Source organism: Burkholderia sp. 4M9327F10, from assembly GCF_005503145.1.
Lineage (GTDB): Bacteria > Pseudomonadota > Gammaproteobacteria > Burkholderiales > Burkholderiaceae > Paraburkholderia.
Map to the genome: position 1 here is coordinate 1 of NZ_SCNV01000021.1, position 57,671 is coordinate 57,671.

A 57,671-nucleotide genomic window follows, 5' to 3' on the forward strand; every position below is an offset into this window, starting at 1 on the left:
TTTAGATTTTTTATACTTCTGTTGTTCATTTCTATGTTTGTCTCTCTATTTAGTCTTTGTTATTCTCACGTTTCATGGTCATGGTGTTTTCTGTTTTGTTTGATTTAATATCCGGGTGATCTCCTGGATCTTAACGTAAGAAGTCGTCGGCAGCGTCAGATGTCTATAAGAAACAGACCCCCAGCCGCCCCTCACCGCCGCCGAAACCTTCCGTCTATAATCGTCCGTGGCTAATAAAGAAATGGTCGTTGCCGTCACGCTGTACCGCTCACAATACCCACGGGAGACGAGACAAGCATGAGCGAAGCACCAAATAATCACGAAGCCCCAATCAAAACCCCCGCACAGCTCGTTGCCGCGATCATTGCCGGTTTTGCCGTCCCGGTCATCATCATCGTCCTGCTCGCGGTCTACGCGGACAACTGGACCCGCACCGGCGCCGGTACCGACAGCCTCTCCGACGCCGAAGTTAGCGCCCGCATCGCGCCGCTCGCCCAGGTCGACATTCGCGACGCCAACGCGCCGCGCGTCTACAAGACCGGCGAGGAAGTCTACAAGGCGGTCTGCTCGGCCTGTCACGCCACCGGCGCGGCCGGCGCACCCAAATTCACCAATTCCGCCGACTGGGCGCCGCGCATCGCGCAAGGTTTCGACACGCTCTTGCACACGGCTTTGACCGGCAAGGGTGCGATGCCCGCGCGCGGCGGCACCAGCCCGGACGACTATAGCGACTACGAAATTGCCCGCGCCGTCGTCTACATGGCAAACAATTCAGGCGCCAGCTTTGCCGAGCCGCCGGCGCCGAGCGCGACGCAAGCTGCGTCAAGCGCTGCCGCAGCGGCGGCACCCGCATCCGGCGCCACTGCCGATGCAGGCGCGGCAGCGGCATCCCAGGCAGCGGCGGCGCTGGCCTCGATCGCCAGCGCCCCGGCAGCCGCGCCCAGCGGCGGCGCCACCCAGAGCGCAGACGCGTCGCAGGCCGGCAAGGCGCTGTACCAGCAGGTCTGTCAGGCGTGCCACGCCGCCGGCGTGCTGAATGCGCCGAAGTTCGGCGACAAGGATGCGTGGGCGCCGCGTCTCAAGGATCCGATGGATACGATTTACAACTACGCCCTCCACGGCAAGGGTGCGATGCCGCCTAAAGGCGGATCGAACGCATCCGATGCAGACGTGAAGGCGGCTGTTGACTACATGGTCAGCGCGGCAAAATAAGCGGGTAACGCACCGGGTTCAGCCCCACCGCCAGCGCGAAACGGCTGGCGCCCCGAACGGGAAAAGACGGGAAAAGAAAATCCCTGCAACGTGATAACCACACGCGCAGGGATTTTTTACATTCAAGCGCTGCTCGACGACACGAAAGGCGCCGCGGGCATGGCGGGCTCAGCGAAATCACGCACAAAACCGAGCGCCGGTATCGTCCCGGCCAACGCTTCGAAATGCTTACGCAGTTCAACAGGCGCAAGCCACGGATAACTCAGGCCCTCCTGCAAAGCCGCAAGCAAGCCACCATCGGGATCCGGCACCACATCCATCCGCGCAATGTGGATGTGAAAAGCACTAACAAGCGTTGCCTCTGCAGTCGCCTCAGCCGAACCGAAAGTCCACCGGTACACCCCGTGCCCCACGCGCAACGCCTGCCTGGCCGGTTCGCGCATCACCACGAGCCACGGCAACGCTTCGATTTCATCCTCCACCACCGCCAGCGAATCGCACACATAGTAGGTCCGGCACTGCGCATACTGCGCCCCGAAATCGCTGACCAACGTCCTGGCGATCGCCGCCGTCCCCATCGTGCGGGCCGGGAACGCAATATTCGAGGTTGCCAACGAAAAGGTGAGAACCGCATCGGGCGCGAACACTTCGGCGATGCGCTCGGCACGCGTGTTGTCCTTCGCGTCGATATACGTTTCGAGCGCGCTGCGGTAGCGCGCGAGCGGCAAAGTGGTCATGCGTGCGGATCTCGGTTAAGCGGACCGCGCCACTGTAGCGCGCCACCACCCGGCCAGCGTCGATGAACCTCCCGCGAGCGGGGTCTTACCGCAACGCACCGCGCGCACCTCGCGGCCGCACCGCAGCCCCCACTCAAGGCTTCTGCAACAACGCCTTCAAGCTAGCCAACCGGTCCTTCGGCGACATCGGCGCTTCTTCCGCAGTCGGCGGCGGCGCCTCATCCAGGCCCATCTCGGGAATAAACCGCGACGGCTCGCACACCACCGTCTCCCGCGCGCGCTTGCGCTTCTTGCACCAGTTCAGATGCAAGCTGCGCTGCGCCCGCGTGATCGCCACATACATCAGGCGGCGTTCTTCCTCGATGCGTGCGTCGTCGATCGGCGCGTCGTCCGAGCCGCCGCGGTGCGGCATGATGCCTTCCTCGACGCCTACCAGAAACACGTGCGGATACTCGAGTCCCTTCGACGCATGCACGGTGGAAAGCCGCACGGCGTCCGGGTCTTCCTCTTTGCCTTCGAGCATCGACATCAGCGCCACCGTCTGGATCAGGCCCAGCAGGTTCTTGCCGGTATCCGCGAGACCGTCGGCGTTGTCGTAGCCGGTGGCTTCGCTGCCCGCTTCAGGCTCGGGCTTGGTGCCCTTGCGTTTCAGCCACTCGATAAACTCCAGCACGTTCTGCCATTTCGACTGCGCCTGACGCTCGTCGAATGCATCGTAAAGGTAGGCCTCGTAGTGGATCGCGTCCATCAGGTCGTTGAGCACCTCGCTGGCCGGGTCATTCTCCGCGCGGTCGGTGAGGCGCTGCATAAAATCGCAGAAGGTGCGCAGCGGCTCGACCTGACGCGCGGACAGCCGCGCCTCGATACCGCCCATATACACCGCCTCGAACAGCGACACCTTCGCCTGGCCCGCGAACGACCCCAGCGCTTCGAGCGTCGTATTGCCCACCCCGCGCCGCGGCGTGGTGATGGCGCGAATAAACGCAGGATCGTCGTCGGCATTGGCGATCAGGCGCAGATACGCGCAGATATCCTTGATCTCAGCCTTGTCGAAGAACGATTGGCCGCCCGACAGCACATACGGAATCCGCTCGCGCCGCAGCACCTGTTCGAAGATGCGCGCCTGGAAATTGCCGCGATAAAGAATCGCGTAGTCGCGAAACTGAGCACGCCGCTCGAACTTGTGCGCCGACAAGCGGAACACCACGGACTCGGCTTCGTGTTCTTCGTCGTTGCAGCCCGTCACGGTGATCGTGTCGCCCATGCCGTGTTCGGACCACAGCTTCTTCTCGAACAGTTTCGGGTTGTTGGCGATCACGTTGTTGGCGGCAGTGAGAATGCGCACCGTCGAGCGGTAGTTCTGCTCCAGCTTAACCAGATGCAGCTTCGGAAAATCCTTGCCGAGCTGCGCGAGGTTTTCCAGCGTCGCGCCGCGCCAGCCGTAGATGGCCTGGTCGTCGTCGCCCACCGCCGTGAACGCGGCGCGCGGCCCCGCCAGCAGCTTCAGCAGCTCGTACTGGCACGCGTTGGTGTCCTGATACTCGTCGATCAGCAGATAGCGCAGCTTGTTCTGCCAGCGCTCGCGCACCTGCTCGTTGCGGGCGAAAAGCTCGGCGGGCAGACGGATCAGATCGTCGAAATCCACCGCCTGATACGCGTGCAGCGTGGCCACGTAGTTGCGGTAGACGATCGCCGCCTGATGCTCGTCCTCGTTGGCCGCAATCGCTATCGCCTCTTCCGGCATGATCAGGCCGTTCTTCCACAGCGAGATGATCGACTGGATCTTGCGGATGAAGCCTTTGTCCGTCGAACCGACCTGTTCCTGGATCATGCCGAAGCAGTCGTCCGAATCCATGATCGAGAACTGCGGTTTCAGGCCGACGTGCTCCGCCTCCTGACGCAAAATCTGCACGCCGAGCGAGTGGAAGGTACACACCGTCAACTGATTAACAGGGACCTTGCGGCCCTCCTTGCCGGGCGTCGTCAGCGTCTTGCCTTCGAGCAGCTTGCCGACGCGCTCGCGCATTTCCGCCGCCGCCTTGTTCGTGAAGGTGACGGCCGCAATATGGCGCGGCTCGAAGCCTTTGACTTCGATCAGGTGCGCAATCTTCTGCGTAATCACGCGCGTCTTGCCGCTGCCTGCGCCGGCGAGCACAAGACAGGGACCATCGAGATAGCGCACCGCTTCGTTTTGAGCGGGATTCAGGCCTGCAGACATCGTGTGTGGGCGGGGGTGTGACGGTTGAGGGCGCGGTGCGGTGCTGAGGTGGACCTGCCGGCCAATCCGTCCCGCGCGAGAGCAGCGATGTTAACACGAAGACCTCGACGAAGACCTCGACCGGCCCGTGACACGTGGCCACCCGCGCCCCTCCCGCGCGCGGCGTGCCACAATGACAAGCCTCGCGCCGCCGCCGCGGTGGCAAAGCGGCGCGTCTTCTTGCAGGAAACTCACATGTCTGCACCGCTCAAAACAGGATTGATGGGTTACGGTTTCGCCGGCGTCACCTTCCACGCGCCGGTCATCGAACACAGCGGCCGGGCCACCGTCGCCGCGATTGCGACGAGCAAGGGTGAGCAGGCCCGCGCCGACTATCCGCGCGCCGCCGTCGTGCCGGACCTCGACGCCCTGCTCGCGCTCGACGATATCCAGTGCGTGGTGATTGCCACGCCGAACGACACCCACTTTGACCTCGCCAAACGCACGCTCGAAGCCGGCAAGCATGTGGTGGTCGACAAGCCGGTCACGCTGACGGCCACGGAAGCGCTTACGCTCGCCAACCTGGCGCTGGCACGCGGCCTCACCTTTGCGCCGTTTCACAACCGCCGCTGGGACGGTGACTTCCTCACCGTGCGCGACCTGCTGGCGAGCGGCGAACTGGGCCGCATCACGCACTACGAATCGCACTTCGACCGCTTCCGTCCCGATGTGCGGCCACGCTGGCGCGAGGAAGCGTCGCGCGGCGGCGGCCTGCTGTTCGATCTCGGGCCGCATCTGATCGACCAGGCGCTGGCACTGTTCGGCACACCGGCCACCGTGTCGGCCACCGTCAAGACGCATCGCGACGGCGGCGGCGCGCCCGACTATGTGCATCTGCAACTCGGCTATGCCGATCTCGAAGTCGTCCTGCACGCGAGCGCCCTCACCGCGCTGGCGCCGCCGCGCTTCGCTATCGACGGCACGCACGGCAGCTACGTCAAGCGTGAGCTCGACACCCAGGAAGATCAGTTGAAAGCCGGTCTGCGCCCCGGTGACGCCGGTTTCGCGGGCGGCAACGCAGCGGGCCTGCTGCGGGTGCTCGACAGCGCGGGGAAGGAAGTCGAGCGTGAGCTGCCGACTCGCGACGGCGACTATGTCGGTTTCTACCGCGCGCTCGCGGCCACCATCCTCGATGGCGAGCGTTTCCCGGTCAGCCCGCAGGACGCCGTCGACGTCATGACGATCATCGAACTGGCGGCACGCAGCGAGGTGGAAGGCCGCCGTTTGCCGTTCGAACGAATCCGCTAGGATTGCCGCCCAAATCAGCACAAATCACGGCTTACACGACGGCAACCGCTGCTAACAGTTCCGAAAGGTACGCTCCGTTACAATATATTGCTGAATTTAGGTCATCGGGTAGCAGGGCTTGGCCGTTGCTACCCGATATCGATCTGACCATCGATCAAAAAGATGACGACAAGGAGAGTGGGTATGCAACGTTTCATCCGTGCGCTGGCTGGTTTGGCGCTGGTTTCTTCGCTGGCCGCTTGCGTGGTCGCGCCGCCTCCCCCGGCGCCGCACCCTGACCAGCACGAAATCGCTATTGAGCGCCTGAATCAGGTTTACGGCCGTATCGATAACCTGAGCCATCGCATCGACAATCACGTCAACCAAGGCTACTACCCGCCGCCGCAAGGTGGCGCACTGCATCACCGCCTCGACGTGATCCGTCAGGAAGCGCATGACATGGCGGCGCAGCATGGCGGCGGCCTGTCCGGCGACGAACAGCGCGTGCTGAACCAGGAACTCGACGGCGCAGCTCACGCTATCGGCGAATAAGTCTCTCACTGCAATCTGCTGTGAAAGCACCGGCGCGGGGGTCATTCCCCGCGCTTTTTTTTGGCGCGAGCCGCACGCACCGGGCCGCCGCGCCACTCTCCGAAGCCTTCATTTGACAAGCCTGTGGGCCTCGCGTACATTCGCCGCACGCGTCGGGAGAGCGCGCTGGCCGCATGTTTTTCGCAGGCCGCGCCGCCGAAGGGGCACACCCGCAAACTCTCAGGCAAAAGGACCGACCGCGTCGAAGAACCCGTCTGATTCCGGCATGGTCCGGGCTTTCATCAGGCACCGGTTTTTCGCACTCTGGAGAGCGGCAGTAGCCACCGGTATCGAGCATCGTCGAACCAGGCAGGCTGCCCACCGAAGGGGCGCGCGTTTCACCGTGACGGCTTGCAACAGCTTGCAAACCCGCACGGCAGCGCAATCTCTCAGGTATCGAGGACAGAGGGGTCATGCATGGCATCGCTCGCAGGCATTCTTGCCGCGAGGGATCAAGCCGCATGGCCTTTTTGTTATCCGTCGAGATTGCCTGAGGCCCTGATGACCGAACTCAAACACACCCCGCTTAACGCCACCCATCGCGAGCTGAAGGCCCGCATGGTCGATTTCGGCGGCTGGGACATGCCCGTCAATTACGGTTCGCAAATCGACGAACACCACGCCGTGCGCACCGACGCCGGTATGTTCGACGTCTCGCACATGTGCGTGGTCGACTTCACCGGCGAGCGCGTGCGCGCCTTCTTCGAACACGCCATTGCCAACAACGTCGGCAAGCTGCAAACCCCGGGCCGCGCGCTCTATTCCTGCCTGCTGAACCCGAATGGCGGCGTGATCGACGATCTGATCGTCTATTACTTCAGCGAGACGCACTTCCGCCTCGTGGTCAACGCCGGCACCGCCGAGAAAGACGTGGCCTGGTTCGGCAAGCTCAACACCGAAGGCAGCTACGGCCTGAGCATCACGCCGCGCCGCGATCTGTCGATTGTCGCCGTGCAGGGTCCGAACGCCCGCGAAAAGGTCTGGCAAGTCGCACCCTCCTCGCGCACCTCCACCGAAGCCCTCAAGCCGTTTAACGCCGCCATCGTCGAGAACACGCCGTTTGGCGAATTGATGATTGCGCGCACTGGCTACACCGGCGAAGACGGTTTCGAAATCGTGCTGCCCGCCACCTCCGTCTGCGAGTTCTGGGACGCGCTGGTGCGCCAGGGCGTGCGCCCGGCCGGTCTCGGTGCGCGCGACACGCTGCGCCTCGAAGCCGGCATGAACCTGTACGGTCAGGACATGGACGACGACGTCTCGCCGCTCGACGCCGGCCTCGCCTGGACCGTGGACCTGACCTCGCCGCGCGACTTCGTCGGCAAGGCGAAGCTCGAAGCCGACGGTAGCCGCTCCGCCTTCGTCGGACTGATCCTGCAAAAGGAAAACGGCAAGGCCGGCGGCGTGCTGCGCGCCCATCAGAAGGTCGTCACGCCGCACGGCGATGGTGAAATCACCAGCGGCACGTTCTCGCCGACCATGCAGGAATCCATTGCCTTCGCACGCGTGCCGAAGGACGTGAAACCCGGCGATATCGTTCACGTGCAAATCCGTGATAAAGCCCTTCCCGCAAGCGTGGTAAAACTGCCGTTCGTGCGCAACGGCAAGGTGCTTGCTGCTTAAGCGGCTGTCGCGTGCGTCCCCCGAACTTTTAAATCATTACCGAACACCGCATAGGAGCATCCGATGAGCATCCCGGCCGATCTGAAATACACCGAATCGCACGAATGGGTCCGCACCGAAGCGGACGGCACGCTGACGGTCGGCATTACCGACCACGCGCAAGAAGCGCTCGGCGACATCGTCTTCTTCGAAGTCCAGGAACTGGGTAAGACCGTCAGCGCCGGCGACACCGTCGCGGTCATCGAATCCGTGAAAGCCGCCTCCGATATCTACGCACCGGTCTCGGGCGAAATCATCGAAGCGAACACGGCCGTTGCCGATACCCCGGACGCCGTCAACACCACGCCGTATGAAAGCTGGCTGTTCAAGATCAAGCCGGCAGCAGGCGCCACGCATGACCGCCTGATCGACGCCGACGCGTACAGCAAGTCCATCGGCGCGTGAGCATTTAAAACTCGTATCAACCGTCAGGTGCGGCGTCCCATGAACGCGGACGGCCGCACCGCCAGGAACACCCCATGAAGCTCGAACACCCGGATCGTCTGATGAACCGCACTCCTCTCTCGCTCGCCGCGCTCGAAGTGCATGACGCCTTCGCCGAACGGCACATCGGCCCGGATTCGGCCGACCAGCAGGCCATGCTCGAAGCCCTCGGCTTCGCGTCGCGCGCCGCGCTGATCGACGCCGTGATTCCGAAGACGATCCGCCGCAGCGAAACGCTGCCCCTTGGCCCCTTCGCGCAACCGAAGAGCGAGGCCGAAGCGCTCGCCGCGCTGCGTGAGCTGGCGGACAAGAACCAGGTGTTCCGCTCATATATCGGGCAGGGTTACTACAACGCGCACACCCCGACGGTGATCCTGCGCAACGTACTCGAAAACCCGGCGTGGTACACGGCTTACACGCCGTATCAGCCGGAAATCTCGCAAGGCCGTCTCGAAGCGCTGCTGAACTTCCAGCAGATGATCATCGACCTGACCGGCCTCGCCATCTCCAACGCATCGCTGCTCGACGAGGCCACCGCCGCCGCCGAAGCGATGACGCTGCTGCAGCGCGTGGGCAAGCCGAAGTCGAACATCTTCTACGTGGCCGACGACGTGCTGCCGCAAACCATCGAAGTGGTGAAAACGCGCGCCACGCCGGTCGGCATCGAAGTGAAGGTCGGGCCGGCGGCGGAAGCTGCCGGTGCGAATGCGTTCGGCGTGCTGCTGCAGTATCCGGGCGTGAACGGCGATGTGCGCGACTACCGCGCGCTGGCTGAGGCGATCCACGCTGCGGGCGGCCATGTGGTCGCCGCCGCCGATCTGCTTGCGCTGACCATGCTCACGCCGCCGGGCGAATGGGGTGCGGACGTGGCCATCGGCAATACGCAGCGTTTCGGCGTGCCGGTCGGTTTCGGCGGCCCGCACGCGGCGTACCTCGCCGTGCGCGACGAATTCAAGCGGCAAATGCCGGGGCGCCTGGTCGGCGTCACCGTCGATGCGCAAGGCAAGCCCGCCCTGCGTCTCGCGCTGCAAACGCGCGAACAGCACATCCGCCGCGAAAAGGCGACCTCGAACGTATGTACCGCGCAAGCGCTGCTCGCGATCATGGCCAGCATGTACGCGGTCTATCACGGCCCGCACGGCCTGAAGACGATTGCCCAGCGCGTGAACCGCATCGCTGCGCTGCTCGCAGCGGGTGCGAAAAAGCTCGGCTACACGCTCGTCAACGAAACTTTCTTCGACACGCTCACGTTCGAAACCGGCGCCCGCACCCAGGCGCTGCATGACGCCGCCACCGCCAAGCGCATCAACCTGCGCCGCGTGAGCGACACGCGCGTCGGCATCTCGATTGACGAAACCACCAAGCGCAGCGATCTGGCCGATCTGCTCGCGGCATTCGCGCAGGCAGCGTTCGTCGACGAAGCGCCGCAAATCGATGCACTCGACGCCGAACTGCCGGTGGAAAGCACCGTGCCGGCCGCGCTCGAACGCACCAGCGCGTACCTGACGCACCATGTGTTCAACCGTCATCATTCGGAAACGGAAATGCTGCGCTACCTGCGCAGCCTCTCCGACAAGGACCTGGCGCTCGACCGCTCGATGATCCCGCTCGGCTCCTGCACGATGAAGCTGAACGCGACCTCGGAAATGCTGCCGGTCACGTGGCCCGAGTTCGGGCAGATTCACCCGTTCGCACCGGCTGAACAAACGGTCGGCTACCGTGAAATGATCGACCAGCTCGAACAGATGCTGGTGGCGGCAACCGGTTACGCGGCGGTCTCGCTGCAGCCGAACGCCGGCTCGCAAGGCGAATACGCGGGTCTCTTGATCATCCACGCTTACCACGCCTCGCGCGGCGAAGGCCATCGCAATGTCTGCCTGATTCCCGCTTCGGCGCACGGCACGAACCCGGCATCGGCACAGATGGCCGGCATGCAGGTGGTCGTCGTGGCCTGCGATGCGCAGGGCAACGTCGATATCGAAGACCTGAAGGCGAAGGCCGCGCAGCACGCGGACAAGCTGGCCGCCATCATGATCACGTACCCGTCGACGCACGGCGTGTTCGAGGCGAACGTGCGCGAGATCTGCGAAATCGTGCATGCGCACGGCGGCCAGGTGTATGTGGACGGCGCGAACATGAACGCGATGGTCGGCCTCTGCGCACCGGGGCAGTTCGGCGGCGACGTCTCGCACCTGAACCTGCACAAGACGTTCTGCATTCCGCACGGCGGTGGCGGCCCGGGCGTCGGCCCGGTCGCAGTGGGCGCGCACCTCGCGAAGTTCCTGCCGAACCAGGTTTCGTCGGGCTACGAGCGCACGCCGGCCGGCATCGGCGCAGTGTCCGCCGCGCCTTACGGCTCCGCTTCGATCCTGCCGATCTCGTGGATGTACATCGCGATGATGGGCGCGAAGAACCTCACCGCAGCCACGGAAACCGCGATCCTCAACGCCAACTACGTCGCCAACAAGCTCGCGCCGCACTACCCGGTGCTGTACTCGGGCCCGGGCGGACTGGTCGCGCACGAGTGCATTCTCGATCTGCGCCCGATCAAGGAAACCAGCGGCATCACCGTCGACGACGTCGCCAAGCGCCTCGCCGACTACGGCTTCCACGCGCCGACCATGAGCTTCCCGGTGCCGGGCACGCTGATGGTCGAGCCGACCGAATCGGAATCGAAGGAAGAACTCGACCGCTTCATTGAGGCGATGATTGCGATCCGCGAGGAAATCCGCGCCGTCGAGGAAGGCCGCTCGGACCGCGAAGACAACCCGCTCAAGCACGCGCCGCACACCGCGGCCGTGGTGATCGCGGACGACTGGAAGCACGCGTATGCGCGTGAAACGGCGGCGTACCCGCTGCCGTCGCTGATTGCAAGGAAATATTGGCCGCCTGTCGGCCGTGCGGACAACGTGTATGGCGACCGCAACCTGTTCTGCTCCTGCGTGCCGATCGCGGATTACGCGTAACGCCGCCGCAGTAGCTGTCCTGAACCGCACACCGCCTTACGGCGGTGTGCGGTCCTGTCGTTCGCGCCCGGGAACGGCTAACATCACACACCGAATCAGCCCAACGAAGGAGTTTCGCATGGTGCGAAAGGTGCTAATGATGGAAAGCCCGAGCTATTCACGGCGCATGCCCTGCTGGCAAGCCGCGGGTACGCCGCTCGCGACGCTGCTGCTGGTGTGCAGCGCCGCCATGCTACCGGCGCGGCAGGCCCGCGCAGCGATGAATTTTTGTGCAGCGCCCGCGCTGCAAACCAGCGAACGCACGAATGCCGATCCCGGCGTCAAGGCGCTGGTCGCCAACGTGGAAGCGCATCTGAACGAGCCGGCGCACGCCGTGGCGAAGTTGCATACCGAAGGCACGCTACCGCACGAAGGCATTTACGATCAGAGCGTCGAAGCCGAGAAAGACCTTGACCTGCTGCGCAACGCCGCGCTTGCCTGGCGCGCCACCAGCGACGACCGCTACCTGAAGCTGGTCGACCGTCTGCTGTACGCATGGGTGACCACTTACGAGCCGAGCTTCAACCCGATCGACGAAACCCGTTTCGAAGGCCTGATTCTCGCCTACGACATGACTGCGAGCGCGTTGCCGGTGAAAACGCGCAACGCAGCGATGGCGTTCCTGACGAAACTCGGAAACGGTTACATCGCGCAGATCGATGCGCAGCCGCGCCCGCTGACCGGCACGTTTCGCAACAACTGGCAGAGCCACCGGGTCAAACTGATTGCGATGGCCGCCTTCACGCTCGACAACCGCAAGATGATCAACGCGGCGCAGCGGCTGTTTGTCGAGCACATTGGCGACAACATCGAGCCGGACGGTTCGACGGTCGATTTCAAGGAACGCGATGCGCTGCATTACGTGACCTACGATCTGCAGCCGCTCGTCACGGCGGCGCTGGCGGCCCGCCGCCACAACCGCAACTGGTTGCCGGAAAAGGCCACCAACGGCGCGACGCTGGCCGCCGCGCTGAACTGGCTGACGCCGTACGCGCTGGGCACGAAGACCCACGAAGAATTTGTGCATTCGGACGTCCCGTTCGATGCAAAACGTCGCGAAGCCGGCTTGCCCGGCTATTCGGGTGAGTGGGATCCGAAGAACGCGACGGAACTGTTTCACCTGGCGGCGCGGCTCGATGGCCGCTATACGCCGATCGCGCTGCGGCTGGCGCCGACACCGCCGGCGTGGCTGGCCGTGTGCCTGCCGCTGCCGGCACGTTAAACCGATACTTTTATTAGCAGGAGCAGTAATGGCAGTCAGTGTGTTCGACCTTTTCAAAATCGGCATTGGGCCGTCCAGTTCGCATACGGTCGGGCCGATGCGCGCGGCGCTGATGTTCGTCCAGGGGCTCGAACGCGACGGACTGCTGGCGAGCACGGCTTCGGTGAAGGTGGATCTGTACGGTTCGCTCGGCGCAACCGGCAAGGGCCACGGCACCGACCGCGGCGTGATGCTCGGCCTGATGGGCGACGCACCGGATACCGTCGATCCCGATACGATCGCGCAGCGCCTGGAGGCGGTGCGCACCTCGCGCAGCCTGGCGCTGCTCGGCACGCACCCGGTGCCGTTCGTACAGAAGGATCACATTTCGTTTTATCGCCAGGCGCTCGCCGAGCATCCGAACGGGCTGAAACTCCGCGCGTTCGATGCGCAAGGCGAGACGCTGCGCGAGTCCACGTATCTTTCCGTCGGCGGCGGGTTTGTCGTGACAGCCGGTGCGCCCAATACCAAGGTGCTGAGCGCCGTCGACCAGTTGCCGCATCCGTTTCGCAGCGCCAATGAGCTGCTCGCGCTGTGCAAGGCGACCGGCAAGAGCATCGCGCAGCTGATGTGGGAAAACGAGCGCGTGTGGCATACCGAAGAAGAAACGCGCTCGGGTCTGCTGAAGATCTGGGACGTGATGCAGTCGTGTGTGGCACGCGGATGCGGCATCGGCAATCCGGATGCGGACGGTACGCTGCCTGGGCCGTTCCAGGTGAAGCGGCGCGCGCCGCAGTTGTATCGTTCGCTGTCGGGCAATCCCGAGCTGGCGTTGCGCGATCCGCTGTCGATGGTGGACTGGATCAATCTGTATGCGATCGCCGTCAATGAAGAGAACGCGGCAGGTGGACGAGTGGTGACGGCGCCGACCAACGGCGCGGCCGGGATCATTCCGGCGGTGCTGCATTACTACACGCGCTTTATGCCCGGTTCGAACCAGCAAGGCGTGATCGACTTTCTGATGACCGCAGCGGCAATCGGTATTCTGTACAAACTGAATGCGTCGATTTCAGGCGCCGAGGTGGGCTGCCAGGGCGAAGTGGGCGTGGCCTGCTCGATGGCGGCAGGCGCGCTCGCCGCGGTGATGGGCGGCACGCCGGAACAGGTCGAGAATGCCGCTGAGATCGGCATGGAACATAACCTTGGACTGACCTGCGATCCGGTGGGCGGCATGGTGCAGATTCCGTGTATCGAGCGCAATGCGATGGCGTCGGTGAAAGCGGTCAACGCAGCCCGCATGGCGCTGCGCGGCGACGGCAGTCACTACGTGTCGCTGGACTCGGTCATCAAGACCATGCGTGAAACCGGCGCGGATATGAAGACCAAGTACAAGGAAACCTCGCGCGGCGGCCTGGCGGTGAATATCGTCGAATGTTGATGTTGCAGTGACACCCGGCGCCCACTCGGCGTAAGCTGTCGAAGCCCGTCGGCCCACTGCCGGCCGACCACGCAATCGACGACCCGACTGGAGGCTTCACCGCAATGCCGCTGCCGAACGTTTCCGCTTCCGCCACCACCACTGGTGCGCGCCTTGTAGTCGACGCCCTGCTGACGCACGGTGTCGAACGTGTTTTCTGCGTACCCGGCGAGAGTTTCCTCGCCGTACTCGACTCGCTGCACGACGAGACCGAACGCATCCAGACCATCGTTTGCCGGCACGAAGCCGCAGCGGCCAATATGGCCGAAGCGGTCGGCAAGCTGACCGGCCGCCCCGGCGTGGCAATCGTCACGCGCGGCCCCGGCGCGACGCACGCCTCGATTGGCGTGCACACCGCGTTTCAGGATTCGACGCCGATGATTCTGCTGATCGGCCAGTGCGCACGCGAGCATCTGGACCGCGAGGCTTTCCAGGAAATCGACTACCGGCGCATGTTCGGCCAGATGGCGAAGTGGGTCGCACAGATCGATGACCCGCGACGCATCCCCGAATATCTGAGTCACGCGTTCCATACGGCCACCTCCGGGCGACCGGGTCCGGTCGTGCTGTCGCTGCCGGAAGATGTGCTGAGCGATGCGTGTGCCGTGGTGCCCAGCGCACCTGCGTATCACCGGGTGGCGGCATCGCCGTCGGCGGCACAGATCGATCAGCTTCGCAGCATGCTCGAAGGCGCGCAGCGCCCCATGGTAATAGCCGGCGGCAGCGGCTGGACGCCTGCCGCGTGTGCCGATCTGCAGCGCTTCGCCGAGAACTGGCAGTTGCCGGTCGGCCTCGCGTTCCGGTTTCAGGACACGCTCGACAACGAGCACCCGAACTATGCGGGTGACGTCGGCTTGGGCATCAATCCCGCGCTGGCAAAGCGCATCAACGACGCGGACCTGTTGCTCGCATTCGGGCCGCGCCTGGGCGAAGCGACGACGGGCGGCTACACGCTGCTCGACATTCCGAAGACGAAGCAGACGCTGGTTCACGTGCATCAAGGCGCCGAGGAATTGGGCCGCGTGTATGCGGCTGACCTGCCGATCGTCTCAGGCATGCCGGAACTCGCCGCACTATTGGCAGCGCTAAAACCCGCGGGGACACCCGCATGGGCCGGCAGTGCGGAAGAAGCACACCGCGCGTATCTGGACTGGCGCAAGCCGCGCCCAATCCCCGGCAACGTGCAGATGGGCGAAGTGATCCAGCAACTACGCGCGCACTTGCCCGAGGACGCCATCTTGACCAACGGCGCGGGCAACTACGCCACATGGCTGCACCGACACTTCTCGTACCGTCACTTCCGCTCGCAACTCGCACCGACCAGCGGCGCAATGGGTTACGGCGTACCGGCGGCGATTGCGGCGAAGTCGCTCTATCCGCAGCGCGCGGTAGTGGCGCTGGCCGGCGACGGCTGTTTCATGATGTCCGCCCAGGAACTGGCGACGGCGATGCAGTACGACCTGCATGTGTTGTTCATCGTCGTGAACAACAGTCACTTCGGCACGATCCGCATGCACCAGGAGCGGCACTATCCGAACCGCGTGCATGGCACGGGCCTCACCAATCCAGACTTCGCGGCGTTCGCGCGCTCGTTCGGCGCGCATGGCGAGACGGTAGAACGCACGGAAGACTTCGTGCCGGCGCTTGAGCGCTCGCTGGCGGCAAAACGCGCGGCGGTGATAGAGATTCGCATGCCGCAGGAAGCGAGCACGCCTGGCGCGACCCTGGAGCAGATTCGGGAACAGGGGCGCAAGCTGCGGGGTGAGTAGAAATAGCGGACGATGGGACGGTCTTGTTGGCAGGGACCGTCCAGTGCTCCCGACGATCCGCCGCTAGGCGGAAATCACAGACAAGGCGCTGAGTTCTCTCATTAGAGCCGGTTTGCGCGCTTCGACGACGTCAGCCTGAATCTGGTAGATGACGGACTTCAGCACTTCCGTTTGATTCATCTCGGTATCCTCAGTCAACGTCTTGATATCTTCGGCGATGCGCGGCGTCACCTTCATGGAAAGGCGCCTGCGCGCTGCGCCGCGCTGCTCCTTGAAGCGGGCCACGGCAGAACGATGCGCCTTCATCAGGCGCTCCTTGGGATATTCACCGGAAGCGAAACGATGCACGTACAAGGTCACGAGAACCTTGCGAAACTCGGTAGAACTTGCGCTATCGATCGTGTAGGCGGCGAGATCAAGCATATCGAGATAAATGGCGGGCAATTGCGCCTCGATGGATTTCACCTCTTTCAGGCGCGCTTCGCGAATAGCCGGCGTGGACTGCGCGGGAATAGCGACCACTTGATCGCATAGATCGCAGACTGAAACAAGGATGTCTTTCACCTCGCCGTTGCCGTCACTAAACGGCACATCGCGCCGGGCGAAGGTGGAATTCACGATCTGCTTGCAGCTATAACAGATCGCCTTACTCTTCTCACCTTCCTCATACAGTTTCTTGTTCATGACTCCGCTCACTGATGAACGCTGATAAACATGGTGTCTGAATCGCCAATAAAGTAGAACTTGACGTACCAGCCACCTGACACAATCACATGAACATCAACAGCATCAATTTCGTGATGCGGCGACGATGTGTGCTGCGTCCCGTCGCTTTTGACGATGATGCGTTCCACGAACAGCGGTGACACGCTTCCCATGGCAAGCAGGTTTTTGACCTCAATGTCGTGACGCGACTCATGCTGAAACCTGCCGGCCCGAAGCGCCGCGATGACCGCCAGCTTCACCTCGCTATATTTAATTGATACCGCCAAAGGCACCTCCAAATTGTACGACACCTCTCGTACGATCTGTCAACCGTGACGTGTACGAAGACCAGCCACAATTGTTGAGGACTTTTAATTGGACGGCGAGTCAGCCAAATGGCCAATCTGATGCCTAGCCGATGGGGGGCGAGTCGCGAGAAAGGTTATGCCCAACGGCGGAGCGCGAAGCGCGACGCTGGAGCGGAAGAGTGCTGTGTCACGGAGGTGGAGTGTGCGAAGACGGGTCTCGTCTTCGGACCACTCCGGCATCACAAGAGATGTGTACACCTAAGCACTAGCGGTGTGAGCCCGCTTTCTTTGCTTACTTTCTTTGCGGCGGCAAAGAAAGTAAGTGCCGCCCCGCACAGGGGCAACGCTAATAGACCACTAAGAATGCAAGGAAAGGCCAAAACAAAAAAAGAAAAGCCCCACGAGCCAGAAGACCCGCAGGGCAACAACACAACTAAGCCGCAACGCTAGAGAAGGAGAAACAACAACAAAACAAAAGCCCCCTCAAGCGCCGCAAGGCAAAACCACCCCCTTACTTCCCACCCACGCTCTGCAACGTAGTCCACTTCCCATCAACAACCTTATACAGGGTGATCCCACCATTCTTAAGATCCCCCTTAGTGTCATACTCAAGATGAGTAGTCGTCACAGCGGGCATATCCGTCTTGGCGAGGAAAGGCAGATACTTAGCCGGATCGGTAGAATTAGCCTTCTTCATGGCATCGAACATAGCCATAGCGCCATCATAGGCATACGGCGAATACGTCTGCACGTCTTCATTGAAGCGCTTCTTGTACTTGGCAACATAATCAGCGCCACCAGGCATCTGATCCAGCGGCAGGCCGGCCAAAGAGGCGACAGTACCGTTGGCCGCATCGCCAGCCAGCGAAAGGAAAGTCGGCGTATGCACCATCTCGCCGCCCATCAGCGGAGCCTTGATGCCGAGCGTCTTCATCTGCTTGACCATCGGAGCAGCTTGCGAATCCGCGCCACCGTAATAGATCAGATCCGGATTGACTGACTTCAGCTTCGTCAGAATCGACTTGAAATCAACAGCCTTGTCATTGGTGAACTCACGATCAACGATCGTCGCGCCCGATGCCTTCGCTGCCTTCTCGAACTGATCAGCCAGACCTTGGCCATAAGCCGTACGGTCATCGACGATCGCGATCTTCTTCATGCCGAGGCTCTTCACCGCGAACGTGCCGGCCACCGAACCTTGCTGCGTGTCGGACGTCATCATCCGGAACGTGGTCTTGAAGCCTTGCTGCGTGTACTCAGGCGCCGTCGCCATAGCGATTTCGGGGATGCCAGCGTTCGCGTAAATGCGCGAAGCCGGGATCGTCGTGCCCGAGTTGAAGTGGCCGAGCATGCCCTTGATGCCGTCGTCCACCAGCTTCTGCGCGACAGTCGTGCCCGTGCGCGGGTCAGCCTGGTCGTCGGCTGCGTCCAGCACGAAGCGCACCGGCTTGCCGCCGATCACCGGCTTGGTCGCGTTGATTTCTTCCACTGCCAGCGTGATGCCGTTCTGGAAGTCCTTGCCGTAGTGGGCCTGCGCGCCCGTCATCGGACCAGCAAAGCCAACCTTCACGTCTTCGACCTGCTGTGCGTGTGCTGTCCCCGCCAGTGACATCGCTGCAACGAGTGCCGCGCCTGCCAACTGCTTCATCTTGTGTTGCATAGCTTCTCCTTGGTACCAGGTGTGAGTGGAGCGGTTTCGGGGTCGCCGTACCGCTTCCGTTTTATTGAATCGACCGTTAAAGGTTCGCTCAACCGATCGTCATCAAATTCGCATTACCGCCTGCCGCCGCGGTATTCACGCTGACCGAGCGCTCCGTCAGCAGACGCTCGAGCGCATAGTCCTCTTCGCCGCTTTCCAGAGCGCGCGCCGCCACGCCCTGCACCGAAACGATCGGACCCACGCGCTTGGCCACTTCCTTCACCAGCGCGAGCAGTTCGTCGCTATCGCCTTCGAACAGCACCGCATCGAACGTCGCGTCAGCGCTCTTCTTCACGCTCGCATACTGCTTGAGCGCAGCGGGTAGCGCCGACACCAGTTGCTCGCCGGCCGCGCCTTCAAACAGCGCGCGATTGCCGGTGGCCAGCGCCGCCGCAAACTGCACGCGTGCGCCGCTCGCCGTCGACGCCACGCACAGCACCGTGCCGCGCGCGCCGAGCGTGTAAGTATTGCGCTCGCCGGTCGGACCGGGCAGCACCGCCGTCGCGCCCGCGAGGCCTTGCGACAGATAGCCGTCGCAACGCGCCGCCAGCGACGCCTGGCGCTCGCTGATCAGCCAGTCGCGCAGCGCGGTCAGCGCCGAGGACGGATTGTCGCTGTTTTCGGTCGTCTGCGGGGTATCGGCGACAAGTGCTTGGGCCAGCGTTTTCGGCAATCCAGCCGGACGCGTTGCCAGCAGACGCTGCAGATACAGCGCGCCGCCTGCCTTCGGACCTGTGCCCGAGAGACCTTCGCCGCCGAACGGTTGCACGCCGACCACCGCGCCCACCACGTTGCGGTTCACATAAATGTTGCCCACATGCGCGCGGCTGATCACGTGCGCGATCGTTTCATCGATACGCGTGTGGATGCCGAGCGTGAGGCCGTAGCCGGTCGCGCGAATCTGCTCGAGCAGCTTGTCGAGCGCGCTGCGGCGATAGCGCACCACATGCAGCACCGGGCCGAATACTTCGCGCTTCAGTTCGTCGATGCTGTCGAGCTCAATCAGCGTCGGTGGCACGAAGGTACCGGAGGTGGAGCCTTCCGGCATCGGCAGTTGCACGACCTTGCGACCCTTGTCGCGCATCGAGGCGATATGCGCGTCGATACCACGTTTCGCGTCCACATCGATCACCGGACCGACGTCGACCGACAGGCGATCCGGATTGCCCACCGCCAGCTCGCGCATCGCGCCGCTCAGCATTTCGAGCGTGCGATCCGCCACGTCGTCCTGCAGACAGAGGACGCGCAGCGCCGAGCAGCGTTGGCCGGCCGAGTCGAACGCCGAGTTCAGCACGTCCGCCACCACCTGTTCAGCGAGCGCCGACGAATCGACGATCATCGCGTTCTGGCCGCCGGTTTCGGCGATCAGCGGAATCGGCTTGCCATCGGCATCCAGGCGGCTCGCAAGCGTCTTGTTGATCAGGCGCGCGACTTCGGTCGAACCGGTGAACATCACCGCCCGCGTACGGGCGTCGGCCACCAGCGCCGCGCCGACGGTCTCGCCGTCGCCGGGCAGCAGTTGCACCGCGCCGGCCGGCACACCGGCTTCGCGCAGGATGCGCACCGCTTGCGCCGCAATCAGCGGGGTCTGTTCAGCCGGCTTCGCCAGCACCGTATTGCCGGCAGCCAATGCGGCCGCCACCTGGCCCATGAAAATCGCCAGCGGGAAATTCCACGGGCTGATGCAGACGACTGGGCCGAGCGGGCGGTGCGTGTCGTTCGAGAACTCGGTGCGAATCTGCGCCGAGTAATAACGCAGGAAGTCGATTGCTTCGCGGATTTCCGCCACTGCGTTCGGCAGCGACTTGCCCGCTTCGCGCACCACCAGACCCATCAGCGTATGCATCTGCGCTTCGAGCAGATCGGCAGCACGGGCGAGGCAATCGGCACGAGCCTCCACTGGCGTCGCTTGCCAGATCGGCGCAGCGGCCACGGCATGCGCGAGCGCGGCGCTCACGTGTTCCGGCGTGGCTTCGACGACCGTGCCGACCAGATCGCGATGATCGGCCGGGTTGCGCACGTCGCGCGAGGTGCCCACGGCGATTTCGTTATCTTCGAGCATCGGAGCCGCGCGCCACGGATGATGCGCGCTCGCCAGCAGCGCCGACGACAGCGACGCCAGCCGGTGTTCGTTCGACAGATCGAGGCCCATCGAATTGACGCGCTCTGCACCATACAGGTTGCGCGGCAATGGAATCTTCGCGTGCGGCGCGCCGAGCGGGACGACCTTCGACGCTTCATCCACCGGATCGGCGACCAGATCCTTGATCGCAACGCTTTCGTCGGCGATGCGGTTCACAAACGACGTATTCGCGCCGTTTTCCAGCAGACGCCGCACCAGATACGCGAGCAGCGTTTCGTGCGTGCCGACCGGTGCATACACGCGGCACGGCCGGTTCAGCTTGTCGCGGCCCGTGACTTCTTCATAGAGCGGCTCGCCCATGCCGTGCAGGCACTGGAACTCGTACTGGCCGGGATAGTAGTTCTGGCCGGCGAGGTGATAGATCGCCGAGAGCGTATGCGCGTTGTGCGTGGCGAACTGCGGATACACCGCGTCGGGCGCGCCGAGCAGCTTCTTCGCGCACGCGAGGTATGACACATCGGTGTAGATCTTGCGCGTATAGACCGGATAGCCTTCGAGGCCGTCCACTTGCGCACGCTTGATTTCGCTATCCCAGTACGCCCCCTTCACAAGGCGCACCATGATGCGGTGACGGCTGCGGCGCGCCAGATCGACGATGTAGTCGATCACGAACGGGCAGCGCTTCTGGTACGCCTGGACCACAAAACCAATCCCGTTCCAGCCCGCCAGTTCCGGATCGAAGCACAGCGCCTCGAGCAGATCGAGCGAGATTTCGAGGCGGTCGGCTTCTTCGGCGTCGATGTTCAGGCCAATGTCGTAGCGGCGCGCGAGAATCGCGAGCGAGCGCACGCGCGGCAGCAGCTCGTTCATCGTGCGTTCGTACTGCGAGCGCGAGTAGCGCGCGTGCAGCGCCGACAGCTTGATCGAAATGCCCGGGCCTTCGTAGATGCCGCGACCGCCGGCCGCCTTGCCAATAGCGTGGATCGCCTGCTCGTACGAGGCGTAGTAGCGCTGCGCATCGGCTTCGGTAGTGGCCGCTTCGCCGAGCATGTCGTACGAGTAGCGGAACCCGCGCGCTTCGAACTTGCGGCTATTGGCAAGCGCCTCGGAGATGTTCTCGCCGGTGACGAACTGCTCGCCCATCAGGCGCATCGCCATGTCGACGCCCTTGCGGATCAGCGGCTCGCCGCCCTTGCCGATCAGACGCGTCAACGCCGACGACAACCCCGTTTCGCTATTGGTCGTCACCAGCTTGCCGGTGATCATCAAGCCCCACGTAGCGGCATTGACGAACAGCGACGGCGCCTGGCCGACGTGCGATTTCCAGTCGCCCTTGCTGATCTTGTCGCGGATCAGCGCGTCGCGGGTGGCGCGGTCGGGAATCCGCAGCAGCGCTTCGGCGAGGCACATCAGCGCCACGCCTTCCTGGCTCGACAGCGAAAACTCGTGGATCAGCCCTTCGACGCCGCCGCCGCGGCTCTTGCCGCGCAACGTTTCGACCAGCTTGCTCGCCATCGCCTGCACGTCGTTGGCAAGGTTGGCCGGCAGGCGCGCCTGACCAAGCAGGAACGGCACGCATTCCGGCTCGGGACGACGGTAGGCCGCCGTGATCGCCGCGCGCAGCACCGATTGCGGTTGCACGTTTTGTGCGAAGTCGAGGAAGGGGTGCGAAGCGCCGTCCTCTTCAGACTCCACGCTCGCGCCGTCGGCCATATCGGCCGAGCCATGTACGCCGGACAGCTCGGCAGGCAACTGGCCGTGCTCGATACGCTCGAGATAGGCGAAGATCGCCTGCTTGATCAGCCAGTGCGGAGTGCGCTCGAGACGGGTAGCGGCATCTTTCAGCCGGGAACGCAGGAGGTCGTCGACCTTGACGCCGAGGGTGGTGCTAGCCATGTTTCCTTCTTCATATGCCAGCCAATCCGCGCCGGCCAAAGACTAAAAAGTTGGCCGAATCCTACGCCTCCCAATAAAAAGGTGCAACCATCCAGATAGCATGGTTGCACCATTGACAAAGCCTTGTGCGACCGGGGTTTCACGCGGGTGGCGGCGCGCCGGACCGGTGCCGTCCGGCATCGGTACTTTCCCTTATGAATTTCTTTTTCAACAGCCCTTATCGAAACGCCAATCAAGCCGTTATCCAGAGTATGAATGCGCAAAAAGCGCACGTTACGGGGCTCGACGGGGTGTTTGAAATGGAAAAGTGGCTGGTAGTGGCAGGAATCTGGACGATGTGCGCCATGTGCGCCGTGTTTTTCATTCGCGGGGCGACCAGCTCGGTTGCAAGGGAAACGGTCGACGCGAGCACTTCGTCCGACGACGCCCGCGGCGCCGTCCGGGAATAAGCAGGAATAGACGGGAACGAGCGCCCTCAGGCGAGCGGCGCGAACTGGCTGCAGGCGTCCTGCGGCGAGACCAGCTGGTCGTGCAAACGACAGAGCCGGCTCGCGCCTACGCTTGCCCCAAACCCTGAACTGAACACAGTGAGGCCTGGGATGCTCTGCTCCAGCGTTTCCCGATCGTCGGCGCGATACCGGCAGCCGGCGCAACTCGGCCGGCACGCGCGCAGCGCTAGCGTGGCGGCCTCGGCGCGCTCGGCAACGGCGTTCACGATCCCTGCCCCAAGCTATTCCAATACGATGCGAACACGTGCGCGGACAGCGCGTAGCCGATGGCGATATTGACGACGACACCGGCTGTAAATGCGAGGAACGGCTTCACGCCGGTAGCGGTCAGCAGCCGCAACCGCGTCGTCAGGCCGATGCTCAGAAAGCAGAAGATGAACGCCCAGGTGCGCAGCGCCGTAATCGGGGCGACGAACTCAGGTGTCACCACCTTGCGGTAATCCGCCAGCGAATAGTGGCTCGCGATCCACGTCACGAGCGCCGACGCAATCACAAACCCGATCACGAATTTCGGAAAGCGCGCCCAGATCTCACCGGGATTCGCTTTCGCTTTGACGCCGTTGTCTTCACTCTCCCAGCGCGTCGTTGCAACCAGCGCCAGCACGAACGCCCAGATGCCGATCCAGATGTCGCGGCCCACCACCTTCATCAGGGTGAACGCCTGCAACGAAGCTTCAGGCGCGCCGGCAATTGCGCCGGTGGCATGCTTGGCAAAATCCCCATAGGCCTGTGCGGCGGCAATGCCGGCCGCATCCGCGAACTCCGACGTGCCGATCCAGGCGCCGGCAACCGCCGTCGACAGTCCCAGTGAGCGCGACGCGAACGGCAGCACGAAGATCATCACGATAGCCCACAGGATCACCAGCGTAATCGCCACCGAAGCCTGTTCGCGCTTGGCCCGCACGGCGCCGGCAATCGCAATGGCCGCTGATACGCCGCAGACTGCACCGCCCACGCCCAGCACCGCGGCGAAGCGGCGGTCGAGGCCGAATGCCTTGCCGGCAAAGAAGATCACGAAGAACGTCACCAGCGAAACGATGCTCGCCTGCCCGACCGCAACCGGACCGGCCCAGACCAGCAAGGTGAACGGCAGCGTCGCGCCGAGCAGCACGATCCCCACCTTGATATAAAACTCGACACGCAACCCGGCCGAGAACCACTCGGGCAGTCGGAACACGTTCGAGATCACCAGGCCGAGCGCGAGTGCAACCAGCGGCGGTTCGAGGTTGTACTTCGACGCGTTGACCCAGGCGCCCACCACGAAAATCAACACCGAGGCAACGAACAGGATCAGGAACGCAGGCAGGAAATGCGCGAGCCGTTGCTTCAACGCAGCGAGGCTTACACCGAACAGCACCGCAAAGACAACGAACAGCGCCGCGTAGTTTGGCACGTGCTTGAGCAGATCCTGAGCGGCCAGCGCCGGGTCCGACCACTTCGCCGGCGCGACGGCGAGCCATTTGATGCTGCTGCCTGAAGCGAACAAGGCCCACGCAACGACGATCACCAGCAGGCCTATCCAGACGGCCCACCAGTCTTCGGTGGCGAACAGGCCGCCGCCGCGTTTGGCGGTCGTGTCGCGGTCAGGATCGGATTTAGCCGGTGCTGCGCCCGCCGGCAGGCTGTGGTTGGTATCGCTCATCGCAAAGCCCCGAAAGTTGAGGTGCGTCGGCGCGGGAGAAGTTGGGATTGTTGTTAAAACTGCGCCGATTCGGCGAAATATAGACGAGTGGCTTTCAGAAACGAAACGACCTTTCGCTCTATGAATATGACTGAAAGGGATTTGCGCGGATGCCTCCGGGGTGGCGGCCAAGGTGAGTGGTTCTGCCGGTTCCTGGCGCCGGCGGCGGCAGCTCGCCCCAGACTCAGATATCGAGCGGATCGACTTCGAGATTCCAGCGCAGCACGCCCTTCAGCGTCCGCAAGATAGGTTGCCAGGCCCGCAGGGTCGCCTGCAGCGCCGCACGCGACGCGCTCTCGATCAGCAGTTGGGCGCGGTGCACATGCATCACCTTGACGATGGTCAGCGGCACCGCGTCATAGACCGTCACGCGCTCGGCCGACGGCATCTCCGCGAGCGCCGCAGCGGCTTGCTGCAGAAACACCAGCGCGGCTTCGAGCGTGCGCCCTTCTGCCCGCAACAGCGCCTGGTAGACGAACGGCGGCAGATGGGCGTCGCGGCGCTCGGCAAGCGTGGAATTGGCAAAGCCAACATAGTCGTGCCGCCCCAGCGCGTGATACAGCGCGTGGCGCGGATAGCGCGTCTGCACCAGCACCTCGCCCGGCAAACCGGCGCGGCCGGCGCGGCCGCTCACCTGCATCAACTGGGCGAACAGCCGCTCGCTCGCGCGGAAGTCGTGTGAAAACAGCGCCGTGTCGGCATTGAGCACGCCCACCAGCGAGACGCGCTGAAAGTCGTGCCCCTTGGCGATCATCTGCGTGCCCACGAGGATGTCGACATCCCCGGCATGCACATCCGAGAATAGCGCCTGCGCGCTGCCTTTACGGCGCGTGCTGTCTGCGTCGATGCGCAGCACGCGCGCTCCCGGCACGGCACTCGCCAGGGTTTCCTCGACGCGTTGCGTGCCGCGTCCGAGCGGCGCGATATCGACATTGCCGCACTCCGGGCACGAGCGCGGAATACGCGCTTCCCAGCCGCAATGGTGGCAACGTAAGGCGCGCTCCGGCTTATGCAGCACGACATAGGCGCTACAGCGCGGACAACCGGCCACCCAGCCGCAGGCGTCGCAGGCCAGCTGCGGCGCGTAGCCCCGGCGGTTGAGAAACACGAGGCTTTGTTCGCCCTTTTCGAGGCGCGTTTTCAAGGCTGCGATAAGCGGCCCCGACAGCCCTTCCACCGACGCCCGGCCGCGTCGCCGCTCGTCTTCGAGGTCGATCAGCCTGACGGTGGGCAGCACGGCTTCGGCAACCGCGCGGCGCGACAGCGTGAGCCGCGTGTAGCGCCCCTGGTCGGCCTGCCACCAGCTTTCCAGCGAAGGCGTGGCGGAACCGAGCACCACCGGCAATCCCAGTTGCTTGGCGCGCCAGATAGCCAGGTCGCGCGCCGAGTAGCGCAAGCCTTCCTGCTGCTTGTAGGCCGGATCGTGCTCTTCGTCCACGACAATAATCGCCAGCTTCGGCAGCGACGCGAGAATCGCGAGGCGTGTGCCGAGCACGATGCGCGCGCGCCCGCTGTGCGCCGCGAACCAGTTGCGCGCCCGTTCGCCCTCCGCGAGACCGCTGTGCAGCGTGACGATCGAAGTGCCGTCGAGCGCCGCGAAGCGGGCACGGAAGGCGGCCTCGAACTGCGGCGTCAGATTGATTTCGGGGACGAGGACAAGAGCCTGCGCGTCCGGGCGCGCCGCGAGAATCGCCGCGAGCGCGCGCAGGTACACCTCGGTCTTGCCGCTGCCGGTCACGCCATGCAGCAGAAACGGCGCGAAGCCCTGGGCGTCGCGGATCGCCTCGACGGCGGCGTCCTGCTCGCCGGTGAGGGTTGGCAGTACGGGCGGCGTTACCGGTTGCGACGCCGGGCCCACTGGCGGCGCAACCGCGGCAGCCGCTTCGATCACTTCCAGCGCCACCCAGCCTTCGGCCCGCCACGCATCGAGCGTCGCGGCGGCCTTCGGGTGGATTGTGCGGGCGTCGGCCACCGGCAGCGCGTCGGCCTCTTTCAGCGCCTCGGCGAGACGACGCAAGGCGCTCGCGCGGACCGGCAACGCATCGGGCAGCGCGGCATGCCCCGCCGGCAACAGCCGGTAGCGCTCTTGCGGCGCGAGCAGGCGGCTCCAGCGCGATGCGTCGCGCAACGCCTGCGGCAACGCAGGCAGCGCAACCTCGCCCAGTCCCCGCTGATAGTAGTCCGCCGCGAAGGCGGCAAGCGCCAGCCATTCAGCCGACAAAGGCGGGCACGCGTCGCAGATGGCATCCACGGTCCGCAGCTTGTCTGCCGGTACGTCGCTGTGAGCGGTCACTTCGCACACAAGCCCCACCGCCTGCCGCCTGCCGAACGGCACCGCGACAAGCGTGCCGGGCTGCGGCGCCTCGGCGGCGTCGCAGCGATAATCGAACAGGGTCGGCAGCGGATGATCGAGCGCGACGCGGACGAAGACGGGGCTCACGTAGGGTTCAGATTCGCCAGCGGGACTGGAAGACGCGATGCGCAGACCGGCACAGCGCGCGGCAAAGAGGCGGCGGCCCCGGCAAAGTTAAAGTAAAACTTCACTTCCGGCGCTAAGTTTTGGATTCGACTGAACAATTGCGCTTTGTACGTACAACCTGTGGATAACTTTGTTAACAACTCCGTTTTGGAGGCTGGAAAACCGCGCCGTTGCTGCATTGTGTGGGGTTTCTCACATTTCTCCGGGCGCCCGCGAAACCCTTGCCAGTCAAGGACTTGATCAAATGCGCATGCAACTTGCAAGTGCCATGCCGCGATGAAAGCCTCTACCGCGCCGCAGCGTGATGAATGTGTATAAGTCAAGTCTTGACAACGGCGGAAGCGCCATCCAGCGGCCCAGCTAACACTATTTTTCCCTTAGCCTCAGAGCCCAGCTCGCCGCAGTGCAACAAAATTGTCACGCGTCCGGCGCGGAATTGCCTGCTCCAGCGGCGCGAATCGCACGGCTGTGGCGATGCACCTCGTCGACCAGTTCAGCGACGTTTTCCGGCGGCGTGAACTGCGAGATGCCGTGGCCGAGATTGAAGACGTGGCCTGGATGATTGCCGAAGCTGTCGAGCACCGCGCGCGCTTCCATACGAATCGCCGATGGCGGGGCGAACAGCACCGAAGGATCGATATTGCCCTGCAGAGCCACCCGGCCGCCGACTCGCTCACGCGCGGCGCCGAGATTCACCGTCCAGTCGAGGCCGACCGCATCGACACCGCTCGCAGCAATCTCGTCGAGCCACAGGCCGCCCCCCTTCGTGAAGGTGATGACCGGGACCTTTTCGCCGTCGTGTTCGCGCTTGAGCTGGCGGACCACCTGCTCGATGTAATACAGCGAGAAGCGCTGGTAGATACCATCGGCGAGAGCGCCGCCCCAGGTGTCGAAAATCATCACGGCCTGGGCGCCCGCTTCGATCTGCGCATTCAGATACGCCGCCACCGACTGTGCGTTCACCTCAAGGATGCGCTGCATCAGATCCGGACGGGCATAGAGCATCGACTTCACGGTGCGGAAGTCGTCCGAGCCGCCGCCCTCCACCATGTAGCAGGCAAGCGTCCACGGGCTGCCTGAGAAGCCGATCAGCGGCACACGCTGGCGCCCCTGAGTGTCCGTCAGCGCCTTGCGGATTTCGCGTACCGCGTCGGTTACATAGCGTAGCGTGGCGTCGATATCGGGCACGGCGAGGCGTGCGACGTCCGCTTCGGTGCGCACCGGGCGGGCAAACTTGGGCCCTTCGCCGGCGGCGAACTCCAGCCCGAGACCCATTGCGTCGGGCACGGTGAGAATGTCGGAGAACAGGATGGCCGCGTCCAGCGGGTAGCGTTCGAGCGGCTGCAGCGTGACTTCGGTCGCATACCCAGGGTTCTTCGCAAGACCGAGGAAACTGCCGGCGCGGCTACGCGTGGCGTTGTATTCCGGCAGGTAGCGGCCCGCCTGACGCATCAGCCAGATCGGCGTGTAGTCGGTCGGCTGGCGCAGCAACGCGCGCAGGAAAGTGTCGTTGAGAAGGTTATGGGCCACGTTGCGTGCGACTGAAGGCAAAGGGGCATTTTACCGGACCCCGGCCGGGCAATCTTGCATCTTCCTTAATGTAGGCGATAGCAATGCAATGCAGTCGCGCGGCTCGGCTATTTGGCCAATGTTCAGCGAAGAATTGCCGGGCTATGATCGGCAGCCTTACCAAACAATTACGCGGTTCGAGGAGATGCGATGAAGAAAGCAGCTTGGGTCCTGGTCGTGGCGCTGTCCGGCGCCGTTCTCGGTGTGGGTGTGGCGAACGCCCAGACGGCCTCCACGCCTGGAGGCGCGGCTAGCGGCACCACCGCGGCCGTGCCGTCGCGGCTCGACGAGATTCTGGCCCGCGGCACATTGCGCGCCTGCACGACCGGCGACTACCGGCCGTACTCGTTCTACAAGGGCGACGGGCAATTCGAAGGTATCGATATCGACATGACCGAATCGCTCGCGAAATCGCTCGGCGTGAAAGCCGAGTACGTGAAGACATCGTGGTCGAACCTGATGAACGATTTCGTTGCGAAGTGCGATATCGGCGCAGGCGGGGTCTCGCCAACCCTCGAACGGCAAAAGCGCGCCTTCTTCACGCAGCCGTATATGGTCGACGGCAAAACGCCGATCGCGCGCTGTGACGACGCGAACAAGTATCAGACCGTCGCCGAGATCGACCAGCCGTCTACCCGCGTCATCGTCAATCCGGGCGGCACGAACGAGCGCTTCGCCAGGCAATATTTCCCGCACGCCAACCTGACTGTGTATCCGGACAACGTCACTATCTTCAAGCAGATTCTCGCCGGCAAGGCGGATGTGATGGTGACAGATGCGTCCGAAACGCTACTGCAGCAGAAACTCAATCCGGGTCTATGCTCTGTGCATCCGGACAAGCCGTTCCAGTACGGCGAGAAGGCGTGGCTGTTGCCGCGCGGCGACGTGGTGTTCCAGCAGTACGTGAATCAGTGGCTGCATCTCGCCCAGGCTACCGGGGAATACCAGGCCATTTCGGACAAGTGGCTGAAATAAGGGCCTGGGGAGGTGCGGTTCGTCGCCACAATCCTGTAACCGTGCATCTGGATGTAAGGCTGTAGCGAATAGCCCGGCGGCTGTGGCCGATTTCGGCACGCAAGCCGGGCGGTGCCCGAAAATGCGCTGCAGCGTTAGGGGCGTGTTCGCCTTACGATCGCCGCGGTTAATCGACATCGGTCGACGTGTGTGAGCGCCGATGCAGCGGGCATATCGCCGCATAAACAGCACATTCATGCAGTGAAAACTGAACTGGAAGCGGTGCATGATGCACCGCGACTTGTATCAAACAACCTTATGTAACAATCGTTTTAAACATCGGCAATAATTACATTTTAAACACCTTTCAATGGCAAAAAATCCCGCAAAGCCTTATCTGGCGGGCGTTACAACCTGAAACACTTTGTTACCGCGTTGCCGGAGTTATTCGCCCACAATGCCTTTCATCGGTTTCAACACGGATGTGGCTGGGTGCGTGGTGTGAGCGGATACGATGCACTTGCCGGTCGGCGTCAAGCCGAAGCCCTGTAAAGGGGCATCCCTGCTGGGGCCGTGGTCAACGCTTGGTGCGTTTGCCCAGTCGGTTCCTCCAATGGTCTCCTCGCGCTAACCCCGTAGCGTGTGGTTTTTAGCGGGCTCCAGGCCCGCTTTTTTTTTCTTTAGCCAAACGTTTGCGCGCTGCTCAGACGAGCTTTGCCGGCCTGCTGCATCAGCCGGGCTTCGCAAACGGTGGTCATCCCCTCGTGCACACGGCGGCATACGGCAGCGTCACGCAACGGTGACGCTGGGTCGTCGCCGCCTCGTGCCCTCAGGCGGTTTTGTCCTGCTTGATCTGCAGTTCCTGGATCATCCGCTCGCGCATCACAAACTTCTGCACCTTGCCTGTGACGGTCATCGGCAGTTCGTCGACGAAACGGATGTACTTCGGTACCTTGTAGTGGGCAATCTGGCCATGGCAGAAGTCCTGGATCTCCTCGGCGCTCGCCTGCTCGCCGGCGCGCAACACGATCCACGCGCACACCTCCTCGCCATACTTCGCATCCGGTACGCCGAACACCTGCACACTCTGGATCTTGGGATGCCGGAACAGGAACTCCTCGATCTCGCGCGGGTAGATGTTCTCGCCGCCGCGAATCAGCATGTCCTTGAGACGGCCGACGATGTTGCAATAGCCGTCCGCGTCGATCGTTGCGAGATCACCGGTGTGCATCCAGCCATCGACGATGCTCTCACGGGTCTTGTCCTCGTCGCCCCAGTAGCCCTGCATCACCGAGTACCCCTTGGTACACAACTCCCCCGTCTCCCCGACCGGCACGATGTTGCCGAGCGCGTCGACGACCTTTACTTCGAGATGCGGCTGGATGCGGCCAACCGTCGACGTGCGCTTGTCGAGCGGATCGGTGGTCGAACTCTGGAACGACACCGGGCTCGTTTCCGTCATGCCGTAAGCGATTGTGATTTCGCCAAGGTGCATCTTCGAGACGACCTTTTTCATGGTCTCGATCGGGCATGGCGAGCCGGCCATGATGCCGGTCCGCAGACGCGACAGGTCAAAGCTCGCGAAGTCCGGATGATCGAGTTCGGCGATGAACATGGTGGGTACACCGTGCAACGCCGTGCATTTTTCCTCGGCAACGGCGGCAAGCGTCGCAGCCGGATCGAAGGCTTCGCCGGGAAACACCATGTTGGCGCCCACCGAGACGCACGCCAGCACGGCCAGCACCATGCCGAAGCAGTGGTACAGCGGCACCGGAATGCAGAGCCCGTCCTGCTCGGAAAGCCGCATCGCCATCGCGATGTAGCGCGCATTATTGACGACGTTACGATGCGTGAGGGTGGCGCCCTTTGGATTACCGGTCGTGCCGCTGGTGAACTGGATGTTGATTGGGTCGTCGGGCGACAGCGTGGCGGCAATCTCATTTAACTTTGCCGTATCGAGCGTCGCGCGCCCCTGCTCGATGACATCTGAAAAGCTCAGCATGCCCGACACACCGCGATCGCTCATGCGGATCACGATACGCAGATCCGGCAGGCGGGCGGCATGCAGATCGCCGGGCGTCTGCGTCGCGAGCTCGGGAGCCAGTTCCTCCAGCATCTGCAGATACATCGACGACTTGAAGCGCTCAGCCGCGATGATCGCCTTGCAGCCCACCTTGTTTAGCGCGTACTCGAGTTCGGCCAACCGGTATGCCGGATTGATGTTGACCAGCACAGCGCCGATGCGCGCGGTAGCGAACTGCGTGAGCAGCCACTCCACCCTGTTCGGCGACCAGATGCCGACACGATCGCCCTTGGCGACGCCGAGCGCGAGTAATCCGGCCGCCAGCACGTCGACCTCTTGCGCAAAGACCTCCCAGGTCCAGCGAATACCCTGCTCGCGAAACACCACGGCAGGCCTGCCGCTGAAGCGGCGCGCGGTATCGAGCAGGAACTGTCCGACGGTCGCGTCGCTCAGCGGAATAGCCGTCGAACCGCGTACATAGGACAGCCCGTTCTTCGGTTCGATGAGTGCGCCTTCACCCGACGCGTGCGTTGCCATGGTGTTGTCTCCATGAGCGGATTGCCGCTCTGTTAAGCGTCCTTGGGTTGGCCGCTTCGCGCCGCGCCCCTGCTCGCTGGGGTCAAGAACGCATGGGCGGCCCGGCCGGTTCCTGGGACGTCGATTTGAAGCCGATTGTGCCACTGGGGTAAGGCGGCCCGGCATCAAGTGTTACCCGCAGGAACGCCCGTCACGGCGCGAGCTACGGGCCACGGCCTGATTCCGCTTCCCTTTCCGTAAACGTCAATTGAAGCCGAAAAAAAAGCAGCCGGACAGGCTGCTTTTTCCCTAATGCTTGCGACTCGCTTAGTGCTGACCGCGCAATTTGCGCAGACGCTGGATTGCAGCGAGCTGAGCCGTCGCATACGCGAGTTCCGCCTGAGCGGTTGCGTATTCGAGGTTCGAACCCGTGTTCTGCAGCGCTTCTTCCGCACGCTTGCGCGCTTCTTCGGCCTTGGCTTCGTCGAGGTCTTTGCCGCGGATAGCGGTGTCGGCCAGAACCGTCACTGCGCCCGGCTGGACTTCGAGAATACCGCCGGCGACGAACACAAATTCTTCTTCGCCGTTTTCAGCTTCGATGCGCACCGCACCCGGACGAATCCGCGTGATGAGCGGCGTGTGGCCCGGCAGAATGCCGAGTTCGCCCGCTTCGCCCGGCAGCGCCACGAATTTCGCCTGACCCGAGAAGATCTGCTCTTCCGCGCTGACGACGTCTACTTTAATGGTTGCCATATCGACTCCCTTCCCATGCAAGGCGGGTTGAGCGTATTTCGAGGCGCCGGTTTCGCAGTGGCTACCCCGAGAAGGTAACCATTGCGTCCAAGCCGACGCCCGCTTCGTTACACCCGACCGTTACTGGATCTTCTTGGCCTTTTCGAAGGCTTCGTCGATCGTGCCGACCATGTAGAACGCCTGCTCCGGCAGATGATCGCACTCACCGCCTACGATCATCTTGAAGCCGCGGATGGTTTCCTTCAGCGGCACGTACTTGCCCGGCGAGCCCGTGAACACTTCAGCGACGTGGAACGGCTGCGACAGGAAACGCTGGATTTTACGAGCGCGCGCCACGGCGAGCTTGTCTTCCGGCGCCAGTTCGTCCATGCCCAGAATCGCGATAATGTCGCGCAGTTCCTTGTAGCGCTGCAGCGTTTGCTGCACGCCGCGCGTGATCGAGTAGTGCTCTTCGCCAATCACGTTCGGGTCGATCTGACGCGAGGTCGAATCGAGCGGGTCGACTGCCGGGTAGATACCCAGCGAAGCGATATCACGCGACAACACGACGGTTGCGTCCAGGTGGCCGAAGGTCGTAGCCGGCGACGGGTCGGTCAAGTCGTCCGCAGGGACGTACACGGCCTGCACCGACGTGATCGAGCCAGTCTTGGTCGACGTAATACGCTCTTGCAGCTTACCCATTTCTTCAGCCAGCGTCGGCTGATAGCCCACTGCCGACGGCATACGGCCGAGCAGTGCCGACACTTCGGTACCGGCCAGCGTGAAACGGTAGATGTTGTCGACGAAGAACAGCACGTCCAGACCTTCGTCACGGAAGTGTTCAGCCATCGTCAGACCGGTCAGCGCGACGCGCAGACGGTTGCCCGGCGGCTCGTTCATCTGGCCGTACACCAGCGCGACCTTGTCGAGAACGTTCGAGTCCTTCATTTCATGATAGAAGTCGTTCCCTTCGCGGGTACGCTCGCCAACACCGGCGAACACGGAGTAACCACCGTGTTCCTTGGCGATGTTGTTGATCAGTTCCATCATGTTCACGGTCTTGCCCACACCGGCGCCACCGAACAGACCCACCTTGCCGCCCTTGGCGAACGGGCAGATCAGGTCGATAACCTTGATACCCGTTTCGAGCAGTTCGGTCGACGGCGACAGTTCGTCGAACGCCGGAGCCTTCTGGTGAATGCCGCGCGTGACGTCCGAGCTGATCGGGCCAGCTTCGTCGATCGGACGGCCCAGCACGTCCATGATCCGGCCGAGGGTCGGCTTGCCGACCGGCACGCTGATCGGGTTGCCGGTGTTCTTCACCGTCGTGCCGCGGCGCAGGCCGTCGGATGCACCCAGACAGATGGTACGGACGACGCCGTCGCCCAGCTGCTGCTGGACTTCGAGAGTCAGTTCCGAACCGTCGAGAATGAGCGCGTCGTAAATCTTCGGCATGTGCTCACGCGGGAATTCCACGTCGATCACCGCGCCGATGCACTGTACGATCTTGCCTTCTACCAAAGCAGTAGTACTCATCGCTTTTCCTTTAGATACTCAATTCTTCACTCGCGCAAAGGCGCAGTTTCGTGACGCTTGCCCTAAGGCGCGCCTGACCGTTACGGTCAGACCGCAGCGGCGCCACCGACGATTTCCGACAGTTCTTTCGTGATCGCGGCCTGGCGGCTCTTGTTGTACACGAGCTGCAGGTCGTTGATGACCGTCTTCGCGTTGTCCGAAGCAGCCTTCATTGCAACCATCCGTGCCGACTGCTCCGACGCCATGTTTTCCGCGACGGCCTGATAGACCAGCGCTTCGACATAACGCACGAGCAATTCGTCCACCACTGCCTGTGCGTCCGGCTCGTAGATGTAATCCCACGACGTGCTCGGGACCGTGCCCTCGTCTTCCGTGCGCTCGAACTGGTCTGCCGACAGCGGCAGCAGTTGCTCGATCACCGCTTCCTGCTTCATCGTATTGACGAAGCGCGTGTACGCGAGGTACACCGCGGAAATCTTGCCTTCCGAGTACATGTCGAGCTGCACCTTCACCGCGCCGATCAGCTTCTCGAGGTGCGGCGTGTCGCCCAGATGTACGACGTTCGACACCACCTTCGCGCGCAGACGGTTCAGGAAGCCGAGACCCTTGCTGCCGATCGCGGTTGCTTCGATCGACTTGCCCTGGCCTTCCAGTTCCTTGAACTTCTGCAGCGCGGCACGCAGCACGTTCGTGTTCATGCCGCCGCACAGACCCTTGTCGGTCGTGACGAGGATGATGCCAGCCGTCTTCGCGCCCTCGTTCGACACCATGAACGGGTGACGATACTCGGGGTTCGCACGGCTCATGTGCGCAGCGATGTCGCGGACCTTGTCGGCATACGGGCGAGCAGCGCGCATGCGCTCCTGAGCGCGGCGCATCTTCGATGCGGCCACCATCTCCATCGCTTTCGTGATCTTGCGCGTGTTTTGCACGCTCTTGATCTTGCCGCGAATTTCCTTCATTCCAGCCATTGCTTGCTCCTTTTGTCGATCCGAGTTAGCGCTTTAGCGCTTAGTCGGGTCCCATGCAAGGCATGACCCAAGGCTCACCCGGGTCCCATGCAAAGCGGCCTAGGCAGCGCGGGGGCATTCACATGCGGCCCGCGCCGCTTCAAGGTCCGTTATGCCTTGCGGGTCACTCGCGGATCAATAAGCGCCGGACTTCTTGAAGTCTTTGAGGGCCGCGTGCAGCGTGCCTTCGTCGTCCTTCGAGAGTTCCTTGGTGTCTTCGATGCGCTTGATCAGATCAGCGTGCTTCGACTTCAGGTAATCACGCAGGCCCTTTTCGAACGGCAGCACTTGCGCGACTTCCAGATCGTCGAGGTAACCGTTGTTCGCAGCGAACAGCGCAACTGCCAGTTCCCACACTTGCAGCGGCTGATACTGCGGCTGCTTCAGCAGTTCCGTCACGCGGCGGCCGCGCTCCAGCTGCTTGCGGGTGGCTTCGTCGAGGTCCGAGGCGAACTGCGCGAACGCAGCCAGTTCACGGTACTGGGCCAGGTCGGTACGGATACCGCCCGACAGCTTCTTCACGACCTTCGTCTGAGCCGCACCACCGACGCGCGACACCGACACGCCGGCGTTAATAGCCGGGCGGATACCTGCGTTGAAGAGGTCGGTTTCCAGGAAGATCTGGCCGTCGGTAATCGAGATCACGTTCGTCGGAACGAACGCGGTCACGTCGCCTGCTTGCGTTTCAATGACCGGCAGTGCCGTCAGCGAACCGCTCTTGCCCTTCACTTCACCGTTCGTGAACTTCTCGACGTACTCTTCCGAGACGCGAGCCGCACGTTCGAGCAGACGCGAGTGCAGATAGAACACGTCGCCCGGGTAAGCTTCGCGGCCCGGCGGGCGGCGCAGCAGCAGCGAGATCTGACGGTATGCCCAGGCTTGCTTGGTCAAGTCGTCGTACACGATCAGCGCGTCCTGGCCGCGATCGCGGAAGTATTCGCCCATCGAGCAGCCGGCGTACGGTGCGAGGTATTGCATCGCAGCCGATTCCGAAGCCGAAGCGGCGACCACGATCGTGTATTCCATCGCGCCGCTTTCTTCGAGCTTGCGCACCACGTTCATGATCGACGAAGCCTTCTGGCCGATCGCGACGTAGATACAGAAGAGGTTCTTGCCCTTCTGGTTGATGATCGCGTCGACAGCGACAGCCGTCTTGCCGCACTGGCGGTCGCCAATGATCAGCTCGCGCTGGCCACGGCCAACCGGCACCATTGCGTCGATCGACTTCAGACCGGTCTGAACCGGCTCCGACACCGACTTACGCCAGATCACGCCCGGAGCGATCTTTTCGATCGGGTCGGTCATCTTGGCGTTGACCGGGCCCTTGCCGTCGATCGGGTTGCCGAGTGCGTCGACCACACGGCCGAGCAGTTCCGGACCCACCGGCACTTCCAGAATGCGGCCCGTCGTCTTGACGATGTCGCCTTCCGAAATATGCTGGTACTCACCCAGAATCACGGCGCCGACCGAGTCGCGCTCGAGGTTCAGCGCGAGGCCGTAGGTGTTGCCCGGGAATTCGAGCATTTCGCCCTGCATCACTTCCGACAGGCCGTGGATACGCACGATACCGTCGGTCACGGAGATCACGGTGCCCTGGTTGCGAACGTCTGCGCTCGCTTCAAGGCCCTGGATCCGGCTCTTGATCAGCTCGCTGATCTCAGAGGGATTGAGTTGCATTATTCGCTCCTGATAGTCAATTCTGTTGCGTGCCAGCCGCTTCAGCGCTTACGAAGCGCTTCAGGCCGTCAGAGCCGTCTGCATGCTGGCAAGCCGCGCGCGGACCGAGGTATCGAGCACTTCATCGCCGACCGTCACTCGCACGCCGCCGATCAGCGACGAGTCGACCTCGACCACCGGCTTCAGCTTGCGTTTGAACTTGCGTTCGAGACTGGCGACGAGGTCGTTCAACTGCGCGCCTTCGAGCGGGAATGCGCTGACGATCAGCGCATCGGCCGCGCCTTCGCGCGCGTTCTTCAACGCTTCGAACTGCGTGGCGATTTCCGGCAGCAACTGCAGACGGTGGTTGTCCACCAGCATTTGCACCAGATTCTTCGCTTGGGCGTTGTCCTTGAGCGGCGACTTGACCGCAGCCAGCAGCAGATCGCTGACCTGGGCGCGGCTTACTTTCGGGCTCGTGGCGATCGACAGCACTTCGGGCAGACGCGCAACCTCTGCCAGCTCCTGCACCAGCGTGGACCAGGCGGCGGTGTCACCAGCTTCGGCCACGCCAAACAGCGCTTCTGCGTACGGACGGGCGATGGTTGCAAGTTCGGCCATGATCAGAGCTCGGCTTTCAGTTGATTCAGCAGGTCAGCGTGAGCTGCCTGGTCGACTTCGCGCTTCAGGATCTGTTCGGCGCCCTTCACAGCGAGCGTAGCTACTTCGCCGCGCAGCGCTTCACGCGCCTTGACGACCTGTTGCTCGGCATCGGCCTTCGCCTGTGCGAGGATGCGGGCAGCTTCAGCTTGTGCCTGGGCCTTGATTTCGTCAGCGAGGGTCACGGCGCGCTTTTCGGCGTCAGCAATGCGTTGCTGACCGTCGTTGCGTGCCTGCGCCAGTTCCTGGTCGACGCGCTTGTGCGCGGCTTCCAGCTCCGCCTTGCCCTTTTCAGCGGCAGACAGACCTTCGGCGATCTTCTTCGCGCGCTCGTCGAGGGCGTTGACCAACGGCGGCCACACGAACTTCATCGTGAACCACGCGAGGATCAGGAACACGACCATTTGCGCAAACAGGGTTGCGTTGAGATTCACGGTGTTTCCTTAAACGTTGCTAGTTCGGAAAGTGAAACGGCAAGGCGCTCATCGATTCTGTATTCGATCAGCGCCCGAGTGCCCGTTCCGCCCTGCGCCTTTACCAGTTATAGCTCAGGCGCAAACTTCCGAGGAACCTCAGCCTGCCAGCTTCGACAGCAGCGGGTTCGCGAACGCAAACAGCATTGCCACACCAACGCCAATCAGGAACGCCGCATCGATCAGACCAGCCAGCAGGAACATCTTCGTTTGCAGCGGGTTCATCAGTTCCGGCTGGCGAGCGCATGCTTCAATGTACTTGCCGCCCATCAGGCCGATACCGATACAGGCGCCGATAGCACCCAGGCCGATGATGATGCCGATACCGATGGCGGTCAGACCCTGGATGTTGGCGATGAAAGCTTGCATGATCACTCCTTTGTGAAAAGTCTTTTGAAAACTAGGATTTAAAGAACCAAAAAGCTAAAGCGATTCGTTGTTCGACAGCGCAGGTTAGTGCTTGTCGTGTGCCTGGCCGAGGTACACCAGCGTCAGCATCATGAAAATGAACGCCTGCAGCAGCACGATCAGAATGTGGAAGATGGCCCACACGCTGCCGGCGATCACGTGGCCGATGAAGCCAAGCACCGTCGTGTCCGCGCCGAAGCTCCAGATGCTGCCCAGGAGGGCAATCAGCAGGAACAGCAGTTCGCCCGCGTACATGTTGCCGAACAGCCGCATGCCGAGGGAAACCGTCTTTGCGACGAACTCGATGATGTTCAGTGCCAGGTTCGGGATCCACAGCAGGGGATGCGCGCCGAACGGAGCGGACAGCAGTTCGTGCACGAAGCCGCCGGCGCCCTTGATCTTGAAGTTGTAGTAAATCATCAGCACGAACACGCCGAGCGCGATGCCGATCGTGCCGTTCAGGTCGGCTGTCGGAACGATGCGGTGGTGCGGGATGACCTGCGAGAGACCCAGCCAGCCGATCACGCGGCCCGGCAGGTCGACGGGGATGAAGTCGAGCGAGTTCATCAGCGCAACCCAGACGAACACGAACAGCGCGAGCGGCGCAATGAACGTGCGGCTGCCGTGAATCATGGCTTTCGACTGGTCTTCGACCATCTCGACCAGCATTTCGATCGCGCACTGGAAGCGGCCCGGCACGCCGGGGGTCGCCTTACGGGCAGCGAGATGCAGGATGAAAATCGTGAGGAGGCCGCAAACGATCGACCAGAACAGGGTGTCGAGATTCCAGACGTGGATATCGAAAATCGACGTCTGGTGCGCGGTGGAGAAGTTCTGCAAGTGGTGCGCGATGTACTCGGACGGATCCATCGCGCGCGTTCCTTCGCTAGCTGCCATATCGTTAATGCCACCCAAATTGTCGAAAATCGGTCCGGGCCGCTCCCGCCGCAATACTGTATTGCGGGAACATGCCGGCGCAGGTCATGTCTTACCCGCGCGCCTTGTTGCCGGCGCCCTGCGCCAGCCAGTATTTTTTGCGTTACTTCACCGCTCACCGCCAGGCGAGCGCGATCCAGTACGTCTTCAACGCAATGAGGTAGGTCACGAGCAGCGGAACCCAGCGTACGTCGTGATACCAGAAAGCGATGGCTACAAACATCGCGATCGTTGTCCCCATCTTGAGCGCTTCGCCGAGTACCCAGCTCATCACCGTTTCGGCGCCGCTCAGTGTTCTTAGGCGTGCCGCGAACATCGCGCCCGGCACCCAGCAGATCGCTCCCCCCAGGAACGCGGACAGCGCAGCAGCGCCCGGCGGCTTGTAGAACAGCCACCACACCAGCGTAGCACCCAGGGACAAAACCATTTGCGCTATCACCACCTTGAAAGGCGTGACACGCGATGGACGACTCACATTCGGGCCAAACAGCTTTTCTGCCTCGGCCCGCGTGAGCGGAACGATATTGTTATCTTGTTGCTCGACATCCCACGCATCGTCATGTGTAACGTGCTGGCCCGACGCAGCGGAAAACTGGCGTTCTGCGCGGTGTTCGTCGCGCCCATTTTGCGGCGCTTGATTCGACGTTTTGACCGCCATCACAGTGTTCCGAAAGTCTGGCGCCGCCCATCAGCTTACGAGGCGCTTACGGGGTTGCCGTGCAATTAAATCCGGGCGATTGTAAGCGATAGTTGCAGGCAATTCAAGACTTTAGGCCGTTCAATAACCCGCCTGAAAAGGCACGCCGTGATGCGGGAAAACCCGTTTCAGACGTCAGACGACGTCAACTGTAAGGCTGCTGCGGGATGGCGAAAAATGCGCGTTGAATTAGCCAGATTGGTGAGGAATGACTAGCACGAAGGACGCTCCCGCGTCCGTGTCAAATATGCAACAGAAGCCAGCCGCCCACTGCCCCGGCGGCCAGCCAGAACGGCACGGCGTAAAGATGAAACTGCCACCACATGCCACGCTGCTTCGACAGGCGCACGGCGATCAGATTGGCCAGCGAACCGATCGCGATGCCAAAACCGCCGACGCTGACGCCGAATGCCAGCGCACGCCAGTCCCTGGTGAACTCTGCGAGCATGATCGCCGCCGGTACATTGCTGATGGCTTGCGAGAGAACGGCCCCTGCGGCAAAAGCGCGCAGCGCAGTAGCGAGGCCGAGTTGACTGACGGTTTGATGCACCCACGGCAGCGCCGCGACGCTGCGCAACACAATGAACATGAAGACGAAGATCAGCAGCAGCAACCAGTCGATCTTCAGCACGATCTCGCGGCGCCACAGCAGGAAGCCGCCCATGACGCCCACGAGTCCAATGCCCGCATGGTGCGAGTCGGCAAGCAGCACAAAGGCGGCGAACAGCACCGCGGCGACACCGACCAGCCGCCGGTCGACGTCGTGGATACCGGCATCTTTCGAGAGATCGAGCGGCTTCGCGCGAAAGCTGAACGCCGCCAGCAGGTAAAGCATCGCCATCAATGCGGCGCACAGCGGAGCCAGGCCCAGGACGAAGCCGCCAAATGAGACGCCGCTGGTTTGCCAGAGAAAGAGGTTTTGCGGATTGCCGAGCGGCGTCAGGACCGAGCCCGCGTTCACCGAAAGCGCGATGAAGATCACGAGGCGTTTGAGCGGCAGCGGCGTGAGTTCGTGCAGCGACAAGGTGAGCGGGACGACCACGAACAGCGCGACGTCATTGGTCAGCAGCGTCGAGAGCGCGGCCGCCAGTCCGATCAGCAAAAAGGCGAGACCGCGTTCCGAGTGGATGGAGCGAATAACACGGTGCGCCATCCACATCAGGAATCCTGATAATTCGATGGCTTTGGTTAAAATCAGGAGTCCTGTGAGTGTCAGGACGGTCTGCCAGTCCACCAGCCCCGGCAACGAGCGCCAGGGGCGTGGATGCAGACACTGCAGCGCGATTAGTGCGACAACGAGAACGGAAAGAACCGGCTCTTTCGTTGCGAAGCCAATCAGCTTGCGCAGCGGATGATGGCTGGCGGTTTCGGACCGGCGCTCGGCAACCGTCACGACGCTCGATCGCTCAGGCGGTAGTGCCGCCACGCAAGCGGGCAAGGATGCCCTCGAGCGCGTCGAGGTCGCCGAAGTCCACCAGCACCTGGCCGCGTCCGCGGCGGCCGAGCTTGATCTTGACCGTCGCGGCCAGCAGATCGGACAACTCTTCTTCCAGGCGGCGCGTATCGCGGCCGCCGTCGTTGTTCGCCTTCGCCTTGACCGCCGGCGCCGCTTTGGTGGTCGTCGTCACCAGCTTTTCGGTTTCACGCACCGACATGCGCTTGTTGACCACCTGGTTGGCAAGCGTGATCTGCGTAGCCGCATCCACGGCCAGCAAGGCACGCGCGTGCCCCATGTCGAGATCGCCGGCGAGCAGCATGGTCTGCACGGGGGCGGCCAGATTCAAGAGACGCAGCAGGTTCGACACCGCGCTGCGCGAGCGCCCCACCGACTCCGCCGCCTGCTCATGCGTAAAGCCGAACTCATCGAGCAGGCGCTGGATACCCTGCGCCTCTTCCAGCGGGTTCAGGTCTTCGCGCTGGATGTTCTCGATCAGCGCCATCGCGGCCGCAGCCTGATCGGGCACGTCCCGCACCAGCACCGGCACTTCGTCCAGACCAGCCAGGCGCGCCGCGCGGAAACGCCGCTCACCGGCGATGATTTCGTACTTGTCCGCGGAGACCGGGCGCACGAGGATCGGCTGCATCAAGCCTTGCGCTCGGATGCTGGCGGCCAGTTCCTGCAGCGCACCTTCGTCCATGCGCGTGCGCGGCTGGTACTTGCCGGCTTGCAGCTTGCCGAGCGGCAGCACGTGCGGCGCGCCGTCGATCTTCACCGCCTCGGTGATATCCGCGCTACCGCCGAGCAAAGCTTCCAGCCCGCGGCCCAATCCCTTCTTTCTTGCTACTGCATTCATCGTGCTTCCTTTCAGGAAAACGCCGGGCGGTCCCTTTGATCCATGCTCACGCAATTGCGCGTACCCGTTCGATCATTTCCGCGCCGAATTGCACATATGCCTGTGCACCGCGCGAGGCCCGGTCGAACACGACACCCGGCAGCCCATAGCTCGGCGCTTCGGCAAGACGGACGTTGCGCGGAATGACGACGTCGAACACCTTGTCGCCAAAGTGCTCTTTCAACTGGTCCGAAACCTGTTGTTGCAGGGTGATGCGCGGGTCGAACATCACGCGCAGCAGGCCGATCACCTTCAGATCGCGGTTCAGATTGGCGTGTACCTGCTTGATGGTATTGACCAGATCCGATAGGCCTTCCAGCGCGAAGTACTCGCACTGCATCGGAATCACCACGCCGTGCGCGGCGCACAGGCCATTCAGTGTGAGCAACGACAAGGCCGGCGGGCAGTCGATCAGCACAAAGTCGTAGTCGCTCACCACCAGCGCAAGCGCGTCCTTCAACTGACGCTCGCGGTTCGGCACGTTGACCAGTTCGACTTCGGCGCCCGCCAGCTCGCGGTTCGCCGGCAATACATCATACGAAACCGCTTCGGGCCGCACTCGCGCGTCGGCGACAGCCACGCCATCCACCAGCACTTCGTAGACGGTATTCGCGCAGGCAGCCTTGTCGATACCGCTGCCCATCGTGGCATTGCCCTGCGGGTCCAGGTCGATGAGCAGGACACGTTGTCCCTGCGATGCGAGGCTCGCGGCGAGATTGACCGTTGTCGTCGTCTTGCCGACGCCGCCCTTCTGGTTCGCAACGCAGAAGATTTTTGCCATCGTTGGAGTGTCCCTTTTTGCTGCCTGGATAAATTGGAATGCGCTTATGCCGGCTTGTGCCCGGTTGTGCCCGCCCGGTTTGCCGGTGGCCTAGCTGCCGGCGTCCAGCACCACCTCGACAAGGTGACGTTCGGCGTCGAGCGCCGGCACCTTCAGCCGGATGATCTGTTTCGCGTAGGCGCCTTCGGGCAGCCGCTCGATCTCACCATCGGGGCGCACACCCTTCATGGCCCAGATCGCGCCCTGCTCTGCAACCAGATGACGGGCCAGTGTAACGAAATCCGCGAGCTCTGCGAATGCACGCGAGACGATTACATCAAACTTTGCCGGCACTTCTACGCCAGGCTTCAGCGTTTCGACGCGCCCCGTCACCACCGACAGGTTGGCCAGCCCAAGCTCCGCTTTTGCCTGCGCCTGAAATGCCGTTTTTTTGTGAACGATATCGTTGAGCGTGACTGTCCAGTCTGGCAAGACGATTGCCATCACGATGCCTGGCAAACCGCCGCCGGACCCGACATCGAGCGCGGACGACGGGCCGAGGCCGGCGAGATGCGGCACGATCGACAGCGAATCCAGAATATGTTGAATCAGCATTTGCCGCGGATCGCGGATAGCCGTGAGGTTGTACACGGCGTTCCACTTGGCGAGCAAGGCGACATAATCGAGCAGCTTGCCGAGCTGGGCGTCACTCAGGTCGAGACCCAGTTCCTGGACGCCCTCGGTGAGCAACGCGCCGAGTGCCTCCCTGCCGTCCGCGCCGCCGAACCCCTTCTGCCGAGCCGTCATTGCGCCACCGGCGTGGAGTCGGTGCCGCTGTCGGTGGTGCCGGCGGATTGGCGTTGGCCCGAACGACGTCCTAGGCCACGCTTCAGATGAACCATCAACAGCGAGATCGCCGCTGGCGTGATGCCGGAAATACGCGAGGCCTGGCCGATAGTTTCTGGACGGAATTGGGTCAGCTTCTGGCGTGCCTCGAACGACAGGCCACGCACCTCAGCGTAGTCCAGCCCTTCCGGCAAACGTGTGTTTTCGTGCGACTCGTTGCGTTCGATCTCTCCGGCCTGGCGCTCGATATAGCCCTGATACTTGATGCCGATCTCGATCTGTTCCTTGATCTGCGCTAGCAGAACTTCGTCGTCAGCCAAGGTTTCGGACGGCGCACAAGCGCCTTCGCGCAGACCGCACACGCCGTCGTACGTCACTCCCGGACGGCGCAGCAGGTCGGCGAGGCTGTACTCGTGGTCGATGGGCTTACCGAGCAAGGCTGTCGCCTCTTCCGCCGACAAGGACTTGGGATTCACCCACGTCGTGCGCAGACGCTCTGTTTCACGTGAAACAGCGTCGCGCTTGCGGCTGAACGCGTCCCAGCGGACGTCATCCACAACACCGAGTTCGCGGCCAATCTCGGTCAGACGCATATCCGCATTGTCTTCACGCAGGCTCAGGCGATACTCGGCCCGGCTCGTGAACATACGGTACGGCTCGGACACACCGCGCGTCACCAGATCGTCGACCAGCACGCCGAGGTAAGCCTGATCGCGGCGCGGACACCAGGCGTCCTTGCCTTGGACGTGCAAGCCCGCGTTGATCCCGGCCAGCAGACCCTGCGCCGCGGCCTCTTCATAGCCCGTCGTCCCGTTGATCTGGCCGGCAAAAAATAGCCCGTTGATCATCTTGGTTTCCAGCGATGCCTTCAGGCCACGCGGATCGAAGTAGTCATACTCGATCGCATAGCCTGGACGCAGGATGTGCGCGTGCTCGAGGCCGGCCATTGAGCGAACCAGTTCCAATTGCACATCAAATGGCAGGCTGGTGGAGATCCCATTGGGGTAAAACTCGTTGGTCGTCAGGCCTTCCGGTTCCAGGAAGATCTGATGTGATTCCTTCGACGCGAAGCGGTGGATCTTGTCCTCAATCGACGGACAATAGCGTGGCCCTACCCCTTCGATGACGCCCGTGTACATCGGCGACCGATCCAACCCGCCACGGATGATGTCGTGGGTGCGCTGATTCGTATGCGTCACCCAGCACGGCACCTGACGCGGATGCTGCTCGACGCGGCCCAAGAAAGAGAACACTGGAACCGGATCCAGATCGCCCGGTTGCTCTTCAAGCTTCGAAAAATCGATCGTGCGGCCGTCGATACGCGGCGGCGTCCCGGTCTTCAGCCGGCCTTGCGGCAGCTTCAGCTCCTTGAGACGCGCCGACAAAGACACCGCAGCCGGATCACCTGCGCGGCCACCGGTGTAGTTGTTCAGCCCCACGTGAATCTTTCCGTCCAGGAAGGTCCCGGCCGTCAACACAACCGCGCGCGAGCGGAAGCGGATTCCAACCTGCGTGACCGCGCCCACCACCCGATCCCCTTCCACCATCAGGTCATCCACCGACTGCTGGAACAGCCAGAGGTTCGGCTGATTCTCGAGCCGATGCCGGATAGCCTGCTTGTAAAGCAGACGGTCCGCCTGCGCGCGGGTCGCCCGCACGGCCGGACCTTTGGACGAATTCAGGATACGGAACTGGATACCGCCTTCGTCGGTGGCTGCGGCCATCGCACCACCGAGCGCGTCGACCTCCTTCACCAGATGGCCCTTGCCAATGCCGCCGATCGACGGATTGCAGCTCATCTGGCCGAGGGTTTCGATGTTGTGCGTCAGCAGGAGCGTCTTGTTGCCCATGCGAGCGGAAGCCAAAGCGGCTTCGGTGCCGGCATGGCCGCCACCGACGACGATTACGTCAAATTCTGTGGGATAAAGCATCGCGGATCTCACGCCGGGACACCGCGTGAACCTTCTAAGGAAAATGTATGGGCGAATTATAGCGGGTTCGCTTTTGGCACGAATTTCGTCCGAATGGCCAAGGCACAAAAAAAGCGGTGTGTTTCACGTGAAACACACCGCCCGGTCGGTCGCAAACCCTTGAAGCAGAGGGCTTTACGCCACCTTCTTCGTCAAACCGAGATACGTTTCGATCACACGCGGATTCTGCGCCAGATCCTCCGCGGGACCTTCGAGCGCCAGCTCGCCGGTCTCCAACACGTAGCCGTAATCCGAAATCTGCAGCGCCGCACGTGCGTTCTGCTCAATCAGCAGGGTCGCCACACCGGTCTGACGAAGGGCGCTAATAATGTGGAAAATCTCCTTCACAATCAGTGGTGCGAGACCGAGGCTCGGCTCGTCGAGCATCAGCAACTCAGGCTTGCCCATCAGCGCCCTACCCACCGCGAGCATCTGCCGCTCCCCGCCGGAGAGCGTACCGGCCGCCTGCTTGCGCCGCTCCTTCAAACGCGGAAATAGCGTGAAGACCGGTTCAAGCTGATCGAGATAATTGCGCTCCCCCGCCCGCTTGCGCCGGTATGCTCCGAGCACCAGGTTGTCTTCGACGCTCATCGTCGCAAACAGCTCGCGCTTCTCCGGCACCAGACACATGCCGCGCGCCACGCGCTTTTCGACCGGCACCGCGCTGACATCCTCGCCGTGATAGACGATTGTGCCCTTTGCATGTCCGGTCACCGGCAACGCGCCCATGATCGCGTTCAGTAGCGTCGACTTGCCCGCTCCATTTGGGCCGATCACCGACACAATCTGCCCCGGCCTCACCTTGATACCGGCGCCGTGCAGCGCCTCGACCTTGCCGTAGCGGACCGATAGACCCTCTACATCCAGGATCGGCATGGCGGAATTCATCATGGTTCTCATCAGTCCACCCCACCGAGATACGCTTCAAGCACTGCCGGGTCCTTCTGCACCTCTTCGGGCAAGCCTTCCGCGATACGCGTTCCAAACTCCATCACCACCAGCCGATCCGTCAGATTCATCACGAAGTCCATATCGTGTTCGACCAGCAGCACACTCATCCCCTCTTCCCTGAGCTTGCGCAGCAGGCCGGCGAGTTGTTGCTTTTCCTGATAGCGCAGACCCGCTGCCGGTTCGTCGAGCAGCAGCAGCGTCGGATCGCAGCACAGCGCGCGGGCGATTTCCAGAATCCGCTGCTGCCCCAGCGCCAGGCTTCCCGCTTCTTCATACATGTGCGCTTCGAGCCCTACGCGGCGAATCTGCTGCGCCGCTTCCGCCATCAGGCGCCCTTCTTCCGCGCTGTTCAGCTTGGCGATACTGCGCCAGACACCGGCATGGCCGCGCAGATGTGCCCCGATCGCCACGTTCTCCAGCACGCTCATGCCGGGCAGCAGCTTGACGTGCTGGAACGTGCGTCCAATGCCGCGCTTGACGATCTCCCGCGAAGTCAGCGCATCGATCCGCTCGCCACAAAACGTGATCTCGCCGCTGGTTGCCCGCAGCACGCCCGTGACGAGATTGAAAGTTGTCGACTTGCCGGCGCCGTTCGGCCCGATCAGGCCAATGATCTGCCCTGCCTTCACGTCGAAGCTGACGTCGTTCACAGCCACCAGACCGCCGAACTGCTTGCGCGCCTTATCTACAGTCAAAAGCGTTTCGCCGGCGGCCGGCTTGCTGCGCTGCGGCAACGCTTCCGCCTGATCCGGCACGTGCGCCTGCGGTCCACGCGGAAAGAGGCGCGCCACGAACGGCCACACCCCCTGCCGCGCGTACTGCAGCAGCAGCACCATCAGCACACCGAACACGATCACTTCGAAATTGCCGCTCTCCCCCAGCAGCTTGGGCAGCAAAGTCTGAAGGTAGTCCTGCAGGATGGTCAGAATCGCCGCACCAAGCACTGCGCCCCAGACGTGCGAGACCCCGCCTACCACGGCCATGAACAGAAACTCGATACCGTGGTTCAGGCCGAACGGCGTCGGATTCACCGCGCGCTGCAGATGCGCGTAGAGAAAACCTGAGACCGACGCCAGCACGGCGGCGTAGATAAAAATCACCACGCGCATCCATGCGGTGTTGACGCCCATCGCTTCCGCCATCGCGCCGCCGCCACGTAGTGCGCGAATCGCCCGTCCGGGCCGGCTATTAAGCAAGTTCTGAACGGAGAGCACTGCGCCGAGCACCACCACCCAGATCAGGTAGTAGATGTGGCGGCCCGACTCCAGATTGATGCCGAAGACGTTGAGCACCGGAATGCCGTTGATGCCGTCGTACTTGCCGAGAATGTCGAGATTGCCGAACAGGTAGAACAGCGCCAGCCCCCATGCAATCGTGCCAAGCGGCAAGAAGTGTCCTGAAAGCCGCATGGTTACCGCGCCGAGCATCAGCGCAACCAGTGCGGTCAGCACAACACCCACAATCAGTGCGAGCCACGGCGAGACGCCATACTGCGTCGTCAGAAATGCAGTCGTATAGGCCCCGACGCCGACAAATGCCGCCTGCCCGAAACTCGTCATGCCGCCGATGCCCGTCAGCAATACGAGGCCAATCGCCACAATCGCATACAGGCCGATGTAATTGAGCAGCGTCACCCAGTACTCGGGCACATGAAGCGGCTGCGGCAGCACCGGCAACGCGAATATCACCACGAGGAACAACCCGAAGAGCTTGTTTTGCATGATGCGTTTCATCGTGTCACTCCTCGTGCTCTTCCGCGTGCGGGCTGGCGAGACTGCGCCACAGCAACACCGGGATGATTAGCGTGAACACAATGACTTCCTTATAGGCGCTCGCCCAGAACGACGAATACGACTCGAGCAGCCCCACCAGCACCGAGCCCGCCGCTGCGAGCGGATAACTCACCAGCCCGCCGATGATGGCCCCCACGAAGCCTTTCAGGCCGATCAGGAAGCCCGAGTCGTAGTAGATGGTGGTGAGGGGTGCAACGAGGATGCCGCACAGCGCACCGAGCCCTGCGGCGAGCGTGAACGCGAGCCTGCCGGCCTGGGTCGTGCCGATACCCACGAGCCGTGCGCCGACGCGGTTGACCGAGGTCGCACGCAAGGCCTTGCCCGAGATCGAGCGGTCGAAGTACAGATAGAGCACGGCGATCAGCACCACTGCCGTACCGACGACCCAGACGCTCTGGCCGGAGATCGACAGGCTGCCGAAGTTGAACGTGGCATCCGAAAACGCATTGGTACGCGAGCCTTCGGCGCCGAACATCACGAGGCCGAGTCCGACCATCGCAAAGTGCACCGCCACCGCAACAATCAGCAACAACAGCGTCGTGCCCTCCGCGATCGGCTCGAAGGCCAGCCGGTACACGAACGGCCCCATCGGGATCACGATCAGCAGCGTCAACGCAATCTGCGCAAGCATCGGCAAGGGCTGCGCGAACAGGCCATGCGTCACCGCATACACCGCGACCGGGAACAGCAGATATTTCCCCGCGAGCGTTACCAGCGTGCGCACCAATTGCACGCGCCGCTCAGGATGCCGCACGAGGCCCGCGGTTTCGACCACGAAACACGCTGCGCCCATTGCAATCAGCAGCCAGCAGGTGGCTGGAAACTTCTGCGACTGCAATGCGGCGAGCGTCAGCGCGCCGTAGGACACGAACTCGCCCTGCGGAATAAAGATGACCCGCGTCACCGAAAACACCAGCACCAGCGCGAGCGCGAGCAACGCGTAAATCGCCCCAGTGGTGATGCCGTCCTGCGCGAGAATCGCCGCAATAGATAGATCCATACTTCCTCGTCCGGAAACGTCGAAACCGACTGCAATGAATTGCCTGAGACCGGAGTCGCGAGGCTTGCATAAGACCATGGGTCACGCGCTTGAGCGCGAACTCTGGCCGGCAAGCTAAAGCGCTAACTCCAGTTGATACTGGGGAACCGTCGTCGCGGATGAAGACGGCAAGATGCACTGCCCGCTGGCAATGAGCGCAGCCCCACTGCGGCACCGCTGCACGACCTGCGCACCGCACCGCAACTGATGCACAGTGCAGCGCGGCGGTTCACGTCGTTCATTGTCATCGAACAGAATGGCTACGCGGCGTCACCCACCGCACGCTATGCGCGAAGGGTGCGCCGCGCAAGGTGCGGCACGCTACTCGGTCTGCAGCTTCCACTTGCCGTCGACGACCTCGACGATCACACGGGCACGGTTATCGAGGCCGTTGTGGTCGTCCGCCGTGGTGTTCATGATGCCGTGCGCGAGCGGCAGCTCCTTGACGTTGGCGAGCGCATCGCGCAATGCCACGCGGAACGCTTCGGTGCCCGGCTGCCCCTTCTTCAGTGCTTCGGGAATCGCCCGCTGCAACATCTGGCCGGCATCCCATGCGTGCCCGCCGAAGGTCGCTACCGAGCCCACGCCATAGGCCTTTTCATAGGCGTTCTTGTACGCCTCTGACGACTGCTTCACAGGGTTCGAATCCGCCAGCTGGTCGGCCACGAGAATCGGGCCGGCCGGCAGCAGTTCGCCTTCGCAGTCCTTGCCGCATACGCGCAGGAAGTCGTTGTTGGCCACGCCGTGGGTCTGATAGATCTTGCCCTTGTAGCCGCGCTCTTTCAGCGTCTTGGCAGGCAGCGCCGCCGGCGTGCCGGAACCGGCAATCAGCACAGCATCCGGGTTCGCAGACATCGTCTTCAGCACCTGGCCGGTGACGGATGCATCGGTGCGGTTGTAGCGCTCATTGGCGACAAGCTTCAGATGATGCGCGGCCGCAGCGGTGCTGAACACGTTGTACCAGCTCTCGCCATAGGCATCCGAGAAGCCGATGAAGCCGACCGTCTTGACGCCGTGCTTCTCCATATAGCTCGCAATCGCATCGGCCATCAGACTGTCGTTTTGCGGCGTCTTGAAGGCCCATTCGCGCTTCGCATCCATCGGCGAGATGATGGCCGCCGAGGCCGCCAGCGAGATCATCGGTGTCTTGCCTTGCGAGACTACGTCAAGCATCGCCAGCGAATTCGGCGTGACTGTGGAGCCGATAATCGCGTCGACGTGATCCTCGTCGATCAGCTTGTGCGTGTTCTGCACGGCCTTGCTGGTATCGGATGCGTCGTCGAGCACGATGTATTGCACGCTCTTGCCGCCAATCTCCTGCGGCAGCAACGCGATGGTGTTCTTCTCCGGAATCCCGAGCGACGCCGCCGGCCCCGTCGTCGAAAGCGTCACCCCAATCTTCACCTGCGCCAGCGCCGCGCTCGTGCCGCATACCAGCGCCAACGTGAGGGCCGTGCGTACCCATTGCTTTGTCTTTTTCATTGCCTGTCTCCAAACGCTTGATGCGCCTATCTGTTATCCGGCTGGTGGGCCGAGTGTCTGAATCTATTGTCCGGGTCCTGACATGCCTAGCATGGTTTTCCCTGCAGCCATCCCACGCGGCGGACCCGCCACCCCGCGCGTGCAACAAAAAAGGCGCGTCAACTGCACGCGCCTTGTGTCTGATTCGGATTCGCTAATTCGCCTTCGCTCAGCAGCCGACGAGCTCGAACCTGCCGCAGAGCCTTTGCACCACGATGCGTGCCCGCCACTCGAAACCGGATGGGCCGTTCGCACTCATGTTGAAGATGCCATATGAAGCCGGCATGTCGGCTGCAATCAATGCCGTATTCGTTGCGCCCCGTGCCGAATTCATCCCGCTCCTCATGCCGCTGCGTGATTCGTTTGAAATCGAATTTGCTCATTTAAATACCGACTCAACGGTCGGCGAATGGCGAGTGTAGCGGACGCAACAGGCCTGCGGCAAGCGTTTTGCAAGCCTCGAACGGCGCAAAACGCGAGTCAGCGGTGGGGAAAAATAAGGGCCGAGTTATCAGGAAAAGTGCACCAAAAAACGGCAAGGAAATGCACGAAAAGCGGCGCAGGAAACAGCGGGGGAAAGACAAAAAATCGAATTGCCGACTTTATGAAAAGGGCAAATGAAAAGGCAAATAAAAAGCGCTGTTGGATCAATATCCAACAGCGCTTTTGTCTGGGCACTTAGTGCCTCATGTCTCCTCGTTCTCCACCTGCAAATTCGGTGTTCATCAGAACTGCGTGAAGATTAAACAAACGCTCCCATCCGGACAACTAGCATTTACCCTAGTGGTGCATCGCAGCACTGAATTGGGGCGTATCTGATGCATCTGGAGGCAGCCTGGACGCCCAATCACACGGCCCCATTTATGGGTCTTTAAATCGGACACCGAAGCAGTTCGGTAATTCAGGCTTTATGCCCGCAACGGTCGAACCCGCGCCACGATCTCTCCGACTATCCCGCGCCTGAATGCCAGTACGCAGGCAATAAAAATCAGGCCCGTCACAATGGTGGCCGATTCGCCCAGCGAATTGAACCACTGCACCCCAGTCACCGAGGCCAGCGCACTGCCGATGTCGCCCAACCGGTCCTCCAGCGACACGATCAACGCCGCGCCGAGCAACGGTCCGAACAGCGTGCCCATGCCGCCCACGAGAGTCATGAGGATCACGAGACCCGACATCGTCCAGTATGCGTCGCTCAGGGTCTCGAAACCGAGCACCAGCACCTTCATCGAACCCGCAAGGCCCGCGATACCCGCCGACAACACAAAGGCCAACAGCTTGAAACGGTCGGTGTCGTAGCCGAGCGAGACCGCCCGCGGCTCGTTCTCCTTGATGGCCACCAGCACCTGGCCGAACGGCGAGTGCACGATGCGCACGATCAGCAGGAACATCAGCACCATCACCACCAGCACGACATAGTAAAGCACCACGTCCGACGACAGGCTCAGCAGGCCGAACAGCTTGCCGCGCGGCACGCCCTGCAAGCCGTCTTCACCCTGCGTGAACGGCGCCTGCAGGAACACGAAGTAGACCATCTGCGCAAGCGCGAGCGTCACCATGGCGAAGTAAATGCCCTGGCGCCGGATGGCGAACAGGCCGACGATCAATCCGAGCAAGGTCGCCGCCGCGGTGCCGGCGAGCACACCGAGCTCAGGGGAATAGCCGAGCGTCTGGATCGCGTAACCAGTGGTGTAGCCCGCCATGCCCAGAAACATGGCGTGGCCGAACGACAGCAGCCCGGTGTAGCCGATCAGCAGGTTGAAGGCCGCGGCAAACAGCGCGAAGCACAACACCTTCATCACGAACAACGGATAGACGCCGATAAACGGCACCGCGACGAGCACCAGCAACAGCAGGCCGTAGAGCGCTTTTCTTTGCATCACTTTTCCTTGCCGAAAAGACCCGCCGGACGCACCAGCAACACCAGCGCCATGATGACAAAAACGACGGTCGCCGACGCTTCGGGGTAGAACACCCGCGTGAATCCTTCGATCACGCCGAGCAGCAGGCCCGTGAGGATCGAGCCCATGATCGAACCCATTCCGCCGATCACCACCACCGCGAACACGGTGATGATCATCGGCTGCCCCATCAGCGGCGACACCTGGATCACCGGCGCGGCAAGCACGCCGGCAAACGCCGCGAGCGCCACACCGAAGCCGTAGGTCAGCGTGATCATCAACGGCACGTTGACGCCGAACGCCTCGACCAGTTTCGGGTTCTCGGTGCCGGCGCGCAGATAGGCGCCCAGACGCGTTTTCTCGATCACGAACCACGTAGCGAAGCAGACCACCAGCGAGGCCACCACCACCCATGCCCGGTAATTCGGCAGGAACATGAAGCCGAGATTGGTTGCGCCGGAAAGCGCCTCGGGCACATCGTAGGGCTGGCCGGACGAGCCGTAGATCGAGCGGAATACCCCTTCCACCACCAGCGTAAGCCCGAAAGTCAGCAGCAGGCCGTACAGATGGTCGAGCTTGTACAGCCAGCGCAGCATCGAGCGTTCGATCACGATGCCGAACGCGCCGACAATCAGCGGCGCGAGCACCAGCATCGCCCAGTACGGCAGGTTGAAATACGATAGCCCCATCCACGTGAGCATCGCGCCCAGCATGAACAACGCGCCGTGCGCGAAATTGATCACGTTGAGCAGGCCGAAGATGATCGCGAGGCCGAGGCTCAGGATCGCGTAGAACGAACCGTTCACGAGTCCAAGCAGCAACTGGCTCAGCATCGCCGAGAGCGGAATGCCAAAGATTTCCATTGAACCCCTTAGCGCTTAACCCATCGTCAAGGTGAGATCGAGACGCACGCTATGTGGCCACGCGCGGCTCGCTGAGCATAGCCCGCGCGCAGTATCCAGAACGGTTGCGCCTGCCACGCCGCCCGGGGCAGGCGGGCAGAGTGCTTCAGCCCCGCTTCATTTCCACAACGCGCAGCGCGTTTCCGCCTTGGTCGTGAAAGCCTGCTCGCCCGGAATGGTCGCCGTGATCTTGTAGTAGTCCCACGGTTCTTTCGACTCGGCCGGTGTTTTCACCTGCATCAGATACATGTCGTGAATCATGCTGCCGTCCTCACGGATGTAGCCCTTGGCGTAGAAGTCGTCGATCTTCGTCTTCTTCAACTGCGCCATGATCTTGTCCGAGTCGGTCGAGCCGACCGTCTGCACCGCTTTCAGATACGTCATGGTCGCCGAGTAGTCGGCGGCCTGCAGGCTCGACGGCATCTTCTTCATCTTGTCGAAGTAGCGCTCGGCCCACTTGCGCGTGGTCGCGTCCTTGTTCCAGTACCACGAGTCGGTCAGCACGAGGCCTTGTGTCGTCTCGAGACCGAGGCTGTGAATATCGTCGATGAAGATCAGCAGCGCCGCGAGCTTCATGGTCTTGGTGATGCCGAATTCCTTGGCCGCCTTGATCGAGTTGATCGTGTCGCCTCCGGCGTTGGCAAGACCGAGCACCTGCGCTTTCGACGCTTGCGCCTGCAACAGGAACGACGAGAAGTCCGAAGCGGACAGCGGGTGCCGCACTTCACCCAGCACCTGGCCGCCGTTCGCCTTCACCACGTTCGACGTTGCCGTTTCCAGTGCCTTGCCGAACGCATAGTCGGCCGTCAGGAAGTACCAGGTCTTGCCGCCCTGCTTCGTCACCGCCGAACCGGTGCCCTTGGCGAGTGCGGTCGTGTCGTACGCGTAGTGGATCGTGTACGGCGTGCATTGCTCGTTGGTCAGCGTGTCCGCGCCCGCGCCGATGCTGATAAAGACCTTGTGCTTTTCGCCCGCCACCTGGTTCATCGACAGGCCGGTGGCCGAATTGGTGCCGCCGATCAGCATGTCCACGCCGTCGCGGTCGAACCACTCGCGCGCCCGCGAGGCGGCGATATCGGCCTTGTTCTGGTGGTCGGCGTAGACGACCTCGATCGGCTTGCCGTTGACCTTGCCGCCGAAGTCCGCCACCGCCATGCGGATCGCCTCGAGGCCACCCTGCCCGTCAATATCGGCGTACAGGCCCGACAAATCTGTGATGAAGCCGATCTTGACTGCGTCGTCGGCGGCTCGCGCGCTACCTGTCGTCAGCGCGACACTGGCCGCGGCTGCAAAGCAGAATGCCGAAAGTCGCGCGAGGGTCTTCATTTTCATTGCTGTCTCCTTGTTTCCTTGCTTGTGGTTATCAGAGGCAATCAGGCGCCTATGGTCTATACGCCCAGCAGGTCGTGCAGCGCCGGCATCTTGCTTTCGAGTTCGCCCGCGCCGAAATGCTCGACGATGCGGCCATGCTCCATCACGTAGAAGCGATCCGCGAGCGGCGCGGCAAAGCGGAAATTCTGCTCGACCATCACGATCGTGTAGCCGCGCGCCTTGAGCGTCATGATCATGCGCGCGAGTGCCTGCACGATGACCGGTGCGAGGCCTTCGGAAATCTCGTCGAGCAGCAACAGGTTTGCGCCGGTGCGCAGGATGCGGGCCACCGCGAGCATCTGCTGCTCGCCTCCCGAGAGCCGCGTACCCTGGCTCATGCGGCGTTCCTGCAGATTCGGGAACATTGCGTAGATCTCGTCGAGCGACATCATGTGCGCGGTGTCGCCGACCGGCGGCGGCAACAGCAGGTTTTCCTCACACGAGAGGCTCGAAAAGATGCCCCGCTCTTCCGGACAATAGCCGATGCCGCAATGCGCGATGCGATGGGTTGGCATCTCGATCGTCTCGCGTCCGCCGACGCGAATCGACCCCGTGCGCCGCCCCGTAAGCCCCATGATCGCGCGCAGCGTGGTTGTGCGCCCGGCGCCATTGCGACCCAGCAGAGTAACGACCTCACCGCGGTTCACGGTCAGGTCGACCCCATGCAATATGTGGGATTCGCCGTACCAGGTCTGCAGGCCCGCGATCTCAAGCGCGGGTTCCGCACTCGCGAGCTCGCTCACTTCAACGTTCTCCAGCTCGGCAACCGTATTCATGCGTGCGCTCCGGCGAGCGCGGCATCGGCACTGCCCATATAGGCCTGCATCACGAGTGGGCTCTTCGAGACTTCCGCATAGGTGCCCTCGGCGAGCACCTCGCCGCGCTGCAGGACGGTGATCGTATCGGAGATGCCGGCAATCACGTTCATGTTGTGTTCGACCATCAGGATGGTGCGGCCGCTCGACACCTTCTTGATTAGGGCCGTGACGCGGTCGACGTCTTCGTGACCCATACCCTGGGTGGGCTCGTCGAGCAGCATCAGCTCCGGTTCCATCGCAAGCGTCGTGGCGATTTCAAGCGCGCGCTTGCGGCCATAGGACAGTTCGACCGTCAGCACGTCGGCGAAATCGGTCAAACCGACCTGGGTCAGCAGATCCATGGCGCGGTCATCGAGTTGATGCAGCGAACGCTCGCTTTTCCAGAATTGAAATGCGGTGCCCAGGGCGCGCTGCAACCCGATGCGCACATTCTGCAATGCCGTCAGATGCGGAAATACCGCGGAAATCTGAAACGAGCGAATGATGCCGCGGCGGGCAATTTGTGCCGGCCGCTCGCCCGTGATGTCGATGCCGTTGTAAACGATCTGCCCGGAGGTGGGCACGAGGAATTTGGTCAGCAGATTGAAGCAGGTGGTTTTACCGGCGCCATTCGGGCCGATCAGCGCATGAATCGAGCCACGGCGTACGCGCAGGTTGACGCCGTTGACGGCGACAAAGCCCTTGAACTCCCTCGTTAGCCCGCGCGTTTCGAGAATCGTATCGCCGAGAATCATGTTCCCTTCCATGCGAAGTGAGGCGAAGCACTACGATCTTCCGCGCCAGTGGCTGCGCGACGTGAGATGGCGACGACACCCCCGTGTCGATCGTTGGCGTGGTGCACCAATGCGGACGGTAATCCATGGCGCGCCACGCGGCATGGCGCCATTGTCTCGCCAATGATGCAGCGCATTCATTGGGATTTGCACTTAGTATCTGGAGCGCGCCGGCAAGCCGCGGCGCTCTCCGCGCCTGCCTGTCACGCAATGGACATCGAAGCCGCCGAAGGGCTCGGCGACGCCTGCGCAGCAAGACGCGCGCGACGGTCCTCGCGAATCATGTCGCTCGCGCGCTCGGCGATCATCAGTGTCGGCGAGTTGGTGTTGCCCGAGGTAATGGTGGGCATGACCGAAGCATCGACTACGCGCAAACCCTCAACCCCGATCACACGCAGACGCTGGTCGACGACGGCCGCGGGATCGTCCGTCGTGCCCATGCGGCAGGTGCCGACCGGATGAAAGATGGTCGTGCCGACTTTACCGGCCGCCTGCTGCAACTCCTCTTCCGTTTGAAACTCGACGCCCGGCAGAATTTCTTGCGGCCGATACGGGGCCAGTGCGGGCGCAGCGGCGATCCGCCG

General features: G+C 62.6%; 47 protein-coding genes and 2 riboswitches (1 of these 49 running past the window's edge). Of the genes, 11 read left to right on the forward strand and 36 right to left on the reverse strand.

Annotation, left to right across the window (positions count from 1 at the left end; translation table 11 throughout):
• Positions 1-297: 297 nt before the first annotated feature.
• The gene (locus FFS45_RS19525; protein WP_137956275.1) at positions 298-1,212 is read left to right on the forward strand and encodes a c-type cytochrome; all 915 of its coding nucleotides are present in this window, start codon (positions 298-300) and stop codon (positions 1,210-1,212) included.
• Between the two features lie 122 nt (positions 1,213-1,334).
• Here the strand turns inward: FFS45_RS19525 and FFS45_RS19530 are convergent, their stop codons facing one another.
• Both FFS45_RS19530 and FFS45_RS19535 read right to left on the reverse strand, forming a co-directional pair.
• Positions 1,335-1,949, reverse strand: a complete 615-nt coding sequence (locus FFS45_RS19530; RefSeq protein ID WP_137956276.1) for a hypothetical protein — start codon at positions 1,947-1,949, stop codon at positions 1,335-1,337.
• A 133-nt stretch (positions 1,950-2,082) separates the two neighbouring features.
• Positions 2,083-4,167, reverse strand: a complete 2,085-nt coding sequence (locus FFS45_RS19535) for a UvrD-helicase domain-containing protein (RefSeq protein WP_137956277.1) — start codon at positions 4,165-4,167, stop codon at positions 2,083-2,085.
• A 234-nt stretch (positions 4,168-4,401) separates the two neighbouring features.
• Between FFS45_RS19535 and FFS45_RS19540 the strand changes: the two genes are divergently transcribed.
• The 8 genes from FFS45_RS19540 (at position 4,402) to FFS45_RS19575 (ending at position 15,579) form a co-directional block, all read left to right on the forward strand.
• Positions 4,402-5,454 (forward strand): oxidoreductase, encoded by a 1,053-nt coding sequence (locus tag FFS45_RS19540; protein WP_137956278.1) that lies wholly within the window; start codon positions 4,402-4,404, stop codon positions 5,452-5,454.
• A gap of 183 nt (positions 5,455-5,637) precedes the next feature.
• On the forward strand, positions 5,638-5,985 hold the full coding sequence (locus FFS45_RS19545; protein WP_137956279.1) for a hypothetical protein: 348 nt from the start codon (positions 5,638-5,640) through the stop codon (positions 5,983-5,985).
• Between the two features lie 143 nt (positions 5,986-6,128).
• Positions 6,129-6,231: riboswitch (glycine riboswitch) on the forward strand.
• Between the two features lie 47 nt (positions 6,232-6,278).
• Positions 6,279-6,440: riboswitch (glycine riboswitch) on the forward strand.
• A gap of 85 nt (positions 6,441-6,525) precedes the next feature.
• Entirely contained in the window at positions 6,526-7,644 is a 1,119-nt protein-coding gene (gene gcvT / locus FFS45_RS19550) for a glycine cleavage system aminomethyltransferase GcvT (protein ID WP_137956280.1), read from the forward strand.
• Positions 7,645-7,707: 63 nt separating this feature from the next.
• Positions 7,708-8,088 (forward strand): glycine cleavage system protein GcvH, encoded by a 381-nt coding sequence (gene gcvH, locus FFS45_RS19555; protein WP_137956281.1) that lies wholly within the window; start codon positions 7,708-7,710, stop codon positions 8,086-8,088.
• 74 nt (positions 8,089-8,162) lie between these two features.
• Positions 8,163-11,093, forward strand: coding sequence for an aminomethyl-transferring glycine dehydrogenase (gene gcvP / locus FFS45_RS19560; protein WP_137956282.1), 2,931 nt, complete (start codon positions 8,163-8,165; stop codon positions 11,091-11,093).
• A 118-nt stretch (positions 11,094-11,211) separates the two neighbouring features.
• On the forward strand, positions 11,212-12,354 hold the full coding sequence (locus tag FFS45_RS19565) for an alginate lyase family protein (RefSeq protein WP_137956283.1): 1,143 nt from the start codon (positions 11,212-11,214) through the stop codon (positions 12,352-12,354).
• A gap of 28 nt (positions 12,355-12,382) precedes the next feature.
• Positions 12,383-13,771 carry an L-serine ammonia-lyase gene (locus FFS45_RS19570; protein WP_137956284.1) on the forward strand — a complete coding sequence of 463 codons (1,389 nt, stop codon included), beginning with the start codon at positions 12,383-12,385 and terminating at the stop codon, positions 13,769-13,771.
• A gap of 104 nt (positions 13,772-13,875) precedes the next feature.
• Positions 13,876-15,579 carry a thiamine pyrophosphate-binding protein gene (locus FFS45_RS19575; RefSeq protein WP_137956285.1) on the forward strand — a complete coding sequence of 568 codons (1,704 nt, stop codon included), beginning with the start codon at positions 13,876-13,878 and terminating at the stop codon, positions 15,577-15,579.
• Between the two features lie 63 nt (positions 15,580-15,642).
• Here FFS45_RS19575 and FFS45_RS19580 read toward each other — a convergent pair whose 3' ends face one another.
• The 4 genes from FFS45_RS19580 to putA all read right to left on the reverse strand — a co-directional run bounded on the left by FFS45_RS19580 (position 15,643) and on the right by putA (position 22,270).
• Positions 15,643-16,263 (reverse strand): hypothetical protein, encoded by a 621-nt coding sequence (locus FFS45_RS19580; RefSeq protein ID WP_137956286.1) that lies wholly within the window; start codon positions 16,261-16,263, stop codon positions 15,643-15,645.
• A gap of 8 nt (positions 16,264-16,271) precedes the next feature.
• On the reverse strand, positions 16,272-16,571 hold the full coding sequence (locus FFS45_RS19585) for a hypothetical protein (RefSeq protein ID WP_137956287.1): 300 nt from the start codon (positions 16,569-16,571) through the stop codon (positions 16,272-16,274).
• A 532-nt stretch (positions 16,572-17,103) separates the two neighbouring features.
• The gene (locus FFS45_RS19595) at positions 17,104-18,252 is read right to left on the reverse strand and encodes a branched-chain amino acid ABC transporter substrate-binding protein (RefSeq protein WP_137956289.1); all 1,149 of its coding nucleotides are present in this window, start codon (positions 18,250-18,252) and stop codon (positions 17,104-17,106) included.
• An 88-nt stretch (positions 18,253-18,340) separates the two neighbouring features.
• Entirely contained in the window at positions 18,341-22,270 is a 3,930-nt protein-coding gene (gene putA / locus FFS45_RS19600; protein WP_137956290.1) for a trifunctional transcriptional regulator/proline dehydrogenase/L-glutamate gamma-semialdehyde dehydrogenase, read from the reverse strand.
• A gap of 194 nt (positions 22,271-22,464) precedes the next feature.
• Here putA and FFS45_RS19605 point away from each other — a divergent pair, with 194 nt between their 5' ends.
• Positions 22,465-22,719 carry a hypothetical protein gene (locus FFS45_RS19605; RefSeq protein ID WP_137956291.1) on the forward strand — a complete coding sequence of 85 codons (255 nt, stop codon included), beginning with the start codon at positions 22,465-22,467 and terminating at the stop codon, positions 22,717-22,719.
• A gap of 26 nt (positions 22,720-22,745) precedes the next feature.
• On the opposite strand, the gene FFS45_RS19610 is transcribed toward FFS45_RS19605, so the two are convergent.
• From FFS45_RS19610 to hemE, 4 genes are all read right to left on the reverse strand, one after another.
• Positions 22,746-22,985 carry a hypothetical protein gene (locus FFS45_RS19610; RefSeq protein WP_137956292.1) on the reverse strand — a complete coding sequence of 80 codons (240 nt, stop codon included), beginning with the start codon at positions 22,983-22,985 and terminating at the stop codon, positions 22,746-22,748.
• Complete coding sequence (locus FFS45_RS19615) at positions 22,982-24,421, reverse strand: putative sulfate exporter family transporter (protein WP_137956293.1); 1,440 nt, start codon at positions 24,419-24,421, stop codon at positions 22,982-22,984. Before FFS45_RS19615 ends, FFS45_RS19610 begins: the two co-directional genes overlap by 4 nt.
• 223 nt (positions 24,422-24,644) lie before the next feature.
• Complete coding sequence (locus FFS45_RS19620) at positions 24,645-26,900, reverse strand: primosomal protein N' (RefSeq protein WP_137956294.1); 2,256 nt, start codon at positions 26,898-26,900, stop codon at positions 24,645-24,647.
• A 456-nt stretch (positions 26,901-27,356) separates the two neighbouring features.
• Positions 27,357-28,469: a uroporphyrinogen decarboxylase gene (gene hemE, locus FFS45_RS19630; RefSeq protein ID WP_137956296.1), complete on the reverse strand. Its 1,113-nt coding sequence runs from the start codon at positions 28,467-28,469 to the stop codon at positions 27,357-27,359.
• 189 nt (positions 28,470-28,658) lie between these two features.
• Here hemE and FFS45_RS19635 point away from each other — a divergent pair, with 189 nt between their 5' ends.
• Positions 28,659-29,483 (forward strand): transporter substrate-binding domain-containing protein, encoded by an 825-nt coding sequence (locus tag FFS45_RS19635; protein WP_137956297.1) that lies wholly within the window; start codon positions 28,659-28,661, stop codon positions 29,481-29,483.
• Positions 29,484-30,291: 808 nt separating this feature from the next.
• Here FFS45_RS19635 and FFS45_RS19640 read toward each other — a convergent pair.
• The 26 genes from FFS45_RS19640 to FFS45_RS19765 form a co-directional block, all read right to left on the reverse strand.
• Entirely contained in the window at positions 30,292-32,022 is a 1,731-nt protein-coding gene (locus FFS45_RS19640; protein ID WP_137956298.1) for an AMP-binding protein, read from the reverse strand.
• 306 nt (positions 32,023-32,328) lie between these two features.
• Complete coding sequence (locus FFS45_RS19645) at positions 32,329-32,754, reverse strand: F0F1 ATP synthase subunit epsilon (protein WP_137956299.1); 426 nt, start codon at positions 32,752-32,754, stop codon at positions 32,329-32,331.
• A 120-nt stretch (positions 32,755-32,874) separates the two neighbouring features.
• The gene (gene atpD / locus FFS45_RS19650) at positions 32,875-34,269 is read right to left on the reverse strand and encodes a F0F1 ATP synthase subunit beta (RefSeq protein ID WP_137956300.1); all 1,395 of its coding nucleotides are present in this window, start codon (positions 34,267-34,269) and stop codon (positions 32,875-32,877) included.
• An 86-nt stretch (positions 34,270-34,355) separates the two neighbouring features.
• Positions 34,356-35,240 (reverse strand): F0F1 ATP synthase subunit gamma, encoded by an 885-nt coding sequence (atpG, locus tag FFS45_RS19655; protein WP_137956301.1) that lies wholly within the window; start codon positions 35,238-35,240, stop codon positions 34,356-34,358.
• 174 nt (positions 35,241-35,414) lie between these two features.
• The gene (gene atpA, locus FFS45_RS19660; RefSeq protein WP_137956302.1) at positions 35,415-36,956 is read right to left on the reverse strand and encodes a F0F1 ATP synthase subunit alpha; all 1,542 of its coding nucleotides are present in this window, start codon (positions 36,954-36,956) and stop codon (positions 35,415-35,417) included.
• A 60-nt stretch (positions 36,957-37,016) separates the two neighbouring features.
• Positions 37,017-37,556, reverse strand: coding sequence for a F0F1 ATP synthase subunit delta (locus FFS45_RS19665; protein ID WP_137956303.1), 540 nt, complete (start codon positions 37,554-37,556; stop codon positions 37,017-37,019).
• A 2-nt stretch (positions 37,557-37,558) separates the two neighbouring features.
• A complete protein-coding gene (locus FFS45_RS19670; protein ID WP_137956304.1) occupies positions 37,559-38,029 on the reverse strand; it encodes a F0F1 ATP synthase subunit B in 471 nt (156 codons plus the stop codon).
• A 138-nt stretch (positions 38,030-38,167) separates the two neighbouring features.
• Entirely contained in the window at positions 38,168-38,437 is a 270-nt protein-coding gene (gene atpE / locus FFS45_RS19675) for a F0F1 ATP synthase subunit C (RefSeq protein ID WP_007180033.1), read from the reverse strand.
• 84 nt (positions 38,438-38,521) lie between these two features.
• Positions 38,522-39,373 (reverse strand): F0F1 ATP synthase subunit A, encoded by an 852-nt coding sequence (atpB, locus tag FFS45_RS19680; protein WP_137956305.1) that lies wholly within the window; start codon positions 39,371-39,373, stop codon positions 38,522-38,524.
• A 154-nt stretch (positions 39,374-39,527) separates the two neighbouring features.
• Entirely contained in the window at positions 39,528-40,070 is a 543-nt protein-coding gene (locus FFS45_RS19685) for an ATP synthase subunit I (protein WP_137956306.1), read from the reverse strand.
• Positions 40,071-40,350: 280 nt separating this feature from the next.
• Positions 40,351-41,457: an SLC13 family permease gene (locus FFS45_RS19690; RefSeq protein WP_249362854.1), complete on the reverse strand. Its 1,107-nt coding sequence runs from the start codon at positions 41,455-41,457 to the stop codon at positions 40,351-40,353.
• A gap of 58 nt (positions 41,458-41,515) precedes the next feature.
• The gene (locus tag FFS45_RS19695) at positions 41,516-42,403 is read right to left on the reverse strand and encodes a ParB/RepB/Spo0J family partition protein (RefSeq protein ID WP_137956308.1); all 888 of its coding nucleotides are present in this window, start codon (positions 42,401-42,403) and stop codon (positions 41,516-41,518) included.
• A gap of 46 nt (positions 42,404-42,449) precedes the next feature.
• The gene (locus tag FFS45_RS19700; protein WP_137956309.1) at positions 42,450-43,223 is read right to left on the reverse strand and encodes a ParA family protein; all 774 of its coding nucleotides are present in this window, start codon (positions 43,221-43,223) and stop codon (positions 42,450-42,452) included.
• A gap of 90 nt (positions 43,224-43,313) precedes the next feature.
• The gene (gene rsmG, locus FFS45_RS19705) at positions 43,314-44,009 is read right to left on the reverse strand and encodes a 16S rRNA (guanine(527)-N(7))-methyltransferase RsmG (RefSeq protein WP_137956310.1); all 696 of its coding nucleotides are present in this window, start codon (positions 44,007-44,009) and stop codon (positions 43,314-43,316) included.
• Positions 44,006-45,979, reverse strand: coding sequence for a tRNA uridine-5-carboxymethylaminomethyl(34) synthesis enzyme MnmG (gene mnmG / locus FFS45_RS19710; protein ID WP_137956311.1), 1,974 nt, complete (start codon positions 45,977-45,979; stop codon positions 44,006-44,008). Before mnmG ends, rsmG begins: the two co-directional genes overlap by 4 nt.
• A gap of 174 nt (positions 45,980-46,153) precedes the next feature.
• The gene (locus tag FFS45_RS19715; RefSeq protein ID WP_171029690.1) at positions 46,154-46,906 is read right to left on the reverse strand and encodes an ABC transporter ATP-binding protein; all 753 of its coding nucleotides are present in this window, start codon (positions 46,904-46,906) and stop codon (positions 46,154-46,156) included.
• 11 nt (positions 46,907-46,917) lie between these two features.
• Positions 46,918-48,702, reverse strand: coding sequence for a branched-chain amino acid ABC transporter ATP-binding protein/permease (locus FFS45_RS19720; RefSeq protein WP_137956313.1), 1,785 nt, complete (start codon positions 48,700-48,702; stop codon positions 46,918-46,920).
• Positions 48,703-48,706: 4 nt separating this feature from the next.
• Positions 48,707-49,762 (reverse strand): branched-chain amino acid ABC transporter permease, encoded by a 1,056-nt coding sequence (locus tag FFS45_RS19725; protein WP_137956314.1) that lies wholly within the window; start codon positions 49,760-49,762, stop codon positions 48,707-48,709.
• Between the two features lie 360 nt (positions 49,763-50,122).
• Entirely contained in the window at positions 50,123-51,283 is a 1,161-nt protein-coding gene (locus FFS45_RS19730; protein ID WP_137956315.1) for an ABC transporter substrate-binding protein, read from the reverse strand.
• A 158-nt stretch (positions 51,284-51,441) separates the two neighbouring features.
• Entirely contained in the window at positions 51,442-51,705 is a 264-nt protein-coding gene (locus FFS45_RS19735; protein WP_137956316.1) for a hypothetical protein, read from the reverse strand.
• A gap of 525 nt (positions 51,706-52,230) precedes the next feature.
• Positions 52,231-53,202, reverse strand: a complete 972-nt coding sequence (locus tag FFS45_RS19740; protein WP_137956317.1) for a branched-chain amino acid ABC transporter permease — start codon at positions 53,200-53,202, stop codon at positions 52,231-52,233.
• The gene (locus FFS45_RS19745) at positions 53,202-54,086 is read right to left on the reverse strand and encodes a branched-chain amino acid ABC transporter permease (protein ID WP_137956318.1); all 885 of its coding nucleotides are present in this window, start codon (positions 54,084-54,086) and stop codon (positions 53,202-53,204) included. The genes FFS45_RS19740 and FFS45_RS19745 overlap by 1 nt, the downstream gene beginning before the upstream one ends.
• Positions 54,087-54,242: 156 nt before the next feature.
• Positions 54,243-55,457 (reverse strand): ABC transporter substrate-binding protein, encoded by a 1,215-nt coding sequence (locus FFS45_RS19750; protein ID WP_137956319.1) that lies wholly within the window; start codon positions 55,455-55,457, stop codon positions 54,243-54,245.
• A gap of 56 nt (positions 55,458-55,513) precedes the next feature.
• Positions 55,514-56,272, reverse strand: coding sequence for an ABC transporter ATP-binding protein (locus FFS45_RS19755; protein WP_137956320.1), 759 nt, complete (start codon positions 56,270-56,272; stop codon positions 55,514-55,516).
• Positions 56,269-57,048 (reverse strand): ABC transporter ATP-binding protein, encoded by a 780-nt coding sequence (locus FFS45_RS19760; protein ID WP_137956321.1) that lies wholly within the window; start codon positions 57,046-57,048, stop codon positions 56,269-56,271. Before FFS45_RS19760 ends, FFS45_RS19755 begins: the two co-directional genes overlap by 4 nt.
• 242 nt (positions 57,049-57,290) lie before the next feature.
• A protein-coding gene (locus FFS45_RS19765; protein WP_137956322.1) for a choline dehydrogenase crosses the window boundary here: on the reverse strand, positions 57,291-57,671 show its end. It continues 1,326 nt past the right edge of the window; only the last 381 of its 1,707 coding nucleotides appear in the window; its start codon lies off the right edge, out of view — the gene reads right to left on this strand; its stop codon occupies positions 57,291-57,293.

Excerpts from the sequence above, each read along its gene's own strand:
- FFS45_RS19745 (WP_137956318.1), bottom strand. The coding sequence starts at position 54,086 with ATGGAAATCTTTGGCATTCCGCTCTCGGCGATGCTGAGCCAGTTGCTG.
- FFS45_RS19640 (WP_137956298.1), bottom strand. The coding sequence starts at position 32,022 with ATGGCAACGCACGCGTCGGGTGAAGGCGCACTCATCGAACCGAAGAAC.
- rsmG (WP_137956310.1), bottom strand. The coding sequence starts at position 44,009 with ATGACGGCTCGGCAGAAGGGGTTCGGCGGCGCGGACGGCAGGGAGGCA.
- FFS45_RS19535 (WP_137956277.1), bottom strand. The coding sequence starts at position 4,167 with ATGTCTGCAGGCCTGAATCCCGCTCAAAACGAAGCGGTGCGCTATCTC.
- FFS45_RS19545 (WP_137956279.1), top strand. The coding sequence starts at position 5,638 with ATGCAACGTTTCATCCGTGCGCTGGCTGGTTTGGCGCTGGTTTCTTCG.
- FFS45_RS19730 (WP_137956315.1), bottom strand. The coding sequence starts at position 51,283 with ATGAAAAAGACAAAGCAATGGGTACGCACGGCCCTCACGTTGGCGCTG.
- gcvP (WP_137956282.1), top strand. The coding sequence starts at position 8,163 with ATGAAGCTCGAACACCCGGATCGTCTGATGAACCGCACTCCTCTCTCG.
- FFS45_RS19685 (WP_137956306.1), bottom strand. The coding sequence starts at position 40,070 with ATGGCGGTCAAAACGTCGAATCAAGCGCCGCAAAATGGGCGCGACGAA.
- FFS45_RS19750 (WP_137956319.1), bottom strand. The coding sequence starts at position 55,457 with ATGAAAATGAAGACCCTCGCGCGACTTTCGGCATTCTGCTTTGCAGCC.
- atpA (WP_137956302.1), bottom strand. The coding sequence starts at position 36,956 with ATGCAACTCAATCCCTCTGAGATCAGCGAGCTGATCAAGAGCCGGATC.
- FFS45_RS19715 (WP_171029690.1), bottom strand. The coding sequence starts at position 46,906 with ATGAATTCCGCCATGCCGATCCTGGATGTAGAGGGTCTATCGGTCCGC.
- FFS45_RS19615 (WP_137956293.1), bottom strand. The coding sequence starts at position 24,421 with ATGAGCGATACCAACCACAGCCTGCCGGCGGGCGCAGCACCGGCTAAA.
- gcvT (WP_137956280.1), top strand. The coding sequence starts at position 6,526 with ATGACCGAACTCAAACACACCCCGCTTAACGCCACCCATCGCGAGCTG.
- atpD (WP_137956300.1), bottom strand. The coding sequence starts at position 34,269 with ATGAGTACTACTGCTTTGGTAGAAGGCAAGATCGTACAGTGCATCGGC.
- FFS45_RS19735 (WP_137956316.1), bottom strand. The coding sequence starts at position 51,705 with ATGAGCAAATTCGATTTCAAACGAATCACGCAGCGGCATGAGGAGCGG.
- atpE (WP_007180033.1), bottom strand. The coding sequence starts at position 38,437 with ATGCAAGCTTTCATCGCCAACATCCAGGGTCTGACCGCCATCGGTATC.
- FFS45_RS19530 (WP_137956276.1), bottom strand. The coding sequence starts at position 1,949 with ATGACCACTTTGCCGCTCGCGCGCTACCGCAGCGCGCTCGAAACGTAT.
- putA (WP_137956290.1), bottom strand. The coding sequence starts at position 22,270 with ATGGCTAGCACCACCCTCGGCGTCAAGGTCGACGACCTCCTGCGTTCC.
- FFS45_RS19605 (WP_137956291.1), top strand. The coding sequence starts at position 22,465 with ATGAATTTCTTTTTCAACAGCCCTTATCGAAACGCCAATCAAGCCGTT.
- FFS45_RS19540 (WP_137956278.1), top strand. The coding sequence starts at position 4,402 with ATGTCTGCACCGCTCAAAACAGGATTGATGGGTTACGGTTTCGCCGGC.
- FFS45_RS19525 (WP_137956275.1), top strand. The coding sequence starts at position 298 with ATGAGCGAAGCACCAAATAATCACGAAGCCCCAATCAAAACCCCCGCA.
- FFS45_RS19760 (WP_137956321.1), bottom strand. The coding sequence starts at position 57,048 with ATGATTCTCGGCGATACGATTCTCGAAACGCGCGGGCTAACGAGGGAG.
- FFS45_RS19665 (WP_137956303.1), bottom strand. The coding sequence starts at position 37,556 with ATGGCCGAACTTGCAACCATCGCCCGTCCGTACGCAGAAGCGCTGTTT.
- FFS45_RS19700 (WP_137956309.1), bottom strand. The coding sequence starts at position 43,223 with ATGGCAAAAATCTTCTGCGTTGCGAACCAGAAGGGCGGCGTCGGCAAG.
- FFS45_RS19720 (WP_137956313.1), bottom strand. The coding sequence starts at position 48,702 with ATGAAACGCATCATGCAAAACAAGCTCTTCGGGTTGTTCCTCGTGGTG.
- mnmG (WP_137956311.1), bottom strand. The coding sequence starts at position 45,979 with ATGCTTTATCCCACAGAATTTGACGTAATCGTCGTCGGTGGCGGCCAT.
- FFS45_RS19740 (WP_137956317.1), bottom strand. The coding sequence starts at position 53,202 with ATGCAAAGAAAAGCGCTCTACGGCCTGCTGTTGCTGGTGCTCGTCGCG.
- FFS45_RS19595 (WP_137956289.1), bottom strand. The coding sequence starts at position 18,252 with ATGCAACACAAGATGAAGCAGTTGGCAGGCGCGGCACTCGTTGCAGCG.
- atpB (WP_137956305.1), bottom strand. The coding sequence starts at position 39,373 with ATGGCAGCTAGCGAAGGAACGCGCGCGATGGATCCGTCCGAGTACATC.
- FFS45_RS19695 (WP_137956308.1), bottom strand. The coding sequence starts at position 42,403 with ATGAATGCAGTAGCAAGAAAGAAGGGATTGGGCCGCGGGCTGGAAGCT.
- atpG (WP_137956301.1), bottom strand. The coding sequence starts at position 35,240 with ATGGCTGGAATGAAGGAAATTCGCGGCAAGATCAAGAGCGTGCAAAAC.
- FFS45_RS19575 (WP_137956285.1), top strand. The coding sequence starts at position 13,876 with ATGCCGCTGCCGAACGTTTCCGCTTCCGCCACCACCACTGGTGCGCGC.
- FFS45_RS19645 (WP_137956299.1), bottom strand. The coding sequence starts at position 32,754 with ATGGCAACCATTAAAGTAGACGTCGTCAGCGCGGAAGAGCAGATCTTC.
- FFS45_RS19635 (WP_137956297.1), top strand. The coding sequence starts at position 28,659 with ATGAAGAAAGCAGCTTGGGTCCTGGTCGTGGCGCTGTCCGGCGCCGTT.
- FFS45_RS19570 (WP_137956284.1), top strand. The coding sequence starts at position 12,383 with ATGGCAGTCAGTGTGTTCGACCTTTTCAAAATCGGCATTGGGCCGTCC.
- FFS45_RS19725 (WP_137956314.1), bottom strand. The coding sequence starts at position 49,762 with ATGGATCTATCTATTGCGGCGATTCTCGCGCAGGACGGCATCACCACT.
- gcvH (WP_137956281.1), top strand. The coding sequence starts at position 7,708 with ATGAGCATCCCGGCCGATCTGAAATACACCGAATCGCACGAATGGGTC.
- FFS45_RS19565 (WP_137956283.1), top strand. The coding sequence starts at position 11,212 with ATGGTGCGAAAGGTGCTAATGATGGAAAGCCCGAGCTATTCACGGCGC.
- FFS45_RS19755 (WP_137956320.1), bottom strand. The coding sequence starts at position 56,272 with ATGAATACGGTTGCCGAGCTGGAGAACGTTGAAGTGAGCGAGCTCGCG.
- FFS45_RS19580 (WP_137956286.1), bottom strand. The coding sequence starts at position 16,263 with ATGAACAAGAAACTGTATGAGGAAGGTGAGAAGAGTAAGGCGATCTGT.